This window comes from Faucicola sp. SE7633, assembly GCF_059264685.1.
Window position 1 is genome coordinate 1 of the sequence record NZ_JCADBW010000019.1, and the last position, 45,471, is coordinate 45,471.

At 44.8% G+C, this 45,471-nt stretch carries 45 protein-coding genes, 1 pseudogene and 1 CRISPR repeat array; of the genes and pseudogenes, 32 read left to right on the forward strand and 14 right to left on the reverse strand.

Annotation, left to right across the window (positions count from 1 at the left end; genetic code table 11):
• Window positions 1–392: transposase (locus AC5L4R_RS07770; RefSeq protein WP_494473361.1), on the forward strand; the 392-nt coding region annotated here is incomplete at its 5' end.
• Between the two features lie 51 nt (window positions 393–443).
• On the opposite strand, the pseudogene AC5L4R_RS07775 reads toward AC5L4R_RS07770, so the two are convergent.
• The 5 genes and pseudogenes from AC5L4R_RS07775 to AC5L4R_RS07795 all read right to left on the reverse strand — a co-directional run.
• Window positions 444–860: pseudogene (locus AC5L4R_RS07775) on the reverse strand (RNA-guided endonuclease InsQ/TnpB family protein); the annotation flags it as partial.
• Between the two features lie 176 nt (window positions 861–1,036).
• A complete protein-coding gene (locus AC5L4R_RS07780; RefSeq protein ID WP_494473362.1) occupies window positions 1,037–1,891 on the reverse strand; it encodes a hypothetical protein in 855 nt (284 codons plus the stop codon).
• A gap of 18 nt (window positions 1,892–1,909) precedes the next feature.
• The gene (aroC, locus tag AC5L4R_RS07785) at window positions 1,910–3,031 is read right to left on the reverse strand and encodes a chorismate synthase (RefSeq protein ID WP_494473363.1); all 1,122 of its coding nucleotides are present in this window, start codon (window positions 3,029–3,031) and stop codon (window positions 1,910–1,912) included.
• A 444-nt stretch (window positions 3,032–3,475) separates the two neighbouring features.
• On the reverse strand, window positions 3,476–4,555 hold the full coding sequence (gene prmB / locus AC5L4R_RS07790) for a 50S ribosomal protein L3 N(5)-glutamine methyltransferase (RefSeq protein WP_494473405.1): 1,080 nt from the start codon (window positions 4,553–4,555) through the stop codon (window positions 3,476–3,478).
• Window positions 4,556–4,979: 424 nt separating this feature from the next.
• On the reverse strand, window positions 4,980–5,210 hold the full coding sequence (locus tag AC5L4R_RS07795; protein WP_494473364.1) for a hypothetical protein: 231 nt from the start codon (window positions 5,208–5,210) through the stop codon (window positions 4,980–4,982).
• A 392-nt stretch (window positions 5,211–5,602) separates the two neighbouring features.
• On the opposite strand from AC5L4R_RS07795, the gene alaS reads away from it, so the two are divergent.
• Entirely contained in the window at window positions 5,603–8,263 is a 2,661-nt protein-coding gene (gene alaS / locus AC5L4R_RS07800) for an alanine--tRNA ligase (protein ID WP_494473365.1), read from the forward strand.
• A 2-nt stretch (window positions 8,264–8,265) separates the two neighbouring features.
• On the opposite strand, the gene AC5L4R_RS07805 is transcribed toward alaS, so the two are convergent.
• Complete coding sequence (locus AC5L4R_RS07805; protein WP_494473366.1) at window positions 8,266–8,511, reverse strand: hypothetical protein; 246 nt, start codon at window positions 8,509–8,511, stop codon at window positions 8,266–8,268.
• Between AC5L4R_RS07805 and AC5L4R_RS07810 the strand changes: the two genes are divergently transcribed.
• On the forward strand, window positions 8,510–10,219 hold the full coding sequence (locus AC5L4R_RS07810; protein ID WP_494473367.1) for an alpha/beta hydrolase family protein: 1,710 nt from the start codon (window positions 8,510–8,512) through the stop codon (window positions 10,217–10,219). The genes AC5L4R_RS07805 and AC5L4R_RS07810 overlap by 2 nt on opposite strands.
• Window positions 10,220–10,301: 82 nt before the next feature.
• Here the strand turns inward: AC5L4R_RS07810 and tkt are convergent, their stop codons facing one another.
• On the reverse strand, window positions 10,302–12,299 hold the full coding sequence (gene tkt / locus AC5L4R_RS07815) for a transketolase (RefSeq protein ID WP_494473368.1): 1,998 nt from the start codon (window positions 12,297–12,299) through the stop codon (window positions 10,302–10,304).
• 544 nt (window positions 12,300–12,843) lie between these two features.
• Here tkt and metK point away from each other — a divergent pair.
• From metK to AC5L4R_RS07840, 5 genes are all read left to right on the forward strand, one after another.
• Window positions 12,844–14,010 (forward strand): methionine adenosyltransferase, encoded by a 1,167-nt coding sequence (gene metK, locus AC5L4R_RS07820; RefSeq protein WP_494473369.1) that lies wholly within the window; start codon window positions 12,844–12,846, stop codon window positions 14,008–14,010.
• Between the two features lie 110 nt (window positions 14,011–14,120).
• Window positions 14,121–14,501, forward strand: a complete 381-nt coding sequence (locus tag AC5L4R_RS07825; RefSeq protein ID WP_494473370.1) for a DUF3144 domain-containing protein — start codon at window positions 14,121–14,123, stop codon at window positions 14,499–14,501.
• A 440-nt stretch (window positions 14,502–14,941) separates the two neighbouring features.
• Window positions 14,942–16,009 carry a PTS sugar transporter subunit IIC gene (locus tag AC5L4R_RS07830; RefSeq protein ID WP_494473371.1) on the forward strand — a complete coding sequence of 356 codons (1,068 nt, stop codon included), beginning with the start codon at window positions 14,942–14,944 and terminating at the stop codon, window positions 16,007–16,009.
• A 39-nt stretch (window positions 16,010–16,048) separates the two neighbouring features.
• The gene (locus AC5L4R_RS07835; protein ID WP_494473372.1) at window positions 16,049–16,972 is read left to right on the forward strand and encodes a 2-dehydropantoate 2-reductase; all 924 of its coding nucleotides are present in this window, start codon (window positions 16,049–16,051) and stop codon (window positions 16,970–16,972) included.
• A 62-nt stretch (window positions 16,973–17,034) separates the two neighbouring features.
• Window positions 17,035–17,178: a hypothetical protein gene (locus AC5L4R_RS07840; protein ID WP_494473373.1), complete on the forward strand. Its 144-nt coding sequence runs from the start codon at window positions 17,035–17,037 to the stop codon at window positions 17,176–17,178.
• Window positions 17,179–17,511: 333 nt separating this feature from the next.
• On the opposite strand, the gene csx16 is transcribed toward AC5L4R_RS07840, so the two are convergent.
• The gene (gene csx16 / locus AC5L4R_RS07845; RefSeq protein WP_494473374.1) at window positions 17,512–17,817 is read right to left on the reverse strand and encodes a CRISPR-associated protein Csx16; all 306 of its coding nucleotides are present in this window, start codon (window positions 17,815–17,817) and stop codon (window positions 17,512–17,514) included.
• 242 nt (window positions 17,818–18,059) lie between these two features.
• Here csx16 and AC5L4R_RS07850 point away from each other — a divergent pair, with 242 nt between their 5' ends.
• The 23 genes from AC5L4R_RS07850 (at window position 18,060) to AC5L4R_RS07960 (ending at window position 36,750) form a co-directional block, all read left to right on the forward strand.
• Window positions 18,060–18,551: a hypothetical protein gene (locus AC5L4R_RS07850; RefSeq protein ID WP_494473375.1), complete on the forward strand. Its 492-nt coding sequence runs from the start codon at window positions 18,060–18,062 to the stop codon at window positions 18,549–18,551.
• Window positions 18,552–18,723: 172 nt separating this feature from the next.
• Window positions 18,724–19,830, forward strand: coding sequence for an RNA-guided endonuclease InsQ/TnpB family protein (locus AC5L4R_RS07855; RefSeq protein WP_494473376.1), 1,107 nt, complete (start codon window positions 18,724–18,726; stop codon window positions 19,828–19,830).
• A gap of 59 nt (window positions 19,831–19,889) precedes the next feature.
• A complete protein-coding gene (locus AC5L4R_RS07860; RefSeq protein WP_494473377.1) occupies window positions 19,890–20,564 on the forward strand; it encodes a Card1-like endonuclease domain-containing protein in 675 nt (224 codons plus the stop codon).
• A gap of 71 nt (window positions 20,565–20,635) precedes the next feature.
• Entirely contained in the window at window positions 20,636–21,586 is a 951-nt protein-coding gene (gene cas6, locus AC5L4R_RS07865; protein WP_494473378.1) for a CRISPR system precrRNA processing endoribonuclease RAMP protein Cas6, read from the forward strand.
• 95 nt (window positions 21,587–21,681) lie between these two features.
• A complete protein-coding gene (locus tag AC5L4R_RS07870) occupies window positions 21,682–21,948 on the forward strand; it encodes a hypothetical protein (protein WP_494473379.1) in 267 nt (88 codons plus the stop codon).
• Between the two features lie 570 nt (window positions 21,949–22,518).
• The gene (locus tag AC5L4R_RS07875) at window positions 22,519–22,689 is read left to right on the forward strand and encodes a hypothetical protein (protein ID WP_494473380.1); all 171 of its coding nucleotides are present in this window, start codon (window positions 22,519–22,521) and stop codon (window positions 22,687–22,689) included.
• Window positions 22,690–22,707: 18 nt separating this feature from the next.
• A complete protein-coding gene (locus AC5L4R_RS07880) occupies window positions 22,708–22,989 on the forward strand; it encodes a hypothetical protein (RefSeq protein WP_494473381.1) in 282 nt (93 codons plus the stop codon).
• A gap of 121 nt (window positions 22,990–23,110) precedes the next feature.
• Entirely contained in the window at window positions 23,111–24,184 is a 1,074-nt protein-coding gene (csm6, locus tag AC5L4R_RS07885) for a CRISPR-associated ring nuclease Csm6 (RefSeq protein WP_494473382.1), read from the forward strand.
• Between the two features lie 9 nt (window positions 24,185–24,193).
• Window positions 24,194–25,393 (forward strand): type III-B CRISPR module RAMP protein Cmr1, encoded by a 1,200-nt coding sequence (gene cmr1 / locus AC5L4R_RS07890; protein ID WP_494473383.1) that lies wholly within the window; start codon window positions 24,194–24,196, stop codon window positions 25,391–25,393.
• Between the two features lie 10 nt (window positions 25,394–25,403).
• Window positions 25,404–27,275: a type III-B CRISPR-associated protein Cas10/Cmr2 gene (gene cas10 / locus AC5L4R_RS07895; protein WP_494473384.1), complete on the forward strand. Its 1,872-nt coding sequence runs from the start codon at window positions 25,404–25,406 to the stop codon at window positions 27,273–27,275.
• On the forward strand, window positions 27,276–28,469 hold the full coding sequence (locus AC5L4R_RS07900; protein ID WP_494473385.1) for a type III-B CRISPR module-associated Cmr3 family protein: 1,194 nt from the start codon (window positions 27,276–27,278) through the stop codon (window positions 28,467–28,469).
• A gap of 33 nt (window positions 28,470–28,502) precedes the next feature.
• Complete coding sequence (gene cmr4 / locus AC5L4R_RS07905; protein WP_494473386.1) at window positions 28,503–29,372, forward strand: type III-B CRISPR module RAMP protein Cmr4; 870 nt, start codon at window positions 28,503–28,505, stop codon at window positions 29,370–29,372.
• Between the two features lies 1 nt (window position 29,373).
• Window positions 29,374–29,724: a type III-B CRISPR module-associated protein Cmr5 gene (gene cmr5 / locus AC5L4R_RS07910; protein ID WP_494473387.1), complete on the forward strand. Its 351-nt coding sequence runs from the start codon at window positions 29,374–29,376 to the stop codon at window positions 29,722–29,724.
• 10 nt (window positions 29,725–29,734) lie between these two features.
• The gene (gene cmr6 / locus AC5L4R_RS07915) at window positions 29,735–30,916 is read left to right on the forward strand and encodes a type III-B CRISPR module RAMP protein Cmr6 (RefSeq protein WP_494473388.1); all 1,182 of its coding nucleotides are present in this window, start codon (window positions 29,735–29,737) and stop codon (window positions 30,914–30,916) included.
• A gap of 78 nt (window positions 30,917–30,994) precedes the next feature.
• A complete protein-coding gene (locus tag AC5L4R_RS07920) occupies window positions 30,995–31,819 on the forward strand; it encodes a hypothetical protein (protein WP_494473389.1) in 825 nt (274 codons plus the stop codon).
• A 34-nt stretch (window positions 31,820–31,853) separates the two neighbouring features.
• Window positions 31,854–32,615 (forward strand): alpha-ketoglutarate-dependent dioxygenase AlkB family protein, encoded by a 762-nt coding sequence (locus AC5L4R_RS07925; RefSeq protein WP_494473390.1) that lies wholly within the window; start codon window positions 31,854–31,856, stop codon window positions 32,613–32,615.
• A 17-nt stretch (window positions 32,616–32,632) separates the two neighbouring features.
• Window positions 32,633–33,760 carry a putative CRISPR-associated protein gene (locus AC5L4R_RS07930; RefSeq protein ID WP_494473391.1) on the forward strand — a complete coding sequence of 376 codons (1,128 nt, stop codon included), beginning with the start codon at window positions 32,633–32,635 and terminating at the stop codon, window positions 33,758–33,760.
• Between the two features lie 80 nt (window positions 33,761–33,840).
• Complete coding sequence (cas2, locus tag AC5L4R_RS07935) at window positions 33,841–34,125, forward strand: CRISPR-associated endonuclease Cas2 (protein ID WP_494473392.1); 285 nt, start codon at window positions 33,841–33,843, stop codon at window positions 34,123–34,125.
• Window positions 34,126–34,146: 21 nt separating this feature from the next.
• A complete protein-coding gene (gene cas1, locus AC5L4R_RS07940) occupies window positions 34,147–35,169 on the forward strand; it encodes a CRISPR-associated endonuclease Cas1 (protein WP_494473393.1) in 1,023 nt (340 codons plus the stop codon).
• Window position 35,170: 1 nt separating this feature from the next.
• Window positions 35,171–35,464, forward strand: a complete 294-nt coding sequence (gene cas2 / locus AC5L4R_RS07945; protein WP_494473394.1) for a CRISPR-associated endonuclease Cas2 — start codon at window positions 35,171–35,173, stop codon at window positions 35,462–35,464.
• Between the two features lie 107 nt (window positions 35,465–35,571).
• Complete coding sequence (locus AC5L4R_RS07950) at window positions 35,572–35,916, forward strand: hypothetical protein (RefSeq protein ID WP_494473395.1); 345 nt, start codon at window positions 35,572–35,574, stop codon at window positions 35,914–35,916.
• Window positions 35,909–36,076, forward strand: a complete 168-nt coding sequence (locus tag AC5L4R_RS07955; protein ID WP_494473396.1) for a hypothetical protein — start codon at window positions 35,909–35,911, stop codon at window positions 36,074–36,076. The genes AC5L4R_RS07950 and AC5L4R_RS07955 overlap by 8 nt, the downstream gene beginning before the upstream one ends.
• Window positions 36,077–36,123: 47 nt before the next feature.
• Entirely contained in the window at window positions 36,124–36,750 is a 627-nt protein-coding gene (locus AC5L4R_RS07960) for a hypothetical protein (protein ID WP_494473397.1), read from the forward strand.
• Window positions 36,751–37,148: 398 nt separating this feature from the next.
• A CRISPR array of direct repeats spans window positions 37,149–37,947; the repeat unit is 36 nt; unit sequence GTTCAAAGCCTTCCCCGATTCTTAGGGGATTAAGAC.
• A 229-nt stretch (window positions 37,948–38,176) separates the two neighbouring features.
• Here the strand turns inward: AC5L4R_RS07960 and AC5L4R_RS07965 are convergent.
• The 6 genes from AC5L4R_RS07965 to AC5L4R_RS07990 are packed head-to-tail and all read right to left on the reverse strand — an operon-like array spanning window position 38,177 to window position 44,280.
• Complete coding sequence (locus AC5L4R_RS07965; protein WP_494473398.1) at window positions 38,177–38,527, reverse strand: metallophosphoesterase; 351 nt, start codon at window positions 38,525–38,527, stop codon at window positions 38,177–38,179.
• Window positions 38,524–40,428, reverse strand: coding sequence for a DUF262 domain-containing protein (locus tag AC5L4R_RS07970; RefSeq protein WP_494473399.1), 1,905 nt, complete (start codon window positions 40,426–40,428; stop codon window positions 38,524–38,526). The genes AC5L4R_RS07965 and AC5L4R_RS07970 overlap by 4 nt, the downstream gene beginning before the upstream one ends.
• Window positions 40,428–41,795: a DUF262 domain-containing protein gene (locus AC5L4R_RS07975; RefSeq protein WP_494473400.1), complete on the reverse strand. Its 1,368-nt coding sequence runs from the start codon at window positions 41,793–41,795 to the stop codon at window positions 40,428–40,430. Before AC5L4R_RS07975 ends, AC5L4R_RS07970 begins: the two co-directional genes overlap by 1 nt.
• Window positions 41,788–42,642: an SIR2 family NAD-dependent protein deacylase gene (locus AC5L4R_RS07980; protein ID WP_494473401.1), complete on the reverse strand. Its 855-nt coding sequence runs from the start codon at window positions 42,640–42,642 to the stop codon at window positions 41,788–41,790. The genes AC5L4R_RS07975 and AC5L4R_RS07980 overlap by 8 nt, the downstream gene beginning before the upstream one ends.
• Window positions 42,635–43,414: a hypothetical protein gene (locus tag AC5L4R_RS07985; protein ID WP_494473402.1), complete on the reverse strand. Its 780-nt coding sequence runs from the start codon at window positions 43,412–43,414 to the stop codon at window positions 42,635–42,637. The genes AC5L4R_RS07980 and AC5L4R_RS07985 overlap by 8 nt, the downstream gene beginning before the upstream one ends.
• Before the next feature lie 20 nt (window positions 43,415–43,434).
• On the reverse strand, window positions 43,435–44,280 hold the full coding sequence (locus AC5L4R_RS07990; RefSeq protein ID WP_494473403.1) for a PP2C family protein-serine/threonine phosphatase: 846 nt from the start codon (window positions 44,278–44,280) through the stop codon (window positions 43,435–43,437).
• A 185-nt stretch (window positions 44,281–44,465) separates the two neighbouring features.
• Between AC5L4R_RS07990 and AC5L4R_RS07995 the strand changes: the two genes are divergently transcribed.
• The gene (locus tag AC5L4R_RS07995; RefSeq protein WP_494478037.1) at window positions 44,466–45,458 is read left to right on the forward strand and encodes an IS5 family transposase; all 993 of its coding nucleotides are present in this window, start codon (window positions 44,466–44,468) and stop codon (window positions 45,456–45,458) included.
• Window positions 45,459–45,471: the final 13 nt, after the last annotated feature.

The following is a 45,471-nucleotide window of genomic DNA, read 5'->3' on the forward strand; positions in this document are numbered from 1 at the left end:
CAGCAGGCAATGTGGATGACAGAAAACCTGTGAAACAACTGTGCGATATGACCGTATTTGGTAAACTGTTTGGTGATAAAGGCTATATTGATAAATCCCTAACTGCTTGGCTGGATGAGCATTTGGACGTTGAGTTGATTACCAATGTCAAAAAGAACATGAAAGCTAAGGACATTGCTTGGCTAGATAAGCGATTACTCAAACGCCGTTTCTTGATTGAGACGGTGTTTGATGAGTTAAAGAACATTTGCCATATTGAGCATTCAAGACATCGTAGCCCTGCTGGGTTTATGAGTAATTTATTGGCAGGACTGATTGCTTATTGCCACCAAGCCAAGAAGCCTACGCTAAAGAATGTGCTGATTGGGCATTCTTTACCGCAGGTTGCTTAGTTTGTGATAGCTTTCAATGAGTTAGGCTGTGGCTTATGTCGAACTGGGGTTAATTAGCTTTTGCCCGTGAGCTAAACTAAGCTGTAGGGTTGATTTTAATCCTTTTTTGCCTGTTTGTCTGGTGGCTAGGTGTTTGATGGCACTGTGTTTAAAGGGTAGCCAACCCAGTGATTTGCGCTTAACTTTGGGGTTGTTGGTGCGCCAGTTTAGTTTGGCTTTTTTAAATTGGCGACGCGATTTGGCGTGGGTTTCGTTGATGGCTTGGATGGTTTGGCTGTGTAGATTTAGGTGTTCGCTGCTGCCTTTGGTGTATTTGTTTAAATCATAAGCGGATAGGAACTTGCCTGTGCGTTTAAGGTATTGCAGGCTCAAGTCATTGACGTAGTTCCACACAAAATTAATCGAACCGCTTAGGCGGTTTAGTTGGTCTATGTGTTTATCTCGTATGCGTAGCTTGAGTGTTTTCATGGGGTTATTTTAACAAGATTTGTAATAAAGCACACGTAGTAAAACACACACGCTAAAAAAAATTCGTGTGTAATTTTAGTTCCCGTGTTGCCTTATATCCACCGCCTAAAGGCGCAGGTTTACGGCAACGGAGGATAAAGGAATTTTACAACAATCTGCCTACCAAAAATTGCTGGCTAATCGCTGCCATTTAGCGCGTCCCACAATATCCGCTTGGCTGCGGTATTTTGTAACATCTGCGCCAACTGTGGCAAACGCGCTATCGGCTCACCCTCAAAACACGGCGGCAATGCGGTCAGCGCGCCCAAGCGCGGCATACGCATCAGCAATGACTGGCAAAACCCATGAAAACTTGCCAACGCATTATGCCGCGATAGCATTCGCGTCACATAAGATGGCGGAAAACTGCCAAAATTTTCTAGCAACGGAAAGGTATACAACTGTGACTGGCTGCGTAAACCCGTGGCGATGTTATACCACAGCTCGGCTTGGCGACTGTCTTGGCGTAAAATGGCATCATCGGCAATGATACACCAATCTTTGTAAGCAATGATTTGTAAATTAAACCGCTGAACCGCTTGGGCAGATTGGTTTGATTGCGCGGTATTTAGCGCGGTGGCTGGCTGTTCGGTTAAAGCGGAGGCCGCCAAAACAGGCTTGGCCGTGGGCACAGGCGTTGAACGCGGTGGCACGCTTGGCAAAAAACTTGGCGCGCTTTTGGGTGCTGTCGTGGGAGCGACAGGCGCGTCGGGCGTTGCCAACAACACAGGTGAGGCATCGGTGTGTGGCGTATCAGTGACACAGGACTTAGCGACGACGGGATTAGCGGCAACAGGCTTGGCGGCAAGCCCAGCGACTGGCTCGGCAAAATGCCCTGCCAGCTCAACCGCCACAACCTCGCTATCTTGCAACGCCCAACCGCCGATACCACCACCAATACCCATCTGCGCCAACAAGGTTTGTTGCCACACGCGATAGATTTGGTTTGTGTCATCAAGCGGTTCTGCCACCAAAGCTTTTAATACTCCCACCGTTGTGCCCAGCTTCGTTTATTCAGCAGCAATACGACCTGCAATCGGTGCAAGTGGTGGGGTGACATCGGCATTTTGACCGCGTTGGCGCAAGTAATGGTCAAGCAAAACAATCGCCAGCATCGCCTCGGCAATCGGCGTGGCACGCACACCAACGCACGGGTCATGGCGGCCTTTGGTCAGCATCTCAACGGCCTGCCCCTGCACATCAATGCTGCGCCCTGCGTTGGTGATACTGGCCGTTGGCTTAAGCGCGATCTGCACGCGGATGGTCTGCCCCGATGAAATACCGCCCAAAATCCCGCCTGCATGATTGGCACTAAAACCCTGTGGGGTCAGCTCATCGCGCGATAAATGCCCAAACTGCTCAGCAACGGCCATACCATCGCCGATTTCCACACCTTTGACCGCGTTAATACTCATCATGGCATGGGCAATATCCGCATCAAGGCGGTCAAACACAGGCTCGCCTAGACCGACAGGCACACCTGTGGCAAGCACGGTGATTTTTGCGCCCACGCTAGTGCCTTGACGGCGGCATTCATCAATCAAGGCCTCAAAGGCCGCCACCGCGTTTGGATCGGCACAAAAAAACGCGTTGCTATTGACAAATTGCCAATCAATTTGGCTTTCATCCATCGGTGCTGCAATCACGTTGCCGATTTGGCTGACATAACCGCGCACCTCAATGCCTAAGCGTTCGCGCAGGTATTTTTTGGCAATCGCGCCTGCTGCCACACGCATGGCAGTTTCGCGCGCGGATGAACGCCCACCACCGCGGTAGTCGCGCATGCCGTACTTCATCGTGTAGGTGTAGTCGGCATGATTTGGGCGAAAGGTGTCTTTTATCGCGCTGTAGTCTTTGGATTTTTGGTCGGTGTTATGGATAATTAACCCGATGGGTGTGCCGGTGGTTTTGCCCTCAAACACGCCTGAGACGATTTCAACCAAATCGGCTTCTTTGCGTTGGGTGGTGTAGCGCGACGTCCCTGGCTTGCGGCGATCAAGCTCAGGCTGCAAATCGGCTTCGGTAAGTGTCATGTTGGGTGGTACGCCATCAACAATCGCCAGCAACGCTGCGCCGTGCGATTCACCGCAAGTGGTCACACGAAATACCTGCCCAATGCTGTTGCCTGCCATTAAACTTTCCTTTTATCATTCGTTGCCGTAAAACCACCGACTTCAGGCGGTGGATATAAGGCAATTGTTAAATGCGATAAGTTTTGCTAGACTCATCTCACTATATTCAATGTCTTACATTCCACAGTTAAGTTAAGATAAATTGCGAGTACGCAGTAACTTAACTGGTAAGACGTTTCTAAACACACACTTAAGCTAATTCGTGTCTATGACAATCCTAACGGTAGGATTAGCTTAAAATAAGAACCTAAGATGTACGGTGTGTCGTACGGGCGGTTGCCATTGTCTTAGGTTTGCGGCAGGTCTAACCGTCTTGCAGAAGGAATCCCCGAACGATAGGGAGGGGAGGAAGTCAAGTTAAAGACTACCCGATATCAGTAACCGCTTTGGCGGATAAAGTGTTTTATTGCATGGCGGTCAATCAAATCTCATATCCGCACCCAATCATGCATGGATGTAGCGCGCAAAGTATTGCCGATTTTCTATCAGCTCCTCACGGTCAATGGCAAACACCCCATGCCCACCGTGGGCAAAGGTGAGCCAATCAAATTGAATATCAGGATACGCTTGGCGCAATGCCCATTCACTGTCACCCACCTCACAGACCAACAAGCCATCGCGGCTTAGATAATCAGGCGCGTGGTACAAAATCTGGTGCACCAAATCCAAACCATCTTGCCCAGCTGCCAGCGCGTGGTCAGGCTCATGCAAAAACTCGGGCGGCAAATCTGCCATCGTTGCCGCATCGACATACGGCGGATTACTCACAATCAAATCATACTGCTGCTCGGCAGGGATTTTGGCAAATAAATCCGACTCAATCAGCTGCACTTGGTGCGCGATGTCATGGTGCTCGACGTTCACCGCCGCGACAGCTAGCGCGTCTTTGTCTATATCGCTTGCATCAATCGTCGCATCGGGAAAACGGCTTGCCAGCGCAATCGCAATACAGCCAGACCCCGTGCACAAATCCAACACGCGCTCAGGCTGCGCCAAGTGCTTATCATACAGTCCATGCTCAAAAAATTCTGTACCGCCCTCGTGCGCCAAATCTGACGGCACGCGCTCACCTGCCAAACGCTCAACCAACTCATTGCTTTCAAAATACGGATAAAACTCTTGTCGAATCAGCTCCGCAATGGGCGAACGCGGAATCAACACCCGCTCATCAACATAAAATGGCAAATCACAAAAATACGCCAAATTAATCAAATAGCTCAAGGGCTTACGTTCAACGATGCGCCGCTGCAACAACGTTAAAATCTCAGCTTTTTCGCCATCTGTCAAACGGCAACCCAAAATCTGCTCATCGGCTGACCAATCCAACGACAACGTCTGCAACACAATCGCGGCCGCTTCAGCGAACACATCGTGAGTGCCTTGTGCCACCACCACATCATGCGCGCGCAACTGGGTCACACAAAAACGGATAAAATCACGAATTGTGCACAGCTGCGCGTGCGCCTCGGCAAACACCTGCTGCATCGCTGCCATTTGCTCATCTTCAACATAATCAACGCTCATATCAGCAGGCAAATTGACATCCGTGGTCGGTTGGCTGGTCATCGGGCAGGCATCCTGTGGTTAGAAAAAATGACGCAACACGCTGTGGCTAAAAAAATTTAGCCCACAGACGTTTATAAAAATCAGTTTGAATGAAAAAATTACACCAGGCAGTTTTGACTCTCCCCCCTCCCCCAAAGGGCAGGGGTTGCCACCACCATCAGGCACGAACTGCCTAAGGGTGCGTTGGCTATGCCGTACAAGTCAAGTGACCGCGTACTTGCCATTTGGTCTTAGCCTGTCGGTTTTGGCAAGACAGTGCGCACAGTAAAATGAGTATAGCAAAACTTGGCGCATTTAATCAATTGCCGCAAGCCTGCAACGTTAAGCGCAGATTTACGGCAACAGCAGATAAACGACAAAAATGACGGATTTAATAGCAGGCTTAGACTTGCGTGGCAGGTGCGGTTTCTTGCGTGTCTAAACGCTGCCACTTGGCATCCACCCGTTTGGTGATGATATAGCTAATCGGTAATGACGCAGCCAGACCCACGCCTGCCATCCCAACCACATGGGCAACGGCATCAAACCCAAGTACCAACGCCGCTGTCAATAATACCCCCATCACAACCGTGGCAGCAATCCCAAACACAAACCCAAAAAGCGGCCAGTTCATAACCCACCTCCTATCGTTACCATTGGTCATAGCCCTAGCATGGCTATGGCAGACATTGCTATCAAATTTTTGCAATATACGATTTAAAATTTCCTTAAACCCACACTGGTATCGTTGGTTTATAGTTACTTTATACGCCTAATCCTTACGGTTAGCAAGGATTATTTTGCCCGTTTGCGTGCACAAATTGCTTGCGACGCTGCGCGGTTTTTATGCTAAAATTGCTGATTGTGCCACGCTTTTGCCCAGTGGTTGCGCTGGGGGTTTTAAGCTTGTATAACCGATTTTATCAGCCAAATTTTTGCGTTTATTTGTCATATGTTGTAAACAATAGCCCGTGTTTTGGGTCAAATCTGCCAGATTTGCCGCTGCACAGGCAACAAGGAGCGCCCATGAGTCAGCCGTTTAGTTCCGCCCAAATTCGTCAAGCCTATATCGATTTTTTTGTTGCGCATGGGCATACGCATGTTGCGTCATCAAGCCTTGTGCCGCACAATGACCCAACACTGCTATTTACCAATGCTGGCATGAACCAGTTTAAAGATGTGTTTTTGGGGCTTGAAAAACGCGACTACACGCGCGCGGTCACAGCGCAAAAATGCGTCCGCGCAGGCGGCAAACACAATGATTTGGACAACGTGGGCTACACGGCGCGCCACCATACGTTTTTTGAGATGTTGGGCAATTTTTCGTTTGGTGACTACTTTAAGGCGCAGGCGATTCCGTTTGCGTGGGAGTTTTTGACCTCACCCAACTGGCTGAATTTGCCCAAGGATAAGCTGTACGTCACGATTTATCACACCGATGATGAGGCGTTTGATATTTGGCACAATGTGGTTGGGCTTGAGCCTGCGCGTATTATTCGCATTGGTGACAACAAAGGCGCGCCGTTTGCCTCCGATAATTTTTGGATGATGGGCGATACAGGACCTTGTGGCCCTTGTACCGAGGTTTTTTATGACCACGGTGAGCATATTTGGGGCGGTCTGCCGGGTACGCCTGAAGAAGACGGTGACCGCTTTATTGAGATTTGGAACGTCGTCTTTATGCAGTACAATCGCCAAAAAGACGGCACGATGCAGCCATTGCCGCGCCCAAGCGTGGATACGGGCATGGGGCTTGAGCGTATCAGCGCGATTTTGCAAGGCGTGCATAGCAATTACGAGATTGATATATTTGTTCATCTGATGAATGCAGCGGCGCAAATCTTGGGCATTGCCAATGAGGAACAAGCCTCGCTTAAAGTCATTGCCGACCATATCCGCGCGGTGGCATTTTTGATTGCCGATGGCGTGATGCCAAGCAATGAGGGGCGCGGCTATGTGCTGCGGCGCATCATTCGCCGAGCCGTGCGCCATGGCAACAAACTGGGCGCAGAGGACGCGTTTTTCTATCAAATGTTGCCTGCGCTGATTGAGGTGATGGGCGACGCTTATCCTGAGCTGCGCGAACGCTGTGAGCATATCAGCCAAACGATTTTAAAAGAAGAACAGCAATTTGCCAAGACGTTGTCACAGGGCTTGCGGCTGCTTGAACAAGCGTTAGACGGGCTGGCGGAGGGGGCAACGCTGGCAGGTGAGACGGTGTTTAAACTATACGATACCTACGGCTTTCCTGCGGATTTGACGGCTGATATCGTGCGTGAAAAAGGCATTGGCATCGATGAGGCAGGCTTTGATGCGCACATGGAGCAGCAACGCAATCGCGCGCGCGATGCAGGCAAGTTTGCCATGGACTATAGCCAGCTGATTCAAGTGGACAGCGCGACTGAGTTTTTGGGCTATGATACCGACAGCGGTGAGAGCGTTATCAGTCAGTTGTACCACGACGGCAAAGCCACTGAACGCTTAAACGAAGGCGATGAAGGCGTGATTGTGCTGACCCAAACCCCATTTTATGCCGAAGGCGGTGGGCAAGCAGGTGAGCTTGGCGAAATCACCACCGCATCGGGCGTGTTTGCCGTGCAGGATACCAAAAAATCGGGGCAAGCCATCATCCATCACGGTGTGGTCAAGATGGGTCATATCGATGTCAATCAGTCAAGCCAAGCGGCGGTTGCCACCCAACTACGCGCCGCCAGTGCCAAAAATCACTCAGCCACCCACCTGCTTCATGCGGCGTTGCGCCAGTATCTGGGCGATGACGTGACCCAAAAAGGCTCGTTGGTTAATAGCGAATTGTTGCGTTTTGATTTTTCGTATGATAAGCCGCTGAGCACGCAGGATTTGATAGCGATTGAAAACTTAGTCAATCAGCAAATCCTTGCCAACCAACCAGCCAAGGTTGAGCTTTTGCCGATGGATGCAGCCAAAGCCAAAGGCGCAATGGCATTATTTGGTGAAAAATACGGCGATAGCGTGCGCGTGCTGAGCATGGGCACAACCGATGCCGACGGGCGACCTTTTTCTATCGAGCTGTGTGGCGGCTTGCACGTGCAGCGCACAGGCGATATCGGCTTATTCAAAATCGTCAGTGAGCAAGGCATCGCGGCAGGCGTGCGCCGTATCGAGGCGGTCACGGGTATGGGCGCGGTCAAATACGTCCAACAAGGCGAGCAGCAACTGACCGAACTTGCCAGCCAGCTGAAAGCCAAACGCCCCGAAATCGCCGAGCGCGTGAGTCTGCTTGCTGACAAAGCGCGCGATTTAGAAAAGCAGCTAGAACGCTTGCAACAAAAACTTGCCAGCGCACAAGCCAAAACCTTGCTGGATGATGTGCAAACGCTCAATGGTCATGCCGTGTTGGTGGCACAAGTGGCGGATATGGACGGCAAGGCATTGCGGACGTTGTCCGATGATGTCAAATCACGCCTACCAAATGCCGTTATCGTGCTATCAAGCGTGCACGATGATAAAGTCGCGGTGACTGCCAGTGTCGATAAAACCTTGACCAGCCACGTCAAGGCAGGCGATATCATCAAGCATGTCACCGCACAGCTTGGCGGCAAAGGCGGTGGTAAGCCTGATTTTGCGCAAGGGGGCGCAAGCGATGTGGCAGGCTTGCCTGCGGTGCTTGCGGCATTGCCTGCGTGGTTGGGTGAGCAATTGGACTAAGCCTAAGCCAACATTTTGAATGGGTTAAGAAAGCCAGTTGAAAGACTGGCTTTTTTTTGTGGTCGATTATTATTTTTCAATAAAATACCGATAAAAATTAGCAAAAATAAGTTGGCAAATCTGTCAAAAACAGGCATGATACGCGTAGCTTTTTTAAGTTTTTTAACTACTAAAACTTGCCAATGGATGGCAAGTAAACTAAATAGATTGCTTAGGCTATTTTTCAACATGCAAAAGGATTTGCTCATGACCGCAGATTATGCGCCCTACTCACGTACCGTTCAACCACTTTTTTTCTACAAGTTACTGGCATTAAGTCTTGCCGCAAGTTTGGTTTTGACCGCCTGTGGCGACGATGATGATAACATCAATAGCCCCACCGTAAGCCCCAAAATTGGCGTACAAACGCTGAGCACGGGCGAATTACTGACCACGCCAACTATGGTCAAAAATTTGTCTGCCAGTCAGCTAATGACGGCATTAGAAACCATTGACCCTGCCGCAGCGACAGTCGCAGGTACACCAAAATGTGGCGTGCGCGTGGCATCCATGCACTACACAACTGTTGATGCTAAAGGCGGCAAAACCGATGCCACAGGTGCGGTGTTTGTGCCAACAGGTAGTGACGCGCAATGCACGGGCGCGCGCCCTATCATATTGCACGCGCATGGTACAGCCACCCAACACAGCTACAACTTTGCCGAAGTGGGCAGCGCTGACAACGAAGCAGGTAAACGCGCGACGCTGATTGCCGCAAGCTTTACAGGGCAAGGCTATATCGTCATCGCACCGAATTACGCAGGCTATGACCAATCCAGCCTTGGCTACCATCCGTACTTAAATGCTACCCAACAAGCCCATGAAATGGCGGATGCACTCAAAGCAGGGCGTGCGGTGCTTAATCAAATGACCGCCACGACACAGGTCAATGACAACGGCAGGTTATTTTTGACAGGCTATTCGCAAGGTGGGCATGTGGCACTTGCAGCAGCGCGCTATTTGGCAGGCTTAGGCGAGCCAGTTACCGCTGCCGCGCCACAATCTGGCCCGTATGCCATGGGTGCGTTTGGCGATGTGGTTTTCGGCGGTAATGTCATGTTGGGCGCAACATTTTTTGCCCCACTGATGACCAACAGCTACCAACAACAGTTTGGTAATTTGTATCAAGACCCAAGCCAAATTTATGCGCCGACCAATGCCGCCCAAATCGCCACATTGCTACCAAGCCGTGAACTCGATGAGACCGAATTGCTAGGGCGCGGTATTTTACCAGCCTTGGCGATGTTTCAGGCAAGCCCAACGGACAATGCAGCGCTTGATACGATTTCTCCAGCGGATAGCAAATTCAGCTATGGATTTGATAACACACATTATTTGGTCAAAAATTCTTACCGCGCCGCTTATTTGACCGATGCTCAAAGTAATCCCGATTGGGGCGTGGCATACCTCAAAGGCTTAACCCAATACACACCCGTGACGGCTGCCAATCCTACCCATCCGCTGCGCCAAGCCCTTAAAGCCAACGACCTACGCAGCTACACACCGACCATGCCGACGCTGTTGTGCGGTGGCAACCAAGACCCGATGGTATTCTTTGATGTCAATACAGGCTTGGTCAATACGCTATGGGCACAGCAAAGTAATGCCTATCTCAAATACGCCATGCTCGATGTCGATACCAGCAACCAAACCACACGCGGTAAAGCTGTGTATCACAGCCAAGGCTTAAACGCCCAGCAAGATGTGGCGTTACAATCCGCCGCTACCGCCATGCAGCAGGCGTTTGCTCAACGCTTACAACTCATCAATACCAACGCGATAACGGTTGCCAAAGCCAGCGGTGCGACCGATACCCAAGCCCAACAAGCGGCACAGGTGGCTTTGCTGAGCGGTTACCACACCTTGGTTGAGCCATATTGCCAAACCGCGGCAAGGGCGTTTTTTGATACATTTTAAAGCCGTTTAACTACATTTGCATAACAAAAAACCTTGCCAACTTGACAAGGTTTTTATTTTTTTCCTCGTTGAAAAACACGGATTACAACACCGCCTGCACGGCTTGCACCACCGCGTCTGTGGTGATATTAAAATGGGCGAACAAGTCCTTGGCAGGGGCAGACTCACCAAACGTCGTCATACCCACCACCTTGCCATCAAGCCCAACAAACTTGTACCAATAGTCAACATGGCTGGCCTCTACCGCCACGCGCGCGCGCACCGCTGGCGGCAACACACTATCACGGTAATTGACCTCTTGCTGCATAAACACTTCCGCGCAAGGCATCGACACCACCCGCACACCCACACCGTTTTGGCTAAGCTGCGTGTGCGCCTGCATGGCAAGCTCAACCTCAGATCCTGTCGCGATGATGATGGCTTGTAAGGCGTGTTGCTCTTTGGCAAGCACATAGCCACCTTTGGCGATATCGGCAACTTGCGCCAAGTCGCGCGCTTGGTGAGGCAAGTTTTGGCGGCTAAAAATCAATGCCGATGGCGTATGCCGCGCCTTGAGCGCCTCTGTCCATGCCACAGCGGTTTCCACCGTGTCACAGGGTCGCCATGTGTTGAGGTTTGGCGTCGCGCGTAGGCTGGCAAGCTGTTCAATCGGCTGATGGGTTGGGCCATCTTCGCCCAAACCAATCGAGTCATGGGTATAGACGTTAATCACGCGCTGCTTCATCAACGCCGCCATACGCACCGCGTTCCGCGCGTACTCCATAAACATCAAGAACGTGGCAACGTATGGGATAAAACCGCCATATAGTGCAATACCATTGGCAATCGCGGTCATACCAAATTCACGCACGCCATAGTGAATATAGTTGCCTGCCGCGTCATGCTCCAACACTTTGGCATCTTTAAACAAGGTCAAGTTTGAGCCTGCCAAATCTGCCGAGCCGCCCAGCAATTCAGGCAAATGTGGCTGCAAGGCGTTGATGGTATTTTGGCTGGCCTTGCGTGTGGCGATGTTCTCTGGGTTGTCTTGGCAAGATTGGATATAATCGTGAGTGATTTGGGCAAAATCTAACGGCAAATCCCCATTGACACGGCGCAACAGCTCTGCTGCCAATTCAGGATGCGCCGCTTGGTAAGCGTCAAATTGCGCCTGCCACGCTTGCTCAAGTGCCTGTCCGCGTGCTTTGGCATCCCATTCGCGGTAGATATCCTCGGGCAATTCAAACGGCGCATGCTCCCACAGCAAGGTTTTACGCGTTAGTAAAATTTCATCCGCGCCCAGCGGTGCGCCGTGTGATGACTCTTTGCCCTGCTTATTGGGGCTGCCTGCACCGATGATGGTTTTACAGATAATCAGTGATGGTTTTTGCGTCTCATCAATTGCCGCTTCGGTGGCTGCGGTGATGGCATCGGTGTCATGCCCATCGACGCGTTGCACCTGCCAGCCGTACGCCTCAAAGCGTTTTTGCGTGTCATCACTAAACCAGCCCTCGACCTCGCCATCAATCGAAATGCCGTTGTCATCATAAAACACAATCAGCTTGCCCAGCTGCAACGTGCCTGCCAGTGAGCAAACCTCATGGCTGATGCCTTCCATCAAGCAGCCATCGCCCAAAAAGCAGTAAGTTTTGTGGTCAATGACGGTATGCCCGTCGCGGTTAAACTGCGCTGCCAGCGTTTTTTCGGCAATCGCAAAGCCGACCGCGTTGGCAATCCCTTGACCCAATGGCCCTGTCGTGGTTTCTACACCTGCGGTGTAGCCGTATTCAGGATGGCCGGGGGTTTTAGAATGCAACTGGCGAAAGTTTTTGATGTCCTCAATCGTCACGTCATAGCCCGTCAAATGGAGCAAGGCGTATTGCAGCATCGAGCCATGCCCGTTGGACAACACAAAGCGGTCACGGTTTAGCCATTTGGGATTGGCTGGGTTGTGCTGCAAAAACTTGCGCCACAACACCTCCGCGATGTCCGCCATGCCCATCGGCGCGCCGGGGTGTCCAGAGTTGGCTTTTTGCACCGCCTCATACGCCAGCGTGCGGATGGCGTTGGCAAGGCGACGTTCATGAATTGGGGTTGGCATAGCGTTATCCTTTTTGACTAAACATGGATTTTAATCGGCTAAATTATCAAGATGGTTTTTTAAAGTCATGGCATTACCCTGCCCTATTGTCCTAAAAAATGTCCACAAAAGAAAGCAAAATGACATTTTTTTGCTATTTTGGCGCGGTTGATTGCCTAAAATCGGCTGACTGCCATCTGCGGTATGTCTGCCAAGGCTTTAACATGCTTAGGCTATTTTAGCCATCCGATTTAGCCTGCCATGGTGTCATCTAGTTGCACATGCCAAAACCGAATTTGTAAATTCTTATGCTTTGGCGTGGGCGTGCATGGCTTAGCCAGCAAAAATCGGGTAGAATATACGGTCACTTGCGGCATGGTTATTGTGATGAAAACATGCTGCCTGTGCAATCATTTTGCAAACTTGCTCGTTGGTTTGAGCGTCATACAAACAACGTGACTTTCTGTTTGGCGTTTGACCCACAAAGGCCAAACCAGAGATAGGTTTGCAAAGCGATTGGTGGTGTTTGGTACCATCGTTTTACTTTTGACGTTGAGAAACAACTATGCGCGAATATCAACTATTTACCTCTGAATCGGTCAGTGAAGGCCATCCCGACAAACTTGCCGACCAAATCTCTGATGCGATTTTGGACGCGATTTTGAATGAAGACATCCATGCCCGTGTGGCGTGTGAAACCCTTGTCAAAACAGGCGCGGTCGTGTTGGCAGGCGAAATCAGCACCACCGCCAATGTCGATATTGAAAAAATCGTCCGCGATACTGTGACCCATGTCGGCTACAACCACTCGGATTTGGGCTTTGATGGCGCGACGTGTGCCGTCATCAACATGATTGGCAAGCAATCACCCGAAATCGCCCAAGGTGTGGATCGGGCGCGTCCTGAAGACCAAGGCGCAGGTGACCAAGGCTTGATGTTTGGCTATGCCTCGCACGAAACTGACGTACTCATGCCTGCCCCGATTCAGTTGGCCCACCGTTTGATGGAACGCCAAGCTATGCTGCGCAAAACGGGCAAATTGGCGTGGCTGCGCCCCGATGCCAAAGCGCAAGTCAGCGTGCGCTATGATGGCGTGACCCCTGCGCATATCGATGCGTTGGTACTCTCAACCCAGCATGACCCTGCCATCAGCCAGACTGATTTGCATGAAGCGGTGATGGAAGAAATCATCAAACCCGTTATCCCTGCTGACATGCTGCACACAGCGACCAAATACCACATCAATCCAACAGGTATGTTTGTCATCGGCGGGCCTGTCGGTGACGCAGGGCTGACGGGGCGTAAAATCATCGTCGATACCTATGGCGGTATGGCACGCCATGGTGGCGGTGCATTCTCAGGCAAAGACCCATCGAAGGTAGACCGCAGCGCGGCATACGCAGGACGCTATGTGGCCAAAAACATCGTGGCAGCAGGGCTGGCTGACCGCTGTGAAATCCAAGTCAGCTATGCCATTGGGGTGGCAGAGCCGACCTCGATTGCGATCAACACGTTTGACACAGGCAAAATTGCTGATGAGCATATCATCGCGCTAATTCGTGAGCATTTTGACCTGCGCCCATACGGCATCACGCGTATGTTGAACTTATTGCAGCCGATGTACCAGCAAACCGCCAGTTACGGGCATTTTGGGCGTGAAGGCACAGAAACCGCCTTTACGTGGGAGCGCACCGACCGCGCGGATATCCTCAAAGCCGCGGCTGGTATTTAATATTTCTTAAAACACAAGTCAGTTTTATTTGGTGGCGTTGCCTGTTAAAGGCGGTTTAGACCCAATAGCAGCAACGCTTGGTTATTCTTATCACATCCATCAACCCAATTATGAATTCATCTGACGCAAACCCATCTGATCAACACGCCAGCCAACAGCCAGCCCAAGACGACGCCATCACCGCTGAAATGCAAGCGTTTTATGAACGCGCCGATGCGTTTATCAACCTTGCCAACAGCTTGCGCACCAGCGAGGCACATGCAGGCAAAATCACCGCATCCATGCTATACGCTGTGGCGCGTTTTAGCGCGTGGACAGCGGCAACAGGCTTTGTCAAAGGCAGTGACTATGCCAAAGAAAAAGCCGATATCATTGAGCATTTTGGCAAAAACTTTGAACGTATGTTGGCGGACAATATCGACGACTACGCAGAAAATTTTGCCACTTATATGCAAATTGGGCAAAATAAGTCCGACGATCATCAGGCATAGACTTTTGCTTTGCGTTATCAGACCGCCTGATGCAGTTGCCCCTATGCGCTAAGCTGCGCGGTTGGCTTGTGATGGCAAGGACATGTGCCTTGCTATACCCCATGGTGCGTTGTATGACGCGCCATTTTTTTGCGCCAATTTTGGTTCAACCCTTGTATCATCCGTTTTTGCGTATTTAATCGCTGATTGTGGGGCGTTTATCGCAAGTCATATTTTTTGCTTGCCTCTGTGCGTGTGATTGCATATAGTGTGGTAAGAGACCTCGCTTTCTCAATTCATTTAAAAAATAATTAGTTTTAGCATAAATTTTGGGCAATGACCGATGATTGCGCCATCTTATTGGCATCGGCTGAGCTGCCAATTGCCATGCGTTTGTTTTTATCTTTGTCCAAGATGACGTGACACCACCGATGACTACTGACCATAACAAGGAGAAGATTATGCGGGTCAATGTTGCGCCAAGAGATTTTTTGATGAATGTGCTGCAGGGCTCAGCACAAGCCATTCCGTTCGCGCTATTACCCTATGCAATTTTAGCAGTGTTTTTACAGCTGTTTCCGCAAAACCAATTTGCCAAAGAAATGCTGGTTGTGATCAAGGGCTTTCAGTTTTTAACCCCTATCATGACGGGTTTTTTGATTGGTAACCGTTTTGGCTTGACCGCGCTGCAGCAGGCGGCGGTTGGCGGTGCGGCAATGATTGGCTCGGGTGCGGTGGCGTATATCGGCGCGACTGTCGGCGGGCAGGATATGCACGTGTTTCAGCTGGCAGGGATTGGAGATTTGATTAACACCATGCTGACGGCAGCGTTGGCGGTGTATATGATTATGCTGGTTGGTGACAAATTTGGTTCGCTTAATTTGATTTTGTTGCCGATTTTGATTGGTACAGGCATCGGTTATTTTAGTTATAAGGTCATGTTGCCGCCTGTGTCACAGATTAACCACTTGATTGGTGAGGTGATTAACTCGTTTACCACGTTGCAGCCATTTATCATGAACTTATTGATTTGTATGGCATTCTCGCTGATTATTATCAGCCCGATTTCATCAATCGCCATCGCACTGGCGATTGGTTTAGACGATTCGGCGGCAGGTGCGGCAGGTATGGGCGTAGCAACGTGCATGATTTATATGACGATCGCCACCGCGCTAAATAAAGAAAACAAAAAAGGCGTGCCGATTGCCGTCGCATTGGGTGCAGTCAAGATGTTGATGCCCAATTTATTTAGCCACCCTAAAATCATGATTCCGATTATGTTATCAGCGGCGATTACTTCAATCCCTGTGACACTGTTTCATATCATCGGTACGCCGCAGTCTGGTGGGTTTGGTATCATTGGTATGGTCAGCCCGATTGCCTCGCTTGAGGGTGAAGGGATGTCTGTGCCGTTGATGTTGGTGTGCTGGTTGGTGATTCCGATTGTGGTGTCATTTGCCGTGCATTGGATTTTTGAGCATTATGTCAAAATCTATAGTGAAGAGGCGTATGTGTATCACGCCGAATAAGCGTTAATTTTAACAAAATTTAAGATAAAGGATAAAATTATGTTAGTTTATATCGCAGGTGCAGGCGCGATTGGTTGTAACATCGGCTTTCATTTACAAAAATATACCGACAGTGAGGTGATTTTGCTTGATACATGGCAGGCGCATGTGGACGCGATCAACGCCCACGGGCTGACGGTAACGGGTAAAATCGAGGGGCATCTGCCCATGCGTGCCATGCAGCCCACACAGGCCACCCAGCCTGCCGATTTGGTCATCGTCATCACCAAAGCGCGTGATTTGACCGCAATGATGGATGCCATCAAGCCGATTATCACCGACCAAACCCAACTGCTGTGCCTACTCAACGGCATGGGGCATGAGGAGGTTTTAAAACATTATGTCAAGATGGCGCGTATCAATCTGGGTGTGACGATTTGGTCAGCAGGGCTGACAGGCGCAGGCAAGCTTAATGTCACAGGCATTGGCACGATCGATTTACAAAACATCGGCGGTGATGAGGCGGCAGGGCGCACAATCGAGCAGCTACTCAACCAAGCCGAGCTGCATGTGCGCTATGATGATAACGTGCGCTGGGCGATTTGGCGCAAAATCGTGTTTAATGGCATTGCCAACGCGCTGTGCACGATTTTAGAATGCACCGTTGGTGAGCTTGCCCACACCGACACCATCGAGACGGTGGCGCGTGATATGGTGCTGGAGTATATCAGCGTTGCCAAGGCTGAAGGCGTGACGCTTGATTATGATGAGATGATGGCCTACTTCAAAGCCAGCGCACAGAGCATCGCAGGACACCACCCGTCCATGTATCAAGATTTGATTATCCATAATCGCAAAACCGAAATTGACAACATCAACGGCGCAGTGGTCAAAAAGGGTGAAAACCACGGCATCCCCACCCCGACCAATCGCCTATTGACCGAGCTTGTGCATATCAAAGAGCAGCTACGCGGGGCGAATTGAGGGTATTGACGCTATAATGGTTGTGTTGTGCTACAACACGACTATCTGCTTACCGCTAGCACATGTTTGCCTCATGGCGTTATGATAGCAGCATGGTGCAGATTACTCATATCGGGGGCGGTTTTAGCCTGTGTGGATACCAAGGCGATATCTGCCATCCGATGAGGCTGGCAGGTGCTGTCCATGCTTTGACGGCAGTCGGCTGATGGGTGTGGTATTGTCTGCTAGCAAACTTCGGTTTGTTAATCTGTTAAATAGATGGCTAAGTGATTACAATTCATTTACAACATGAGCAAAATTTCACCAAATTTTGGGCAATCATTGGTTTGGTAAAATATTTAGTCAAAGTCCTTGATTTTAAGGGCATCAAGTTATCCACTGCAAGCTAAAATTTTTCCCCGATTTTTAGGGGTCAGCGTGGACTCGTAAAACCCTGCTCTGCCCACACGCCAGACAAAAATTATACTGTCAAAAAACAGCGCAAAATAATTGCGCTGTTTTTTTATTGCCGCTGTTTAGACTTTTTTAAACCATCAAATTTAGAGCATCAAAGCCACTTTTTTGACCACAAATTCCTCTAACGCAGCTTGGCATTCATCCAGCTGAGACATATCAAGCTCCACACCGCGCAAATGCGGCGGTATGTGTAGCGATAAATGCATATATCGCACGCCCATCGCGTTCATTTGGCTAATCAAATTGATCGGCAATGTGCCAATCACCACATCGCCAGCCTGTAGGTCATCAAGTGACAACAAATGCTCAAGATGCACGTCAAATGCCACTTGGTGCGCCGCTGCCCATTGCAACGCGCCTGTGTGACGGGTGATAAAATAGGTGGTCATACGCTCTCCTATAATGTGCCAAATCCACCAAACAAATGTGCCAGAATTTGACAAAGCGATTATAGCGCAGCGTGGGTTCAATACATCTGATAATAAGCTTACCAATTGTCGTGATCAACCGATGACCAATCTTATTTATCAAGATGATTTATAGCTGCGTGTGTATGTTTTTGCTTGCACAAACTGGCTGCTTACAGGCAAAATAGCAAATTATCTTTATTTGATTTGGTATTGTCGCGCGTATGAAGACACTTTTTGTTACGGCCACCGCCCAAACCCTTGCCAACTACCACACCATTTGGCACCTTGCCAATCATAAAACCGATATCAATCATATCGTTATTATCAGCACAGAATTTAGCCGTAAAAAAAACTTTGTCGCTAATTTGATGACGTTGTTACAAAACAACGTGCAATTTGACAAAAAATTTGCCGTCAGTGAGTTGTTTTTGCCCAACGGGATTGAAGAAAGCAACCTTTTTGAAATCAAACGCTTGCTACAAGACTGGTTGGTGAGCCATCAGCCCAAAAGCGTTATTTTTAACGTGACAGGTGGCACCAAGCTTATTTGTATCGCCCAAGACCAACTTGCCACACAGTACCGGTCAAACATTGAATGCATTTATCAAAATATGCGCGGTGAGCTGGTTTGGTATATGCGAGAAGACCCCAAAAAAAGCATTTTTAAAATCACCCAGCCCAGCGATATTCAAATTTATCCTCTGTTGCCGTAAAACCACCGACTTTAGGCGGTGGATATAAGGCAACTCCGTAAATACTTTTCTGCGGTATTTAGCCACAAAGACCAAATGCACATGAAGATTGTAAGTACCTACCACGTCTTAAATCGTTTGACATATAATTAGACCAACGGTAGGATAGAAAAATCCAACTATACCTAAACCCATGAAAACACTCAAGCTACGCATACGAGACAAACACATAACGAAGCTTAACCGCCTAAGCGGTTCGGTTAATTTCGTATGGAACTACATCAATGACTTGAGTTACAAGTACCTACAAAAAACAGGCAAATTCTTTTCAGCCTATGACCTAAACGAATATACCAAAGGTAGCGGCGAATTCCTTGGCTTGCACTCGCAAACCATCCAAGCCATCAACGAAACCCATGCCAAATCGCGTCGCCAATGCAAAAAAGCTAAACTATCATGGCGAACCAATAACCCAAACTCAAAACGTAAATCACTCGGTTGGCTACCATTTAAACAATCCGCTATTAAGCACATTGCCACCCACCAAACAGGCAAAAAGGGCTTAAAATCAACACTACAACTAAGCCTAGCCAAAGGGCAAAAGCTACTGATAGACGTATGGGATAGCTATAACCTTAGCCTATATCAAATCAACACCCTTGAGGTCGTCCAAGACAGCCGTAACCGATGGTATGCGTGTATCACCGTCAAAAAGTACCCCAAAACACAATGCGGAGCAGGCAGTGTCGGTATTGACTTAGGGCTTAAAGACAGTGCCACCACCTCAAAAGGCGATAAACTGCAAATCAAACAGACCCAAGCATGGGCTAAAAAATTAGCTATCGCCCAACGAGCAAAAAACAAACAGCGTGTTAAGGCAATCCATGCCAAAATCAAAAATACACGCCAAGACCTCATCCACAAATTCACCACCCGATTAGTCAAAGATAACGCGCTAATCGTGGTTGGTGACGTTAAAACCACCCAATTTAACAGCAAAAAAGGCAAACTAGCCAAATCGGTTTACGATGCAGGTTGGTTTGAACTCAAACGACAACTGACCTACAAGTGTGAGAACGCAGGTTGCCGTTTTGAAATCGTCAATGAGAAATACACGACCCAAACTTGTTCGTGTTGCGGTCAAATCGACAGCAACAGTCCGAAAGGTAGCGCAGGTTTGCGAATAAGAGAATGGACTTGTGCGAAGTGTGGCACACGGCATGATAGAGATATCAATGCCAGTAAGAATATTCTTGCGGTCGGGCTTGACCGTCTGGGAGCAGGAATCCCCGAACGATAGGGAGGGGAGGAGGTCAATTAGCAGCTTATGGCTACCAAAAACTGCCTGAAGAAACCAGTTTGCTCAAACTACCTGCCAAGCAGTTAGAATATATCCTAAAAATGCGCTCGTTTTTACAAACAGATTTTGATAAAGCCTGTCGATTGGTAACAGTTTTGAACGCGTGCTGCGCCAACAACACAGCGCATCAATACCCGCATTATGCCAAAATCAACAATACAAGAACCGATTATACTGACTGGTTGATGGCGCTTAGCAGTTTGCCTGAGCCTTATTTTGTCTATGACGAAACACAGCAGCAAATCCGTATTGATTCAGAGGATCATTTAAACTTTATCATGGGTAACTGGTTTGAGGTGTTGGTAGGCTATCAATATTTGATGGCGTTTGAGCAAAAATACCCATCTAGCCGAAGCATTGACGTTCACGCCAGCGTCAATTATACCTTTAATGGCGTACCCAATGAAATTGATGTCGCTTTTATCCACGATGGCTATTTTTATTATATTGAATGCAAAACGGTGAGATGGAATAAAGAAGAGGGCATCAAAACTGTTAATCGCAATATTTCGCATTTAGACTCGACAGGGGGTGTGGCAGGTTTGGGGTCAAAAAAGGTGTTTGTGTCACTATACCCCGTCCCAGAAAAGGCGATTGTGAACGCTAACAATAAAAATGTACAAATCATTCATGGCAAGGCTGTTTTGGAATTACAAAGTTTTATCACACAGTAACACGGCCTTGTGCACTGTCACTGTGTATGATAAAAAATCATGCCACCAACGTATAATGACCCAAAAAATTGATGAATATCGCCACTTTTCATCTCACCGTACGACAAAATGACCCTTTGCACCTGCCTGAGCATTCAGGCTCGATGCTTCGAGGGGCGTTTGGTCATGCCCTGCGGGAGCTATGCTGCGTGACCGAGTTGCCCGACTGCACACAATGCCCGTTCAATCAGCAATGCCGATATACCCATATCTTTGAAACCCAACTGATAAAAACCGTTCAAAACAGCCAAAAAGCAAGCAATCCCTATATTTTGCGATTGCCAAAACAGCGAACCCACACCATTCGCTCCAACCAAACATGGTCGTTTGGCATAACGCTGATAGGTGGAGCTATCAAAGACTATGCGTTAATCCTCAAAGCATGGCAACAAGCGATTGCCTTTGGATTGGATAACCAAGGCAACCGCGCCACAGGCGAACTTATCAAGGTCAGTAACCAAACCCAAACGCTTTTGTTGGCAGAGCGCCCCGCCCAATCATTGATCACGCCCGACTGGCAAATTCGCCGTATCCCTGCGCTAGACCCGATAGCCCATTTATCCAAAATTACCTTGCATTTTTTGTCCCCATTTCGTCTGCAATATCAAGGTAAAATCGCCTTTTATCCGCACCAATTTGAGCCAAAACAGCTATTGGTGAATCTGTACAACCGCATTCAACAATGCAACCAACAACACGACCTCAATGCCGATTGGCAACCCCAGTTTAGCGATTTTGCCGAGTTTATCACAACGCTTGACAAACTTACCCTTGTCAGCGATGTCAGCTCGGTAAAGGTGCGACGACATTCTAGCCGTCAAAATCGCAAAATTGATTTGTTTGGCTTAACGGGCGATGTTCATTTATCTGCCGATAGCGATACACTCAATCGGCTGTTGCCCCTGCTTTGGCTTGGGCAATACTTGCATATTGGCAAAAATACCACGCTTGGTCTTGGGCAATACCAGCTGCAATTGCGTTAAACTCACCCGTCCCAACAAAACTGTAAGCTTATGGAATAAAAAAAGCCCACCAAATCGTGTGTGGTGGCCTCATCCAAATTTGATGAGATTTTTTTATGCCGATGACTGTTGCTAGCACCCTTGCCACTCAGACTGCCGATAGCCGTGCTTTGACTGATTTGCAGCAGGTATTCGACCGTCATTTTCAGCAATATCTTGCATCAGACTTGCTCGCTGCTTTATTAAATGCCCCTGCTGAGCTTGCCGATATCACCCAACAAGCGGGCAACAGCTATGTCATATACCCACATGAACTGCACAAAATCAACCAGTCTGGCAATCAGTTGGTCGCCACCATGCTTTGCACCGCATCGACCGCTTAGCCAATCGCTTATTGCCAAGCAATGATGAGCCGACTTTATCACCTGATCGCTTGACTACCCGCCAACTGCAAGATGCCATCAAGCGGTTTTTGGTACATGGTTAAGCCAAATTTCTTATTACTTTAACCCCTACCCGAGCCACAGCAAAGCCACCGACGCATGGAGCAAGAACCAGCCAGCTTATGCATAGCCGTGTGGTCAAGGGTTTAGCCAAACAATTTTTAAACGGCTATGACCGTCTGTTGCGCCATGTCACCCTGTTGCTACTGCTCAATGGTTAGATTTCACAGGCTATCAACCCCACCAAACCTTGCGAAAAATCTGCGGTGCGTGGCAAAACGACACCGTGATAAAAGCCATGATTCACAAGCGACACACACAAAGCAACGCTTACACGGTCGGCGGTGGTCGATTTGCCAGCGGTCAGCACCTTACAGCAGTTGCTAAAGGTGTTTAACAAAACCAATTCGCACGCAATCACGCTACCCAAAACCGTAAGCTTACAGAATTCATCAAAATTTTTAATTTTTTGTATGCTATTTACCGTGAATTTTTGGAGTAACAACGGTTATGACGAACGCGACTTCCTACGAAATTTTTTTAACCGAAAACGGCTTCGCCAATCTAAAAACCGCTCTGGCTTGCAAACAAGCCGAATATGCCGATGTGCGTGAACAACGGCAAGTGGCATTTGAGCGGCCAGGCGATGGCTGGCATGACAACCCAGAATTTAACCGCTAACAGCAGCTGGAGACCAATTTGAACCATTTGGCAAAAGCCCTCACTGACTGTCTGGCGCAAGCCAACCCCCTAACCATTGTCGATGGCTATCGCCCTAGCCAACAAGTGGCGACTGGCTCGGTCGTCAATATCATCCGTTACAACCTAAATACCGATGAAGCCCTAAACGAAACGTGGGAGATCGTCGGCTATAATGAAGCCCATGTATCCGCTTGGCAAATCGGCGATATCCCAACAGGCCATGACGGCTATCTGACGGCATTAGAACGAGTATTTATTATTATCCAAGTATCAAAGTAAAAAATTTAAAAAATCGCAGTTTTATGACTGGTATATTGTTCTGTGGCATTATATAATTTATACTAAAAAAACTTATCAGCCTAGGATTATGCCATCCTATACTAATACAGGAATTAACGTAATGGCAAAAAACGTTTTATTTTTAGTGACTGGCATGACCCCACAAATTATCACCGAAACCGTGTGGGCATTGGCGTGCGACCCGAACAACCACCATCGCTGGCTACCCAATGAAATCCACGTCTTAAGCACCGATGACGGACTTAATCAGATTCGGGCGACTTTGTTTGACGAGGGTATTTTTGCCAAGTTTCAACAAGACTATCCTGTGTTAGCTGACATTACCTTTAACAAAGACTGCCTTCACGTCATTGAAAAAAACGGACAGCCACTCAAAGACCTAAAAACCCCTGCCGACAATGAACTGGCAGCGAATATGATTTGCCAAAAAGTGCGTGATTTTACCCAAGATGATAACATCACCCTCCATGTGTCGATTGCAGGTGGCCGTAAGACAATGGGTTTTTATGCAGGCTATGCCTTGTCGCTGTATGGTCGCAGCCAAGACAGCATGTCACATGTCTTGGTCGATAGTGATTATGAAAGTGCGATGGGCTTTTATTACCCCACCCTTGGCGACTATTTTGTCGAACAACGCTTCACGGGTAAACGCCTCAATGCCAAAGATGCCAAAATTTGGCTTGCCAATATCCCGTTTGTGCGGATGCGCTCATCGCTAAATCCAGAGGATATGATTGCCAATAAAGACTTCTCGACCGTGATTGAGATGATTAACGTAAGCTTACAGCCTATTCAGTTAGTCTTAGACAACAACAATAGAACAGTGAGTATAGAAGGCAAAGCCTGCAAACTTACGCCCAAAGAATTTAGCCTATATCGATTGGCCGCAAGTCTTAAGCAATCTGACCAAACGCTGTATTATCCATCTAAGGATATTGCAGGCGACCATATCGGCGATGAGCATCAAGCGATGTTTAACCAAATTTATGGCAATTATAAAAGTAAAGACGATGTAGTCGTCGATAATAGCTATTTTAGTACCGCCCTATCAACGATGAAAAATAAATTTACCAAAGAATTTGGCAAACCTATCGCCGAAAAAATCACTATCCAGCCTGTCAATAATGGCTATTCTATCAACTTGCCTAGCGCTCAAATCACGATTAAACAATAAGGAAAGTTTATGCTAAGAGAACCTAACTGCCCTGCTCCAGATAGTTTGCCAGAAAATAACTTAAAATGGCATACCGTCCATTGCGAACTTATCACCCCAATGTACGGTGGGGGTACAGTATCCACCAAAGTAGATACCAAAATGCCAATTCGGGTGAGTAGCATTCGTGGGCAACTACGCTTTTGGTGGCGACTACTTGCCAAGCATAAATGGCAAATAAGTGATTTACGCAAAGCCGAAACCGATTTGTGGGGTGGGATGAATCAAGGGAAAGATGATGGCAAAGCGAGTAAAGTGTTATTGAAAGTTACCAATTTGCCAACTGTGCAAACAGTAAAAAACAATTTGGTTAGTTATGAGAATTTTCCAAGATTAAAATATGTATTATTTGCTGCCTACAATGAAACAGACCCAAGTTTAAAGCCCCATAAACTATTAAAAGCAGATGGTATTACTTGGGATTTGGATTTCGCCTTTACGCCAACGGTTAGCCCCGAGCAGAAAACACAAGTCATTGAAACATTGCAATGGTGGGCAAATTTTGGTGGATTAGGCTTTCGCAGTCGCAAGGGTTTGGGGGCGTTTTATGTGAGTAAAAGCCAAGATTTTCCACAAATCTGTGAGATTTTAACCCCCGAAGATGTGGCGTTGGCAAATTGTCAGTTAGTACAAAAATCCGCAACCCCCAATCCTTTGACCGCGTTAGAAACTGCCATCAAAAAACTCGCTGATTTTCGCCAAGCCCCAAATACAGGTAGGAATCCAGGGCAACAAGCGAACCGTCCAGGTCGTAGTCGCTTTCCTGAGCCTGATGCCCTAAGACGTATCCAAAAAAGACATCATAGTAATCATGCCCCCGAACATCGCGCGGGGAATATTTTCCCAAGAGCAGTTTTTGGCTTGCCGATTTTGTTTCATTTTGTCGGTCGTGGCGAACCCACAGATACCGTGCTACAGCCGACAGAAGGCGAGCGATTAGCCAGCCCGTTAATTTTACGTCCTGTTTATGCAGGTGAGCAAAATAGACAAAAACAATGGCGCCCTTCCGCCTTAGTTTTGCCGTATGAGCATATTTTAGATATGACGGTTAAAGTTGGACGAAACGATTATCCGATTTGGCAAAACAGCAAAGCTCAAGATATACGCCCCATCGCAAACAATGGCGGAGGCGACCCACTCCAAGCCTTTTTGACCTATTTTGCAAAATAAGGAATAAATAATGACAAAATACCTAGTAACTTTTTCGGTTGGACCTGTACAAGGCTTTATCGCTTCGGCACGTCGTAGCCGTGACTTATGGGGTGGCTCATGGTTATTGTCTGAATTGTCAAAAGCCTGTGCAAAAAGCCTCAAAGATAGCGGCGCAACGCTGATTTTTCCACATATCCAAAATAACAACGATTTGAATGAAAATTCCGAATTTTCGGTGGGTAATAAAATTCAAGTGATTATCGCGGCGGACAATCTTGAACAGTTAAAATCCCATATTAATGCGGCCAAACAAGCTACCCATCAACGTTTTCGAAAAGAAGTAAAAAGTGCTAAAAATGCGTTAGGTGGCTTTGACAATCAACTACGCCTTGATATTTGGAACACTCAAGCCAATGACCATCATGACGATTATGTTGAAATCCAAGTCGCTTGGGCAAAAATTGATGGCGATAATGGCTATCACGATGCGGTACAAAAAGTCGGACGTGTCCTTGCCAGCCGAAAAGCCACGCGAGATTTTAAACCGTCCGCTACCACACCGTACCAACCCGAACGGATGATTCCTAAATCATCACTCGATGGTATGAGAGAAACCGTTATTCAAGAAGACAAGCAAATTAAAGATAACTTACGCAAAAAATTGTCCTTATCAAGCTCAGAACAGCTTGATGTCGCAGGTGTGGTCAAACGCCTAGGCTTTGGCGAAAAAGCTGAACAATTTACCCCGATTACTCGGGTAATGGCTCACGCTTGGCTAAAGCAGATCGCACAAAAAGAACCACAAGCTTTAGAACAACTCAAAGAAACCTATAACAAATTAGTAGATCTAAACATTGCCACTCGAGTCACTGGCAATATAGATAGCCAATCCCAAAAAAGCATCTATAGCCAATTCCCCTATGATGCCCAACTTCTATACCCATCGCGGTTAGAAGTGGAATTTAAAAAATGGCAAGGTGCTGAGGTTGATGTTACAGAAAATTTAACAATATTAAAAGATACATTACACCCATTATTTAAAAAATATGGTGAACCGTATCGTTATGGCGTTTTATTACTCGCTGATGGCGACCGTATGGGCGAACTCCTCGACAAAGCAAACACCCAAGCCGAACATCAACAAATTACCCAAGCCCTATCAGACTTTGCAGGAAAAGTTGCCCAGACTATGCGTGCAAGCAATGGACATTGCATCTATGCAGGTGGTGATGATGTGCTAGGGTTTGTACCACTTGATACTGCTTATAACTGTGCCGATAGCTTGCAACAATTATTCGCCCATAGTCTAAAACAGGTAGCAAGTAGTTTAGGGGTAGAAAAATCACCGACTTTATCAGTAGGTCTAGCAATTTGCCATATCATGACTCCATTAAGTGTGATTCGTGAACTTGCCCAACAAGCTGAAAAATACGCCAAAGGCGACCACATTGATGAAAGTAAATCTACCGAACAACGTCGAAATGCGTTAGGTATCTTATTGTCTGTTCGCTCTGGTAATGATACCAAATTACGATTTAATTGGAGCGATGCAATAGGATTAGATACTTTTAATAAAATGATTAATTATTATGTCGAAAAGTCTATTCCCAGTCGGGTGGCCTATGATGTGCGAGCGATTTTTTTACGCACTTGTGATCTTTCGGACGAATATACGCCAAAAGAAGATACATCGCTCAGCTTACGTCAAAAAATCCAGTCTGCCGAATTATTGCGCATGCTAAAACAAGCGCGCACAGATAAAGGTGAAAAAATTCAGCAAAATATCATAGATGGATTAATAAAACGTGGACAGGATATTGGATTAGATAAGTTGGCAGATGAATTAATCGTGGCTCGATGGTTTGCTTCAAAAACGCAAAAAGATTTAGGAAAAGAATAAATGAAAAGTTACTTAATACAATCACTTGCCCCGCTTGTGTTTCGCTCAGGAAAGACTTTTGGCTCGCAAATGTCTGCCCAAGACATGATTTTTCCGTTGCCAAGTGCAGGGGCTGGGCTTATCCGCTCACTGACCATTACCCAGCGAAAAACTGACTTTAACGAACAGCGTTGTGCCCTTGATAATCCCACTTATCAGCAATTATTAGCCATCAAAAGTTATGGCGTGTATTTAGCCAAATATCGTGAGGCTAGTACACCCATCATTTTAACCCCAAAGCCTGCAAATAGCTTATATGTAGAAAACGACGGGAAAATTGAACTGGTACGTCTAGCACCACAAGCCATGGATGATGACTGCGGGAGTGATATCCCCGATGGTTTATTATATGTACAAACGGTCGACGCACAAGGCAATGCCCAAACCCTCAAAGGTAAGCCAAAAACAGGGGTTAAATTTTGGACGTTAGAAAATTTACAAAAATGGCAAAATGGTGAAAATTTATCGTATGCAGATATTCAAAAAGATGGCGTAACCAATATTCCAACCGATATTCGTACTCATGTAGCCATTGATGATGAGACCTTATCCTCAGAAGAAGGACGGCTATTTCAAACTGCAAGCTACGATATGGATTATCAAGCTAAATCAGCCAAACAAATTCATCAGCGTGGGTTTAATGATGAAAGACTGGGTTTTGTGGTGGTATCTGAACAAGACTTAACCAAAGATTTGGCAACGTTTGGTGGGGAGCGTCGATTGTCCCAGTTTTTACCGATAAGTGAAACACTGTTTGCAACAGCATGCCAAGCGCAAGTGCAGAAAATTAATGACGCAAAAGGCTTTAGCCTAACGTTTATTACGCCCTGTATTTTTGCCAGTGGCTATCTGCCAAATTGGATAGTTGAAAGCACGATGGCAGGCAAACTACCAAACAGTAATATTAACGTACGTCTAAAAGCGGTTGCCATCGACCGTTGGCAGGCGGTTTCGGGATGGGATAGCCTATTGTGGCAACCCAAAGCCATGCGAAAAGCCGTGTCAGCAGGGTCGGTGTATTGGTTTGAACTGCTTGATGATATTGATTTACCAGCATTACAACGTTTACAGCAACCGTTAGCCGATGATGTGTGTGACCAAAATGACGGTTTTGGCATGGCACTTATTGCGCCTTATTCATTTAACCAGATTTAACCCACCCAACCATATGATTTCAAGGAATTAACCATGCAAGCTCGTATTTTTCATTTACAAAATCTTTCTGCTTTACACGTTGGTACAGGTCAAGGCGTTGGCGTAGTGGATTTACCGATTGCCCGTGCCAAAGCCACCAATTTACCCATCGTCGCAGGCTCTGCTTTAAAAGGCGTGTTGCGTTATGAATTAAAATCTCAAAAAAACCTTGATGAGTCCCAGATTAATATTTTATTTGGGAAGGACAAAGAAGCTGATTATGCAGGCGCGATTGCGTTTGGCGATGCCAATCTACTGATTTTACCAATTCGCTCGTTTTCAGGCATGGTGGCTTATGCGACTTGTCCATTTATTTTGCGTCAATATAAACGGGATTTAAACTTAACGTTAGATATACCAAAGATTGATGATGATACGGCTCGTGTTGTGGCTGAGAGTGCCTTATTTATCGGCGATAAAATTGCTTTAGAGGATCTAGACATTGTTGCGCACGTTACCGATTTGACAGAAAAATGGGCGGACAGCATTATTGAACAACTCTATCCTGCAAATACGCTAGATTATCAAAGCTGGCGTGAGGAAATAAAAAAACGTTTTGTGATTTTACCTGACAGTGTTTTTTCATTTTTGGCAGACACCGCTACCGAAATCCGCACCCGTATTCGCATTGACCGCGCCACTCGTGTGGTACAAAGTGGGGCATTATGGACTGAAGAAAACCTACCTGCCGATAGCGTGCTTTGGGGCGTGATTGGGGTGAGTGCATCTCGTGATAACAACAATAGCAAATCGGCTGAAGAATTAGCAAGTCTTTTGCCAGATGAAGAATTTCATTTACAAATTGGTGGTAAGCATACTGTCGGGCGTGGTTTATGCCGTCTATTGATTGCAAAAGGAGAATAAAATGCAAATCCGCTCAAAAAAATATGCTGAAACAGCTTATCCAATGGTAAACGAAATTAAAGGGCAAGATATTGAAGCCAAATATCGTACATTGGCTTTAACCTTTCCCACTATGATCATGCAGTCGGGACTTGCTCAAGCGATTGGGTTTTTGATGGCAAAAGGTGAAAAGGAGCATAAGGCACTACTCAATCACCTTACCAACCTATTAGGTTTTGCCACTGCAGATGCGTTACATTCGGCGGTTTTATCATCCAACATTGTCAAATATCAGCTTTTAACCCGTGATGCGATTGAAGCATCAAGTTGGCTAAAACGCTATACGCAAGCCTTATTAAAAAAGCAACAATAAGGGGTAAAACATGACCGATTTAATGCGTAACGATTTACGCCCATTGTTTAAAACAACCAGTTCCGCTCACGCAGGTTTACTGATTCAGCGAGGTCTAACCAAATGGGAAGATGGCGAAAAACGAACTAAGCAAACGTTAATCCACGATAAAATTGCCAATGTAAGAACCAATGAATTATATTTTCTGGCGTTTAAACGTTGGTTAAAACATACCGATGAAAGCGGTAATCAAAATTTTGCGTGTGTGAGTGCGACCATAAATGGACGATTATTTACAGGCTTGCCACTTGGAGGCACTTTAGAGACAGGCGTTAGCACCCATCATACCTATGGTATGCCTATGTTGGCTGGTTCTAGTATCAAAGGGGCGGTGCGTAGCTATACCGAGTTTTTATTCGCTTTACGAAAAGATAATGGTGAAATCGATTATTTAGAAAAAACGGATAATCAAGGAAATACCACCAAACATTATCAATTTTCTAAAGATAATCAAGCGATTATTGATATTCTGTTTGGGGCAGATGACGATGAAGACTCTAAGGCAGGTTATCTGATTTGGCACGATGCGTGGTGGATTCCGCCTGTAACTTCGGATGCTAAGTTATCAACGGATGAGCACAACAACCCATTTGCTGAAGAAATAGTGACTGTCCATCATCAAAAATATTATAGTGGCGAGATGACAGAAGCCTTAGATATTGAAAACCCTATACCCAATCAGCAAGTCGCCGTACAAGGTAGTTTTTATTTTGTGATTGAAGGCGTATATGCATGGGCACAATACGCCAAAAAATTGCTTGAGCAAACTATCCAGCATCAAGGCTTGGGGGCAAAAAGTGGGGCAGGTTATGGGTATTTTGTCATTGACGAGAAATTAACTGACAATCATCGAGACACTATCCAAGAATCAATCGCTGATCTATTAGATGCTCAATTGACTGAGGAAGAACGTACCATTAACGATTTTGTTAAGCATCTTAATAACCTTACCATAGCATGGAAAGGTAAACCTAATCAAAGCTGTGGATTTAATGAGTTTTATGAAAAGATAATTCAATGGCAAGACAAGGCAATGCTGAAAAAGGCTTACGAAATCCTCACTGAACAAGGTAAAATTTGGCAGGGTAAACCCCTAAAAGATAGTAAAAGTTGGAAGCCAAAGCTACAACAGTTAAGAGCGAAATTTGAATAGACTATAAGCTTACCATTCCCAATTTGCTTATTAAAACCATTCATAATGCGTTCATCCACTTCTTACAAGGAACGCATTATGAACACTATCATTAGCACCGCCTGCCAATCGATGACCACCCAAGGTTTTGAAGGTTTTTATCACAGCCTTGTTGCCCAAGTTGCCCCGAACCTGCCGATGACCTATGGCGAATTTGTCAATCGCACAGGACGCGCTACCCAGCCCCTTGCCAGCCAAAACGATGCGTTGTTTTATAGCGTGGCGTATGCCATGAGCCATTACACCACGTTTCAAGCGGTATTGGCAGATAATTTGACCATTAAACAGCACAACAGCGTGTTTAACCTCATCGACTACGGCTGCGGTCAAGGCGTTGCCACGCTTGCCACATTAGCCCATATCGCCAGCCAACAAGACCCAAAAACCATCCATCTCAATATTCATTTGATTGAGCCATCCAGCGTATCGCTAGGCAACGCCAGCTATCAAGTGCTATGCTTGGCACAGGCGTATGGCTTTAGCACCACTATCACAACTCAAAACTGCCTATTGCAACAGGCTGCCGTACCAAATTTTGCCAATGGAGCAGATACGTTACATTTGATGTCGTATATCTTAGACGTGCCAGCCGTGCAACAACAACTTCACCATATCACGGCACAAATCCGCAATCTAAACGGCGTTCATCATGTAATTGCCAGTGATATTGCGTATTCTACAGGCTTTAATGGCTTGAATTTGTTATCCCACCAGTTGCTTGGCTATGCCACCTATATTGAACGTTACTATAAAAACTATGAATCCTACGACGTGATACATGGTGGCTTTATCCATCGCACCGCCAAAGCGATTGGTTTTATATTGTCGCTTAATAACGATTCTGCTTTTTATGAAGTTGCTTAATTTTTGATTTTTGGTTAAATTTTTAAGGAAAATCATGGATTTATTTGAAAGCATGACACCGCAAAACCGCCTTGATGAATTAATGGTTAATGGCAAATTCCGAAATACCGATTTTGATGCCCATTTACACGATGACGGCAAAGGGGTGGTGATTGCTGTGCCGTTTGGGCGGTTGTACTATGCCCCACACTATTTTGACCAACATCAAAGTGATGCGTTATTTGACTATTTTTTGGCGTGTGATGGTATTGACCATCGTAGCCATGATTGGCAAAACGAGCCCAACATCAACGCCATGCCGTTTCGCAACATCGACTGGCATCAAGACACTATCAAAATGTATGGCAAAACCCATCCCCTGCCCCGCGTATCGGCATGGTATGGCGACAGCGACCGCCCTTACACGTATTCGGGCATTACCCTACAGCCCAAGGCGTGGACGGATAAGCTAAATTATTTGCGTGATGAATTGCAAACCGTCTGTAAACGCCGTTTTAACAGCGTGCTATGCAACTGGTATCGTTCGGGTGATGACCACATCAGTTGGCATACCGATGCCGAACCAGAATTGGGTAATAATCCGCTGATAGCCTCGGTCAATTTTGGCGAAAGTCGGCGGTTTTTATTGCGGTTAAAAGATAATCATGCTATTAAAGTTGAAATTCCGCTGCATCATGGCAGTGTGCTCGTCATGGCAGGGGCATTACAGCACCACTGGCAACATAGCGTGCCTAAGCAAAAAAAGGTAAAATCCAGTCGGATTAATTTAACATTTCGCACTATTCACACGCCATAATATTTAAGGATACCATCATGCCAAATTTTATCTTATCAACCTGCGGCACAAGTCTATTAACCAATAAAACAAGCAATGAAATTCGTAGCATTATTACCAAGTACTCAAACGAAACCCAATGGCATCATCTACCAGAGCCAACCGCTCTAGAAATTCAACACCATATCGAATGTCGTAAAAACTTATTACTCAACGAAACGGATACCAATGTCATTAAATCACTAAGCGCAGAGCTCAACGGGCTATTGACGTTCCACAACAGCATAGCCAATGACAATCAGACCAACCAAGACATTTATTATTTGCTAGCGACTGACACCTTATTTGGGCGGGCAACGGCTGAGATCATCGCCAGTTGGTTAAACAAAAAAGGCCTAAACGCTCAAATCATCACCGAAAACGGTTTAAGAACCGCGCAGCTCAGAGAATTTAGACAAGCCCTAAGCAGTCTTGCAAAAAAATTGGTCGAAAATTTTGAAAGCTATAAGCATAGCGGCTACAAGATTTATATCAATTTGACAGGTGGATTTAAAAGCCTAAATGGCTTTTTACAAGCGTTGGCATCACTGTATGCAGATGAGACTTTTTACCTGTTTGAAGGCAGCAATGAATTGATGTTTATACCAAAACTGCCTTTTAGACTGGAGGCAGAGAGCCTCATTGAGCAAAACCTCACCGCATTTCGCCGTCTTAGCAATGATTTACAGATAAACCCTACCACGGCAAGCCAAATCCCTGACGTTTTATTGTTTGAAGTGGATGATCACCTAATGCTTTCAGAATGGGGTGAGCTGCTTTGGCAAAGCCACAAAGCCCAAATTTATCAAAAATTTTTACCCAGTATTTCATCTAAGATAATCTACACACCAGAATTTAGTGACAGTGTGAAGCATTTACCAATAAATTTAATACCAAAGCTTAACTCGACAATAGAGCAACTGGCCGTCTATGCCGAAAGTAATGGCAAAATTAATTTACGTTCTTTGGATGCAAAACCCTTAAAAGAAAAACAATATCGCGATAAGGATATGTGGGAATGTGACATCGAAGGCAACAATTATCGTATTTTTATGATAAAAGCCGACACGGATTTTATCTTACAAAAAGCTGGGCAAGCTTTGCATAAATCAAATACCAAAATCTAGTCACCACAACCTATAAGCTTATATTTTACTATATAGCGACCAAACTTTGTCACACTAACCCCACATTGCTGGGGTTTTTTATGCAACGAAAATATTACCTAGTCTGCTATGACATTGGCGAGCCAAAACGCCAAGCCCTGTTTCGCTATACAGTCAAACGCCACTCGGTAGCAGGGCAATTTTCCGCTTATGAATGTTGGCTTACCAAGTCAGAACGCCAAGCCCTGATGGCGTTTATGCTCGGTCGGGCGGTGCTTGGCGAAGACGGCTGTGCCATTCTACAAATCGGCTCGGTATATTGGCAAAATCTACCCAAATCGCCCGTTCAGCATGCCCCACACGATACCTTAATTTATATTGGCTAACCCATCACCCAAGGAACAATCATGCGGGATATTGTCATCGACCAAAAAGGCTGTCAGTTGTCCTTTGACAGACAGCTGTTGATATTGCACCACGCCAGTTTTAGCCGTCCTGTGAGTTTGCCGTTTTCGCAGATTCAAAGCCTGACTTTAGCCAGTGCCGTTGTGTTTACCAGTACGTTATTAACCAAACTTGCTGAACATGGCATTGCGGTGGTGGTGTTGCCGAGTGGCGGCAGTGGAGCAAATGGGCAAGCGTGCTTTGTGCAAGGGCGATGGCAGGCAGGCGTGACACGTCGCCAACGCCAGTTTGTGGTGATTAATGACAGTCAGCAAGCGAGTATGTGGGCAAGCAAACTGGTTTGCCTAAAAATCCATCGCCAAGCCCAACTGCTAGGGCAAATCGCCAAGCAAAAAGCCGTCAATGCAGATACCGCCATCGCCCAATTAAACGCCACCAAATTTAAGTTATTAACTGCCGACAAACACCCCGATTTAGCCAGTTTACGGGGGATTGAAGGGGCAAGCTCGGCGGTATTTTTTCGCCAGTATCAGTCATTTTTTAACCCAAATCTCAATTTTACCAGTCGCAATCGCCGTCCCCCACTTGACCCTGTTAATACAATTTTGTCATTGGGTTATACCTTGTTACAGGGGATTTATGAGCAGGCGGTGTATGCGGTGGGCTTTGACCCATATCTTGGCATATTGCATGAGATTAGCTACGGGCGAGCATCGCTGGCGTGTGATTTTGTTGAGTTACAGCGGGGTGAAATTGAGTATTGGGTGTGGCAGTTGTTTGAGCAGGGGGTTTTGACGGTGGCGGATTTTAGTGTTCATTCTAATATCCATTCATCCACCCAACGTCCCTGCGAGCTGTTAAAGGCAGGGCGTAACCGTTTTTATCAAGCGTTTTCACAGATTAAGCCAACGTTACGTAAGACCGCTTTCCGCCAAGTGTGGCTGTGGCAAAAACGGCTGACGCAAGAGGCTTCTGCCACGCTTAACAATAATAATTTTGATTTTATGAGCGATTGGGGGGCTTAACATGCACAAACGCCATTTTTTAATCTGCTATGACATTGCCAGTCCCAAGCGGTTGCAACGCTTGCAACGCCTTGTGAGTCATCACTGCTTGCAGCTGCAATATTCGGTGTATTACGCCACGCTGTATCCGCAAGAGATGGATAAATTGATTCAAAAAATCAAGAAAATCATCAACTGTCATCATGATGATGTGCGGATTTATGATGTGCCACCGCTAGAAAATGCTTTTGTCATTGGCAAACGCTGTCCTGATGTCATGGTATTTGGTGAGCAAGGGCAACGGATGCAATGGTAAGGCTTAACGACTTACTAAAAAGGCAAAAAAGTATAAGCTTATAGAATCCAATTTTTATCCAATATAATCATAAACTAGCCATTATCAGCCGCCACACAGGAGTTTGTATGTCCAATTATTTACGCAATAGTCTAAAACGCCATGTCAATCGCCGTATCAACCGTGCGATACAACGCCAAGTTAATCAGGGTGTGGATAGCGTGCTCAATCAAGTATTCAGCACACCACGGCGGGGCTATGGCTATCGTCAGCGTATGCCGTCCGCCAATTTGTCCATGTATCCATTTTTGCCGATGGGTCATCCGTCAAGCCCAAGCCAGCGGATGACTGGTGCTATGCCGCCTTCAACCAACCCGTCAATTTATCCGCCTTGTTCGGCTTTTGATGAGCCTTATACCGAACATTCGCCCGATGAATTAGCCCAGTTTGTGCAGATGGGGCAAGATGAGTGAACAGACGATGATGAACCAGTATTTGATGAAGCAGCGCATTTTGGGCAACCAACTGATGAGCCAACGCCACCCAATCCGTCAAGTTTTGAGCGGTTTAATGTACCAAAACCTGCGGTTTTTCAGCCCACAGCTTCGCAACCTTCTTTATCATCCGATTTAGCGTTTAACCCATTTTATCAAGACAATGTTCAACCACAAGGAGCTACTATGCCGAATGTTCCATCAGCAACCAACCCTATTCAATCATCTATTAATCCTATGCCAGACCATACCACGCCCACCCAGAGAGCCAATGCCTGTTATCAAATTATTGACAATAAGGCCAATAACAATGCGGTTTTGCAAGGGGTCAGCGGATTTTTTGGTTTTATTGCAACCACAGTGGTGGATGTCGGGACGATTCCGCTGATTTATGCCACGTTGTGGAATGAGATTCGTGCGGTGTATGGTCAGCCAGAAATCGGCACGGATGATGCTTTAAAGGTGATTGCCAATATTTTGCCAGAAGTGCTTAGTGATGCCATTTTTGACAAAGTATTGGGCAATGTGCCAATTATTGGCGTGTATTTTAATGCCATTTGTGCCAAGCAGATGACTTGGCGATTAGGCACGTTATTTACGCTGTTGGCGTCTCGGGGCGAAGAAATTAGCACGGTGAAGTGTAAAGAAGCCATGATGATGATTCGGCATATGTTCCCACAAAAAGATATGTTTAGTTTTACCACGCCCGATCATGCCAAGTTTATCCAGATAGCGGAATCGGTCAGTAACACCTCGGCGGATAAGTTTAATGAAAAAGTCGAGTCGGCGTTATCGGTATTTATGGCGACTTAATCAAAGCCTTAATCTAAATTGGAGAATACCAGATGATAGACCCAATTAAGCCTTTTGCTTTTATGATAATCTCTGCTTTGATGGGTGCATTTGCCTTGACGGCTCTTTTCTTTGTGTTGTGGATTATCGCGTTAATTCACAACGGGATAAACAAATAAAGGTTTGGCACAATCCTTATTTTATATTATAATGGTGAGGTAGCCCGATGTTCGGGCTATCCCCGACGGGGTAGGTTTTGAGCCAGTTTGATGAGAATGGCTGATGCTATATTTTGCTTTGAATTGTAAAAAAGTGATGGGGAAATTGGTTATTTTTTCACCAACTTTTTGATAGATATTTGTTGATTTTTTAAATTAAGCTAATATCTTGATTTTATTGGATTTTTATCTAATAGTGCAGTTCAAAGCCTTCCCCGATTCTTAGGGGATTAAGACAGACACATGAAAACACATGTCTAACTCGTTGAAGGTTCAAAGCCTTCCCCGATTCTTAGGGGATTAAGACTCCCCTTAGACAATAAATTAAATTCAAAATATCGTTCAAAGCCTTCCCCGATTCTTAGGGGATTAAGACCAACCTTCTCACTCAGTGTGTTCTGAATGTAGGTTCAAAGCCTTCCCCGATTCTTAGGGGATTAAGACTGACACGGGCTTCCTGAGCTACCGTAGCCATCTGTTCAAAGCCTTCCCCGATTCTTAGGGGATTAAGACGTACGCGCAAATTTGAGTTTAGCACGTCTAGTAAGTTCAAAGCCTTCCCCGATTCTTAGGGGATTAAGACTGCCGCTTCTATAGTACGGATGTTGCTGTACATGGTTCAAAGCCTTCCCCGATTCTTAGGGGATTAAGACACGCTTGTTTTAATTGTTCTATCGCAATTTGCGGTTCAAAGCCTTCCCCGATTCTTAGGGGATTAAGACAGAGGCCCTCGTAGTTTTGGTATTGGCGCATCACAGTTCAAAGCCTTCCCCGATTCTTAGGGGATTAAGACACATACATAGAGTCAGTATAAATATTAAAACAAGTTCAAAGCCTTCCCCGATTCTTAGGGGATTAAGACCCAACTAAATAAGCCCATAGCTGGTTGCTAAGAGTTCAAAGCCTTCCCCGATTCTTAGGGGATTAAGACCTTGGTTGATATAGTTGATTGCGTGAGGTGTAAGTTCAAAGCCTTCCCCGATTCTTAGGGGATTAAGACAATAAAAAGCCCAACGTTAAACAGTTGGGCTTTTTATTTCTCTTAGAAAACTGATAAAGCTTGCTGGTTTTGGCCAAGTTGCTCCGTGAAGCTATGGTTTGGTGTCATTAGCTTCAGAGTGTTTCAATGTCTTTTTTTGAATGGTTTTGAGTCGCTGTAGGGCAATTCTTATGATTCGTTGGGTGCAGTTGAAGCGATCGGCTTTTTATTTTAGACATTGGGGAGTACTTTAAAAATAGGCAAAAGGGATTTTTTTTAGCCCTTGTAAATTATTGGTAACGCCAAAGAATTGTACGGTTTCGATACCGCCAAATTTTAGCCAGTATTTGAGATATTCTCGCTCGTAAACTGCACCTAGCATCATTTCTTCGTGGTTGCCCTTTATCAAAATAACATGACAAAGAGTCTGATAGTGCATGATAGCATCAAGCACGCCTTTACTATCTGCTCCTCTATCGATGACATCACCTAAATAAATCAGCGTGTCATCGAGTTGGATATTTAGGGCGGATAGCAAGGCAATGGGCTGTTGATTACAGCCATGTATGTCACCAATCTCGTAAGTTTTTGGAATGGTCATTCTGGTTGATTGAGTAACCGCTTATTTAGTATATCTATCATTTCATGTCCATGTTTTTCAATTTGAGTTTTATCCCATTCATCTGCTTTTTTCATCATGATAGCAAGTTTTATGCTGTTATATTGACTATTGCCAAAATTAGCTTTTTTAGCTTTGGGCATGTTATTGGTAAATTTGGAATTCGTGCTTGATGAAATTAGACATAAGTTTCCAAAACTATGCAAAACATCTTCTATATTCTCATCTCGATTTTCTTCCGATGGGTTTTGGGGATAGAAGTGTTCAACAGAACTTCTAAAAGTGAATCGAAAATTAGGATAGATATTACGATATTTCTTACTTTTCCAGAGTAAATAATCTAATCGGTTAAAGATGAAATTCGGGACATGTGTACCACTATTTAAATATTTATCAATTGCAGTCGTTGCAGTAATATCATGCGTATCTGATGTAATTAATTCAAAAAAATCAAGTTCATTGCCATAGTGTCCGAAATAATATCGATCACTTAACTTTTCCAAATAATCGATATAACTTTTGGCTTCTATATCTTTATCTTTGATTTTTTGATTGACTAGCCATCTTACAACAGCGTATAGCCAATTTTTATACATTCGTGATGGATTTGATACATGAAACATTGATAATAGCATAATGACATTTTGGTTTAGAGCAGCGTCGCTAAAAGTGTTGTTATATTGATAGCTACTCTTGTCAGCAGGCTTTAGCGTTAACAATGACCAATGATCATCTTTTTCTTTCGAAGTATCAGTCTTAATCACATAACGGTCAAACAAGAACCTCATTTGTAACAATAATAAGGCAAAATTTTTGATCTCAGTTTGATGGTCGTCTTTATCCAGAAACTTAAAACTTTCTAGCAAATTTCTTTCATCCAATGGAATTTTTTTAGCTGAAATTTCTTTATAAGGATATTGTTCAATATAAATTTTTAGAACATGCATTAAAAAATTCGAAAAATCAATAACGGGATTAAATCTTTCAGAAGTTTCATTTTTATTTTCTTTCTGTCCTTTAAAATGGTTTCCAATAATGTTAATAATAGTAGGCTGGAGATTGTCACGATTACCTACCTCGTCTCTGCTATTCTGTGCACTGGCTTCATTATTAAGTTTGATAAAATATTGAGAAATACTATCAAATTTATCAGGTAGTGATTGCCAGTCTTCACCGAAAAACTGTTTCCTAAATGCAGTATCAAAACCCATTATCATATAGCGATTCATATCAGAGCAAGCATCCCAAATCTTCGAGAATGCACCTTGGTCACCATTAATTTTCGATAGTTTACTCATTAATCTAGCCTTCAAAACCTCATGTTTTTCTAGCTGTTCACCTCGAGTATTCATAATTTCAAAATAATGATTTAAATCAGTTTTTGGCGGGACTTCTGTTCTAATTACTTCTACTTTGCTCAATAAAAAACTGACAAACTTATCTGGATTATTGTCATCAAGATATTTTTCAATGGCATCTATAGCATCTTTAAAATTACTGGGTAAAGATCCTGATGAATTCTTCCCAGAAGATAAATTTTCTAAAACTCTGTCTGATTCTTTGCGATATTCAAAACTAATATTGTTGGCTTCAGGTAATTTTTCTTTCAGTTGGCTATTTTTTAACACCTTGACAATAAGGGTTAACGTTGTCAAACGCTGTTGCCCATCAATGACTTCAAATTTGCCATCATCTCTTTTAAATACAATCAAACTGCCAACGTAATAGTTGTTATCAGGCGTTCTATCCATTGCATTTTTGATATCGGTTAATAATGCTTCAATTTCGACCTCTCCCCAAGCATAGTTACGTTGGTAAATCGGGATTATATAATGGTCTTGGCTTAGTAATTGTGATATAGATAAGGTATCGGGTTGACTCATTAGACATTTACTCCAAAAATCTCTTTCATTTTTTTATCAGTATTTTCAAATTCTGTATTAAACGTCATTTTAGGGAATTGTAATGCGACCTCAGGTGAGTATGCTTTTTCAATATGCTTGAGCAAGCTATCAGAGGAGATAGCATGATTTTCTATAGTTTTAAACCCAATACGACCATGATGGAATCTTAGTCTATACACCCACCAAAATGCCTTGTTAACAAAGCGTTCTAGTTCTACATCGCCAAACTTATCATAATAAGTTAATACTGTGTTTTCAAACAGCATTCTTAAATATCGGTCACCTGTACGAGAATAGCCTTGGTAATTGTCTAAAAATTGAATTAAATTTTCATTTAAAACATCATTAAAGTGCTTGCCATTAATTTTTTTAACTATTAATAGTTTACCTGTCTTGTTATTGAACAATTCATCATATAGTTTGCGGTAATGCTCGATATAAGCAAAAAATAATTCTCCGTTGATGATGGGTTGATTAATTTGAAATCCTAAGTTAAGAAGCTCAGGATTATATAAATTCGGATTGGATTGGATAAGCTGTGAAAGTAACTTTGCAGTTTTCTGGGTATGTAAATAAGGGTATTTAACTTCTTCAGAAACACCTTTAAACGTATTCAATTCTTGGCTTGTAAAGTTTTCACTCTCAAGATTATAGTGCCAACGGCGAAGACGAAATAATACCTGATTGATAATTTTGCTCAAATTTGGAGTATTTTCATCAGCTAAAGCAGCTTGTTCCCAGTTCGCAACACTCTTTAAAACCACATGTTCAGGTTTACTTTTCATTTCTCGTAGATGATACGCTTTTAATAAATCATAGGATTCTAAAGGCTTACCTCTGGAGTTTTGTGAATCAAAAAATTGGAAAGCTTCATCTAAGTCGTCTAGCTTAATGCAGACCATTTCACATTTATCTAAAATGTATTTCTTAAAATTGGATTTATCTTTTTTGTTAATATTGTCGTTAATAAAATCTTTTAAAAACTCATAGTTTTGATAGATATTTACATGGCTAGTTGTATGATTAAATTCTTCTTTCAATAACTTGATATTTTGATAATCTAACAAATGTAGAATTAGAGATAAAGTCACCAAACGCTGTTGTCCATCTACAATATTATTATCAACATCAGACTGAACTTCTTTATGCATTTTATTACTATGGTGATATAAAACAATCGTACCAATACGATAAATAATATTTTGTTTAAAGTGCTTCAATAGATCAATAATAAGCTGTTGTGCATGATTAACTTGCCACTTATAGGGGCGTTGATATTCAGGTATTCTAAGATTTATATCAAAAATTTCTTGAATTTTTTTGATAGTGGCTTTTGCTTCAGACATTTATTTTTTTCTCCAAATCAATTAGGACTTCCAAAGCCCCCAAATCTACACCATAGCAATTTAACTTATCAGGCACTTGCGGTTCTCGTATATTAATACGCAGTAGACTTACCGATTCATTTATTGGATGCTTGACCAATCGCTCACCAAAATTACGCACACTGGGCACAGCTGTCCCTGCCCCTAACTCAACAATAGCTAGATTTTTAACTTGTTTCAGCCAAGCAATGAGTTTCTGTTCTTTTTCATCTTGCATTTGCGATTGCCAATGCCAATCGCTAAACATCAAGATATTGGGGCGCGCCATACCACCACAGTGTGGACAGGTTGGAAATTCATTGATTAGCTGGCAATACTCTTCATTGACTACGGGCTTAAAATCGTCCGCTAACCAAATAGCTTGCGTGCAATTATCCAAACACTGCAACCAATGAATCGAACCATGACATTCAAATACTTGGCCATCCTCAAATCCAACTTTTTGAAATTCACCATCGACATTACTGGTAAACACAAATGAGCCATGTATTAGACTTGGCAAGGTATCTGACCATTGTTTGAGTATATAGAAACCTTGATGGGGTTCGACTACTCGGTAAGCATTGAGCCTGAGACCATAAAACCCCCAAGCCAATTTTGGATTGGTGTGGAACAGTTCTGGCGTCGCCATATCGACAAAGCTTTTGCCCAGATGCTTGAGCGGTGGATAGGCTTTCCAAAATCCTTGGTCACCTCGAAAGTCTGGCAAGCCTGAATCCACGCCCATCCCTGCGCCTGCGGTGATGAGTAAGCCATCAGCTTGTTTAAGATGTTCAGCAAAATGGGTTAACTTGGTTGTATTATCCATTTTTATTCCTTTGCTGTTGTCGTTTAAGATATTCACGAATTGAATTACCTGCTATTTGCGATGGATTAGGTGTTTTCTTTGGTATATTCTGTTCTATAGTAACTGGTTTAATATCATTTTCTTTATCGGCATAAATTAAAAACATACAGATACAGCAACCCTGTTCATCTTTTTCCCAATAATCAAATTCTTCAAACCAATACAATTGATAAAATATATTAGCGGGATCAATGTTTAAATTTTCTTGAAGGCGTTCGGTAATATACGCCAGTTGGTCAAAACCAAAGCTATCGTCAGCAAGCGTATCAACCATGACAGCTTTTAAGAAAAAATCACTTTTTATGGTAGGTAATTTTGCTATTAGCTTATCGCAAGCGTTTGCCACATAATTTTTATCAGTGGCAAAACCTTGAATGAATTGGAGATGCTTTCTCTTGTGAATGGCTGACCTTATGTCATTCCATTCAAAACCCATAAAACTATCATTAAGAACCAATGACTTAAAAGCAAACATAACAATTTCTATTTCATGGGGTAAACAAGTAATTGCATTGTCCGCTAGTTTCAAGCACGCCAAATCTTTACCAGTGCCATTAATCGCAATCAAATAATCCGTTTGCGCCTGTATCCGATAGCGTTGCAAATCTGCCAAATTAATATCATCACTCGCCACAAAAAAAGTGACTTCATTTTTGCCATTGGCAATTTTATGTGGTTCATATTTATCGACTTTTACAATGTCACTATCAAATACTGGCGAATTATCTTCCATTTCACACACGCCTTTTCGCTTTAACGCTCATCAAACCTTACTAAAATTGCCGTTGCATTATCATACGCACGACCTTCAGAGGCATAAATCTGCTTACGTAACTGTTTAAGCCAGGCTTGCAAATCGGTATGTTTATCAATCCCTTGCCACTCATCGCAAAGTACCAAATCATGCACGCCATCGGTACATACCACTAAGCAATCACCTGATGAGACCTTTAACGTTTGACTGTCAAAAGTAGGCATTGGATTACTGTCTAAATCACTATCAGCAATCAAACAATCAGTTAACGCATACATAGGACTTGCCATACCGTCTTGGTTATATTCGCCAAAGTCGGCTTGGCGATTTTCTGCTGCGGCTTGCTCATCTACCAGTTGATTCAGCAAATTATGATCACGAGTGATACATCGCCACGTTTTTGTATTAGCTGAAAAATGATAGACACGACTATCACCAATATGTTTGATAACCACAGATGAATTGGACTGGTTGTCCTTTGCAAACGTTCGATAGACCAAAGCAAGCGTCGCGGATGCCCCATAATAACGTTTTGGCAAGGTTGCCACTTTCTCATAGATTTTTGAAACCTCCATGACAGCCGATTGATTAGGATTATCTAGGTAAGTTTGCCACAATTGTTTGACCGTCTTCATCGCTTTAAGGCTAGCAACTTGCGAATAATCTGACTGTGAGACACCATCGGATACCGCAACACAAAAGGCGTCATCACATCGATGCACAGGTGTGATACCAAGCGCTTCTTGGTAATAATCATCAACAAAGAAAAATGCGTCTTGCTGCAAGCCGTTGCTGGCATTGCCTTGGAAAGTGATTGCACAAAGCGTAGTAGGTATTCTGGTCATATCACGAGTCGAGTAAGAAGGTTAATCTGATTATAACCGTAAAGTTGGAAAAATATATGCTAGGTTTCTTTATTCGATATAGTCTGTATTTTTATACATTTGAAACCTTTGCACGAAAAAATGCACAAAAGTTTGTAAAAGTGATATAATACAGTAAAATCAAACAGATAGCAAAAGACACGAATATGGCATGGAAACAAACAGGGCAACTGTCCCTAGCAGACAGTCTCATTAACGGACACAAAGCCATCGAAGAACTCGATGAACTACACGACCTTATAAACTGGCAAGCTATCGAACACACCCTACGCCATGTCCATAGCAGTAACCGTGGCGAAAGTGCCTTTCATCCTGTCATCATGTTTAAAATCTTGTTACTACAAAAACTCTATAACCTATCTGACCCAGCCATGGAAAAACAGCTAGCACGAGACTTACTATTTCGTCGCTTTGTTGGATTATCACTTACCGATAACGTACCCGACCACAGCACCATCTGGCGATACCACAAACACCTAGGTGAACTTGGACTCATTGAACCCTTATTCAACCAAATCAATGAGCAACTAGCCGAGCAAAATATCATCATCAAAGCAGGCAGTGTTAGCATCATTGATGCCAGTATCGTCGAAGCCAAAAACAAACGAGCTAAAAAAGGCAAACATACCAACAATACTCAAGACAGACAAGCCGCCTACGTCAGTAAAAAAGACAGTACAGGGACACTCAAAACCACCTATGGCTATAAAATCCATCTTAACTGTGATGAAGACAGCTTTGTCAAAAAGATTCAAACCACCCCTGCTAATGTCCATGATTCACAATGTTTTACCACGCTTTTAACAGGTGATGAATCTGCCGTTTACGCCGACAGTGCGTATAAAAGCCAAGCCCATGACGACTATCTTGCCGAGCATGAACCGCCTATCAACAATCATATCCATGATAGGGCATGGCGTAATACACCACTTACTAAAGAGCAGAAACGTACCAATACCCAAAAGAGCCAAACCAGAAATACGGTAGAACGGGTATTCGGTCATTTTAAACTGCATTATGGCATGAATAAGGCTCGTCACCTTGGGTTAATGCAATTTCATACCAGTACTTTGCTTGCTAGCATAGTGCATAATTTAAAAACTGCCCTAGGCTTGAAGCGAAAATATGGGGTCGCTTAGGGTTATTGTGTCT

What these genes read in the sequence shown, in the direction of transcription:
- aroC (WP_494473363.1), bottom strand. Translation starts at nt 3,031, where the DNA reads ATGGCAGGCAACAGCATTGGGCAGGTATTTCGTGTGACCACTTGCGGT.
- prmB (WP_494473405.1), bottom strand. Translation starts at nt 4,555, where the DNA reads ATGAGCGTTGATTATGTTGAAGATGAGCAAATGGCAGCGATGCAGCAG.
- AC5L4R_RS07795 (WP_494473364.1), bottom strand. Translation starts at nt 5,210, where the DNA reads ATGAACTGGCCGCTTTTTGGGTTTGTGTTTGGGATTGCTGCCACGGTT.
- alaS (WP_494473365.1), top strand. Translation starts at nt 5,603, where the DNA reads ATGAGTCAGCCGTTTAGTTCCGCCCAAATTCGTCAAGCCTATATCGAT.
- AC5L4R_RS07810 (WP_494473367.1), top strand. Translation starts at nt 8,510, where the DNA reads ATGACCGCAGATTATGCGCCCTACTCACGTACCGTTCAACCACTTTTT.
- AC5L4R_RS07805 (WP_494473366.1), bottom strand. Translation starts at nt 8,511, where the DNA reads ATGAGCAAATCCTTTTGCATGTTGAAAAATAGCCTAAGCAATCTATTT.
- tkt (WP_494473368.1), bottom strand. Translation starts at nt 12,299, where the DNA reads ATGCCAACCCCAATTCATGAACGTCGCCTTGCCAACGCCATCCGCACG.
- metK (WP_494473369.1), top strand. Translation starts at nt 12,844, where the DNA reads ATGCGCGAATATCAACTATTTACCTCTGAATCGGTCAGTGAAGGCCAT.
- AC5L4R_RS07825 (WP_494473370.1), top strand. Translation starts at nt 14,121, where the DNA reads ATGAATTCATCTGACGCAAACCCATCTGATCAACACGCCAGCCAACAG.
- AC5L4R_RS07830 (WP_494473371.1), top strand. Translation starts at nt 14,942, where the DNA reads ATGCGGGTCAATGTTGCGCCAAGAGATTTTTTGATGAATGTGCTGCAG.
- AC5L4R_RS07835 (WP_494473372.1), top strand. Translation starts at nt 16,049, where the DNA reads ATGTTAGTTTATATCGCAGGTGCAGGCGCGATTGGTTGTAACATCGGC.
- AC5L4R_RS07840 (WP_494473373.1), top strand. Translation starts at nt 17,035, where the DNA reads ATGTTTGCCTCATGGCGTTATGATAGCAGCATGGTGCAGATTACTCAT.
- csx16 (WP_494473374.1), bottom strand. Translation starts at nt 17,817, where the DNA reads ATGACCACCTATTTTATCACCCGTCACACAGGCGCGTTGCAATGGGCA.
- AC5L4R_RS07850 (WP_494473375.1), top strand. Translation starts at nt 18,060, where the DNA reads ATGAAGACACTTTTTGTTACGGCCACCGCCCAAACCCTTGCCAACTAC.
- AC5L4R_RS07855 (WP_494473376.1), top strand. Translation starts at nt 18,724, where the DNA reads ATGAAAACACTCAAGCTACGCATACGAGACAAACACATAACGAAGCTT.
- cas6 (WP_494473378.1), top strand. Translation starts at nt 20,636, where the DNA reads ATGAATATCGCCACTTTTCATCTCACCGTACGACAAAATGACCCTTTG.
- AC5L4R_RS07870 (WP_494473379.1), top strand. Translation starts at nt 21,682, where the DNA reads ATGCCGATGACTGTTGCTAGCACCCTTGCCACTCAGACTGCCGATAGC.
- AC5L4R_RS07875 (WP_494473380.1), top strand. Translation starts at nt 22,519, where the DNA reads ATGACGAACGCGACTTCCTACGAAATTTTTTTAACCGAAAACGGCTTC.
- csm6 (WP_494473382.1), top strand. Translation starts at nt 23,111, where the DNA reads ATGGCAAAAAACGTTTTATTTTTAGTGACTGGCATGACCCCACAAATT.
- cmr1 (WP_494473383.1), top strand. Translation starts at nt 24,194, where the DNA reads ATGCTAAGAGAACCTAACTGCCCTGCTCCAGATAGTTTGCCAGAAAAT.
- cas10 (WP_494473384.1), top strand. Translation starts at nt 25,404, where the DNA reads ATGACAAAATACCTAGTAACTTTTTCGGTTGGACCTGTACAAGGCTTT.
- AC5L4R_RS07900 (WP_494473385.1), top strand. Translation starts at nt 27,276, where the DNA reads ATGAAAAGTTACTTAATACAATCACTTGCCCCGCTTGTGTTTCGCTCA.
- cmr4 (WP_494473386.1), top strand. Translation starts at nt 28,503, where the DNA reads ATGCAAGCTCGTATTTTTCATTTACAAAATCTTTCTGCTTTACACGTT.
- cmr5 (WP_494473387.1), top strand. Translation starts at nt 29,374, where the DNA reads ATGCAAATCCGCTCAAAAAAATATGCTGAAACAGCTTATCCAATGGTA.
- cmr6 (WP_494473388.1), top strand. Translation starts at nt 29,735, where the DNA reads ATGACCGATTTAATGCGTAACGATTTACGCCCATTGTTTAAAACAACC.
- AC5L4R_RS07920 (WP_494473389.1), top strand. Translation starts at nt 30,995, where the DNA reads ATGAACACTATCATTAGCACCGCCTGCCAATCGATGACCACCCAAGGT.
- AC5L4R_RS07925 (WP_494473390.1), top strand. Translation starts at nt 31,854, where the DNA reads ATGGATTTATTTGAAAGCATGACACCGCAAAACCGCCTTGATGAATTA.
- AC5L4R_RS07930 (WP_494473391.1), top strand. Translation starts at nt 32,633, where the DNA reads ATGCCAAATTTTATCTTATCAACCTGCGGCACAAGTCTATTAACCAAT.
- cas2 (WP_494473392.1), top strand. Translation starts at nt 33,841, where the DNA reads ATGCAACGAAAATATTACCTAGTCTGCTATGACATTGGCGAGCCAAAA.
- cas1 (WP_494473393.1), top strand. Translation starts at nt 34,147, where the DNA reads ATGCGGGATATTGTCATCGACCAAAAAGGCTGTCAGTTGTCCTTTGAC.
- cas2 (WP_494473394.1), top strand. Translation starts at nt 35,171, where the DNA reads ATGCACAAACGCCATTTTTTAATCTGCTATGACATTGCCAGTCCCAAG.
- AC5L4R_RS07950 (WP_494473395.1), top strand. Translation starts at nt 35,572, where the DNA reads ATGTCCAATTATTTACGCAATAGTCTAAAACGCCATGTCAATCGCCGT.
- AC5L4R_RS07955 (WP_494473396.1), top strand. Translation starts at nt 35,909, where the DNA reads ATGAGTGAACAGACGATGATGAACCAGTATTTGATGAAGCAGCGCATT.
- AC5L4R_RS07960 (WP_494473397.1), top strand. Translation starts at nt 36,124, where the DNA reads ATGCCGAATGTTCCATCAGCAACCAACCCTATTCAATCATCTATTAAT.
- AC5L4R_RS07965 (WP_494473398.1), bottom strand. Translation starts at nt 38,527, where the DNA reads ATGACCATTCCAAAAACTTACGAGATTGGTGACATACATGGCTGTAAT.
- AC5L4R_RS07970 (WP_494473399.1), bottom strand. Translation starts at nt 40,428, where the DNA reads ATGAGTCAACCCGATACCTTATCTATATCACAATTACTAAGCCAAGAC.
- AC5L4R_RS07975 (WP_494473400.1), bottom strand. Translation starts at nt 41,795, where the DNA reads ATGTCTGAAGCAAAAGCCACTATCAAAAAAATTCAAGAAATTTTTGAT.
- AC5L4R_RS07980 (WP_494473401.1), bottom strand. Translation starts at nt 42,642, where the DNA reads ATGGATAATACAACCAAGTTAACCCATTTTGCTGAACATCTTAAACAA.
- AC5L4R_RS07985 (WP_494473402.1), bottom strand. Translation starts at nt 43,414, where the DNA reads ATGGAAGATAATTCGCCAGTATTTGATAGTGACATTGTAAAAGTCGAT.
- AC5L4R_RS07990 (WP_494473403.1), bottom strand. Translation starts at nt 44,280, where the DNA reads ATGACCAGAATACCTACTACGCTTTGTGCAATCACTTTCCAAGGCAAT.
- AC5L4R_RS07995 (WP_494478037.1), top strand. Translation starts at nt 44,466, where the DNA reads ATGGCATGGAAACAAACAGGGCAACTGTCCCTAGCAGACAGTCTCATT.